Source organism: Capnocytophaga sp. HP1101 (assembly GCF_054772415.1).
Genome location: NZ_BPUU01000008.1, coordinates 57,672 through 115,342, shown reverse-complemented (window position 1 = coordinate 115,342; position 57,671 = coordinate 57,672). Strand labels below are relative to the sequence as shown.

At 41.0% G+C, this 57,671-nt stretch carries 44 protein-coding genes and 1 tRNA gene (2 of these 45 cut by a window edge); 28 read left to right on the top strand and 17 right to left on the bottom strand.

Annotated features, from left to right (window positions below; all coding sequences use genetic code 11):
- The 4 genes from rsmH to RCZ04_RS06010 form a co-directional block, all read left to right on the top strand.
- On the top strand, nucleotides 1–603 hold the 3' portion of the coding sequence (gene rsmH, locus RCZ04_RS06025; RefSeq protein ID WP_460485076.1) for a 16S rRNA (cytosine(1402)-N(4))-methyltransferase. It extends 309 nt beyond the left edge of the window; 603 of the gene's 912 nt are visible here — the last part of the coding sequence; the start codon falls outside the window, past its left edge; the stop codon is at nucleotides 601–603.
- Nucleotides 604–682: 79 nt separating this feature from the next.
- Nucleotides 683–1,012: an FtsL-like putative cell division protein gene (locus RCZ04_RS06020; RefSeq protein ID WP_460485075.1), complete on the top strand. Its 330-nt coding sequence runs from the start codon at nucleotides 683–685 to the stop codon at nucleotides 1,010–1,012.
- Nucleotides 1,013–1,049: 37 nt separating this feature from the next.
- Complete coding sequence (locus RCZ04_RS06015; protein WP_460485074.1) at nucleotides 1,050–3,068, top strand: penicillin-binding protein; 2,019 nt, start codon at nucleotides 1,050–1,052, stop codon at nucleotides 3,066–3,068.
- A gap of 77 nt (nucleotides 3,069–3,145) precedes the next feature.
- A complete protein-coding gene (locus RCZ04_RS06010; RefSeq protein WP_460485073.1) occupies nucleotides 3,146–4,606 on the top strand; it encodes a Mur ligase family protein in 1,461 nt (486 codons plus the stop codon).
- 179 nt (nucleotides 4,607–4,785) lie between these two features.
- On the opposite strand, the gene RCZ04_RS06005 is transcribed toward RCZ04_RS06010, so the two are convergent.
- Together RCZ04_RS06005 and RCZ04_RS06000 are read right to left on the bottom strand one after the other, a co-directional pair.
- Nucleotides 4,786–4,859, bottom strand: a tRNA-Arg gene (locus tag RCZ04_RS06005).
- An 89-nt stretch (nucleotides 4,860–4,948) separates the two neighbouring features.
- Nucleotides 4,949–6,001 carry a branched-chain amino acid transaminase gene (locus RCZ04_RS06000; RefSeq protein WP_460485072.1) on the bottom strand — a complete coding sequence of 351 codons (1,053 nt, stop codon included), beginning with the start codon at nucleotides 5,999–6,001 and terminating at the stop codon, nucleotides 4,949–4,951.
- A gap of 187 nt (nucleotides 6,002–6,188) precedes the next feature.
- Between RCZ04_RS06000 and mnmC2 the strand changes: the two genes are divergently transcribed.
- Complete coding sequence (mnmC2, locus tag RCZ04_RS05995) at nucleotides 6,189–6,851, top strand: tRNA (5-methylaminomethyl-2-thiouridine)(34)-methyltransferase MnmD (RefSeq protein WP_460485071.1); 663 nt, start codon at nucleotides 6,189–6,191, stop codon at nucleotides 6,849–6,851.
- Here mnmC2 and RCZ04_RS05990 read toward each other — a convergent pair.
- Both RCZ04_RS05990 and tsaE read right to left on the bottom strand, forming a co-directional pair.
- A complete protein-coding gene (locus RCZ04_RS05990; protein ID WP_460485069.1) occupies nucleotides 6,814–7,839 on the bottom strand; it encodes an o-succinylbenzoate synthase in 1,026 nt (341 codons plus the stop codon). The genes mnmC2 and RCZ04_RS05990 overlap by 38 nt on opposite strands.
- 78 nt (nucleotides 7,840–7,917) lie before the next feature.
- Nucleotides 7,918–8,322, bottom strand: coding sequence for a tRNA (adenosine(37)-N6)-threonylcarbamoyltransferase complex ATPase subunit type 1 TsaE (gene tsaE / locus RCZ04_RS05985; protein ID WP_460485067.1), 405 nt, complete (start codon nucleotides 8,320–8,322; stop codon nucleotides 7,918–7,920).
- A gap of 507 nt (nucleotides 8,323–8,829) precedes the next feature.
- Here tsaE and RCZ04_RS05980 point away from each other — a divergent pair.
- The 4 genes from RCZ04_RS05980 (at nucleotide 8,830) to RCZ04_RS05965 (ending at nucleotide 13,278) form a co-directional block, all read left to right on the top strand.
- Nucleotides 8,830–10,155: an anaerobic C4-dicarboxylate transporter family protein gene (locus RCZ04_RS05980; protein ID WP_460485066.1), complete on the top strand. Its 1,326-nt coding sequence runs from the start codon at nucleotides 8,830–8,832 to the stop codon at nucleotides 10,153–10,155.
- Nucleotides 10,156–10,218: 63 nt separating this feature from the next.
- Nucleotides 10,219–11,277: an asparaginase gene (ansB, locus tag RCZ04_RS05975; protein ID WP_460485065.1), complete on the top strand. Its 1,059-nt coding sequence runs from the start codon at nucleotides 10,219–10,221 to the stop codon at nucleotides 11,275–11,277.
- A 71-nt stretch (nucleotides 11,278–11,348) separates the two neighbouring features.
- Nucleotides 11,349–12,560 (top strand): OprO/OprP family phosphate-selective porin, encoded by a 1,212-nt coding sequence (locus tag RCZ04_RS05970; RefSeq protein ID WP_460485063.1) that lies wholly within the window; start codon nucleotides 11,349–11,351, stop codon nucleotides 12,558–12,560.
- An 88-nt stretch (nucleotides 12,561–12,648) separates the two neighbouring features.
- Entirely contained in the window at nucleotides 12,649–13,278 is a 630-nt protein-coding gene (locus RCZ04_RS05965; RefSeq protein WP_460485061.1) for a DUF417 family protein, read from the top strand.
- Between the two features lie 112 nt (nucleotides 13,279–13,390).
- Here RCZ04_RS05965 and RCZ04_RS05960 read toward each other — a convergent pair whose 3' ends face one another.
- Complete coding sequence (locus tag RCZ04_RS05960; RefSeq protein ID WP_460485060.1) at nucleotides 13,391–13,909, bottom strand: KdsC family phosphatase; 519 nt, start codon at nucleotides 13,907–13,909, stop codon at nucleotides 13,391–13,393.
- Nucleotides 13,890–14,660 carry a Rossmann-like and DUF2520 domain-containing protein gene (locus RCZ04_RS05955; RefSeq protein ID WP_460485059.1) on the bottom strand — a complete coding sequence of 257 codons (771 nt, stop codon included), beginning with the start codon at nucleotides 14,658–14,660 and terminating at the stop codon, nucleotides 13,890–13,892. The genes RCZ04_RS05960 and RCZ04_RS05955 overlap by 20 nt, the downstream gene beginning before the upstream one ends.
- Nucleotides 14,661–15,513: 853 nt before the next feature.
- Here RCZ04_RS05955 and RCZ04_RS05950 point away from each other — a divergent pair.
- The 15 genes from RCZ04_RS05950 to RCZ04_RS05880 all read left to right on the top strand — a co-directional run bounded on the left by RCZ04_RS05950 (nucleotide 15,514) and on the right by RCZ04_RS05880 (nucleotide 35,408).
- Nucleotides 15,514–16,116: an LUD domain-containing protein gene (locus RCZ04_RS05950; RefSeq protein WP_460485057.1), complete on the top strand. Its 603-nt coding sequence runs from the start codon at nucleotides 15,514–15,516 to the stop codon at nucleotides 16,114–16,116.
- A gap of 6 nt (nucleotides 16,117–16,122) precedes the next feature.
- Nucleotides 16,123–16,965 carry a phosphatidate cytidylyltransferase gene (locus RCZ04_RS05945; protein ID WP_460485056.1) on the top strand — a complete coding sequence of 281 codons (843 nt, stop codon included), beginning with the start codon at nucleotides 16,123–16,125 and terminating at the stop codon, nucleotides 16,963–16,965.
- Nucleotides 16,965–17,768 carry a diaminopimelate epimerase gene (gene dapF, locus RCZ04_RS05940; protein WP_460485055.1) on the top strand — a complete coding sequence of 268 codons (804 nt, stop codon included), beginning with the start codon at nucleotides 16,965–16,967 and terminating at the stop codon, nucleotides 17,766–17,768. Before RCZ04_RS05945 ends, dapF begins: the two co-directional genes overlap by 1 nt.
- 87 nt (nucleotides 17,769–17,855) lie before the next feature.
- On the top strand, nucleotides 17,856–18,353 hold the full coding sequence (locus RCZ04_RS05935; protein WP_460485054.1) for a GNAT family N-acetyltransferase: 498 nt from the start codon (nucleotides 17,856–17,858) through the stop codon (nucleotides 18,351–18,353).
- Nucleotides 18,354–18,367: 14 nt separating this feature from the next.
- Complete coding sequence (locus tag RCZ04_RS05930) at nucleotides 18,368–19,186, top strand: ZIP family metal transporter (protein WP_460485053.1); 819 nt, start codon at nucleotides 18,368–18,370, stop codon at nucleotides 19,184–19,186.
- 103 nt (nucleotides 19,187–19,289) lie between these two features.
- Nucleotides 19,290–20,564, top strand: a complete 1,275-nt coding sequence (gene glyA, locus RCZ04_RS05925; protein WP_460485052.1) for a serine hydroxymethyltransferase — start codon at nucleotides 19,290–19,292, stop codon at nucleotides 20,562–20,564.
- A 211-nt stretch (nucleotides 20,565–20,775) separates the two neighbouring features.
- Nucleotides 20,776–27,084, top strand: coding sequence for a T9SS type B sorting domain-containing protein (locus tag RCZ04_RS05920; RefSeq protein ID WP_460485051.1), 6,309 nt, complete (start codon nucleotides 20,776–20,778; stop codon nucleotides 27,082–27,084).
- Between the two features lie 462 nt (nucleotides 27,085–27,546).
- On the top strand, nucleotides 27,547–28,356 hold the full coding sequence (gene tatC / locus RCZ04_RS05915; protein WP_460485050.1) for a twin-arginine translocase subunit TatC: 810 nt from the start codon (nucleotides 27,547–27,549) through the stop codon (nucleotides 28,354–28,356).
- A 9-nt stretch (nucleotides 28,357–28,365) separates the two neighbouring features.
- The gene (locus tag RCZ04_RS05910; protein ID WP_460485049.1) at nucleotides 28,366–29,019 is read left to right on the top strand and encodes a hypothetical protein; all 654 of its coding nucleotides are present in this window, start codon (nucleotides 28,366–28,368) and stop codon (nucleotides 29,017–29,019) included.
- A 106-nt stretch (nucleotides 29,020–29,125) separates the two neighbouring features.
- On the top strand, nucleotides 29,126–29,881 hold the full coding sequence (lptB, locus tag RCZ04_RS05905; RefSeq protein ID WP_460485048.1) for an LPS export ABC transporter ATP-binding protein: 756 nt from the start codon (nucleotides 29,126–29,128) through the stop codon (nucleotides 29,879–29,881).
- Nucleotides 29,881–31,104 (top strand): peptidase T, encoded by a 1,224-nt coding sequence (gene pepT / locus RCZ04_RS05900; protein WP_460485047.1) that lies wholly within the window; start codon nucleotides 29,881–29,883, stop codon nucleotides 31,102–31,104. Before lptB ends, pepT begins: the two co-directional genes overlap by 1 nt.
- A 6-nt stretch (nucleotides 31,105–31,110) precedes the next feature.
- Nucleotides 31,111–32,304 (top strand): pyridoxal phosphate-dependent aminotransferase, encoded by a 1,194-nt coding sequence (locus RCZ04_RS05895; RefSeq protein WP_460485045.1) that lies wholly within the window; start codon nucleotides 31,111–31,113, stop codon nucleotides 32,302–32,304.
- 134 nt (nucleotides 32,305–32,438) lie between these two features.
- On the top strand, nucleotides 32,439–33,419 hold the full coding sequence (gene pfkA, locus RCZ04_RS05890) for an ATP-dependent 6-phosphofructokinase (protein WP_460485044.1): 981 nt from the start codon (nucleotides 32,439–32,441) through the stop codon (nucleotides 33,417–33,419).
- A gap of 48 nt (nucleotides 33,420–33,467) precedes the next feature.
- Nucleotides 33,468–34,466 (top strand): type I glyceraldehyde-3-phosphate dehydrogenase, encoded by a 999-nt coding sequence (gene gap / locus RCZ04_RS05885; RefSeq protein WP_460485042.1) that lies wholly within the window; start codon nucleotides 33,468–33,470, stop codon nucleotides 34,464–34,466.
- A gap of 87 nt (nucleotides 34,467–34,553) precedes the next feature.
- Nucleotides 34,554–35,408 (top strand): N-acetylglucosamine kinase, encoded by an 855-nt coding sequence (locus RCZ04_RS05880; RefSeq protein ID WP_460485040.1) that lies wholly within the window; start codon nucleotides 34,554–34,556, stop codon nucleotides 35,406–35,408.
- Between the two features lie 61 nt (nucleotides 35,409–35,469).
- Here RCZ04_RS05880 and RCZ04_RS05875 read toward each other — a convergent pair whose 3' ends face one another.
- Nucleotides 35,470–36,084, bottom strand: a complete 615-nt coding sequence (locus RCZ04_RS05875; RefSeq protein ID WP_460485039.1) for a deoxynucleoside kinase — start codon at nucleotides 36,082–36,084, stop codon at nucleotides 35,470–35,472.
- The gene (locus RCZ04_RS05870) at nucleotides 36,075–36,575 is read right to left on the bottom strand and encodes an Lrp/AsnC family transcriptional regulator (protein ID WP_460485037.1); all 501 of its coding nucleotides are present in this window, start codon (nucleotides 36,573–36,575) and stop codon (nucleotides 36,075–36,077) included. Before RCZ04_RS05870 ends, RCZ04_RS05875 begins: the two co-directional genes overlap by 10 nt.
- Nucleotides 36,576–37,555: 980 nt before the next feature.
- Between RCZ04_RS05870 and RCZ04_RS05865 the strand changes: the two genes are divergently transcribed.
- The 4 genes from RCZ04_RS05865 (at nucleotide 37,556) to RCZ04_RS05850 (ending at nucleotide 43,408) form a co-directional block, all read left to right on the top strand.
- Nucleotides 37,556–38,638, top strand: a complete 1,083-nt coding sequence (locus RCZ04_RS05865) for an acyl-CoA synthetase family protein (protein WP_460485036.1) — start codon at nucleotides 37,556–37,558, stop codon at nucleotides 38,636–38,638.
- A gap of 2 nt (nucleotides 38,639–38,640) precedes the next feature.
- On the top strand, nucleotides 38,641–40,467 hold the full coding sequence (locus RCZ04_RS05860; RefSeq protein WP_460485034.1) for an ABC transporter ATP-binding protein: 1,827 nt from the start codon (nucleotides 38,641–38,643) through the stop codon (nucleotides 40,465–40,467).
- A gap of 250 nt (nucleotides 40,468–40,717) precedes the next feature.
- Entirely contained in the window at nucleotides 40,718–42,013 is a 1,296-nt protein-coding gene (tyrS, locus tag RCZ04_RS05855; RefSeq protein ID WP_460485032.1) for a tyrosine--tRNA ligase, read from the top strand.
- A 156-nt stretch (nucleotides 42,014–42,169) separates the two neighbouring features.
- Nucleotides 42,170–43,408: a WG repeat-containing protein gene (locus RCZ04_RS05850; protein WP_460485031.1), complete on the top strand. Its 1,239-nt coding sequence runs from the start codon at nucleotides 42,170–42,172 to the stop codon at nucleotides 43,406–43,408.
- Here the strand turns inward: RCZ04_RS05850 and RCZ04_RS05845 are convergent.
- The 9 genes from RCZ04_RS05845 to RCZ04_RS05805 form a co-directional block, all read right to left on the bottom strand.
- Nucleotides 43,405–44,010, bottom strand: a complete 606-nt coding sequence (locus tag RCZ04_RS05845; RefSeq protein ID WP_460485029.1) for an IMPACT family protein — start codon at nucleotides 44,008–44,010, stop codon at nucleotides 43,405–43,407. The genes RCZ04_RS05850 and RCZ04_RS05845 overlap by 4 nt on opposite strands.
- 24 nt (nucleotides 44,011–44,034) lie before the next feature.
- Nucleotides 44,035–51,117 carry a cell surface protein SprA gene (sov, locus tag RCZ04_RS05840; protein ID WP_460485027.1) on the bottom strand — a complete coding sequence of 2,361 codons (7,083 nt, stop codon included), beginning with the start codon at nucleotides 51,115–51,117 and terminating at the stop codon, nucleotides 44,035–44,037.
- Nucleotides 51,118–52,041: 924 nt separating this feature from the next.
- Nucleotides 52,042–52,524, bottom strand: coding sequence for a cytidine deaminase family protein (gene cdd, locus RCZ04_RS05835; protein WP_460485025.1), 483 nt, complete (start codon nucleotides 52,522–52,524; stop codon nucleotides 52,042–52,044).
- Nucleotides 52,525–52,593: 69 nt separating this feature from the next.
- Nucleotides 52,594–53,208, bottom strand: a complete 615-nt coding sequence (locus tag RCZ04_RS05830; RefSeq protein ID WP_460485024.1) for a DUF4230 domain-containing protein — start codon at nucleotides 53,206–53,208, stop codon at nucleotides 52,594–52,596.
- Nucleotides 53,209–53,402: 194 nt separating this feature from the next.
- Nucleotides 53,403–53,774, bottom strand: coding sequence for a fluoride efflux transporter FluC (gene crcB, locus RCZ04_RS05825; protein WP_460485023.1), 372 nt, complete (start codon nucleotides 53,772–53,774; stop codon nucleotides 53,403–53,405).
- A 173-nt stretch (nucleotides 53,775–53,947) separates the two neighbouring features.
- On the bottom strand, nucleotides 53,948–54,733 hold the full coding sequence (locus RCZ04_RS05820) for a carboxymuconolactone decarboxylase family protein (protein WP_460485021.1): 786 nt from the start codon (nucleotides 54,731–54,733) through the stop codon (nucleotides 53,948–53,950).
- 118 nt (nucleotides 54,734–54,851) lie between these two features.
- Nucleotides 54,852–55,646, bottom strand: a complete 795-nt coding sequence (locus RCZ04_RS05815) for a helix-turn-helix domain-containing protein (RefSeq protein WP_460485019.1) — start codon at nucleotides 55,644–55,646, stop codon at nucleotides 54,852–54,854.
- Nucleotides 55,647–55,659: 13 nt separating this feature from the next.
- On the bottom strand, nucleotides 55,660–56,274 hold the full coding sequence (locus RCZ04_RS05810) for an endonuclease III domain-containing protein (RefSeq protein ID WP_460485087.1): 615 nt from the start codon (nucleotides 56,272–56,274) through the stop codon (nucleotides 55,660–55,662).
- An 18-nt stretch (nucleotides 56,275–56,292) separates the two neighbouring features.
- Nucleotides 56,293–57,671, bottom strand: partial view of an excinuclease ABC subunit UvrA gene (locus RCZ04_RS05805; protein ID WP_460485018.1) — the 3' portion only. 1,114 nt of this gene lie beyond the right edge of the window; the window shows 1,379 of its 2,493 coding nt (coding positions 1,115–2,493); the start codon falls outside the window, past its right edge — the gene reads right to left on this strand; it ends in the stop codon at nucleotides 56,293–56,295.

Genomic DNA, 57,671 nt, shown 5'->3' with positions numbered 1-57,671 from the left:
TCTCACCAGTTCGATGTAGCTCAGCGCGGTTTCTCTACCCGTTTTGAAGGTACACTCGATATGCGTATGAACCAGCAAGCCCCTCTTTCAGCCCAAGAAGTAGTTAATGAGTATGGCGAAGTAGAACTTACCCATATCTTTTTCCAATATGGCGAACTGAAAAATGCCAAAGCCATCGCTCGTGCTATTATCAGCTACCGAGAGCAGAAACCAATACGTGTAGGCAGTGAACTACAAGAGGCAGTAAAAGCATTACTACCTAAATTTAAGGAAAATAAAGTGTTGGCGCAAATCTATCAAGCCATTCGCATAGAAGTAAACGCCGAAATAGAAGCTTTGGAATCATTTTTGCTACAACTCCCTGCGGTAGTCAAACCTCACGGACGTATTAGCCTCATTAGCTACCATTCTCTCGAAGACCGCTGTGTGAAGCGCTTCATCCGCGACGGACAGTTAGAAGGAGCACCCCAAAAAGATTGGTATGGCAATGTGTCACTACCCTTTAAAAAAGTAGGCGGTCTCATTACTCCCACCGATGACGAAATAGCACAAAACAGTCGAGCACGCAGTGCCAAGCTCCGCATCGCCGAACGACTTTTATAAAAGAATTAATAGAACAAAGATAAAAACCCCCTTTAGGATTGCCCCTCCCTTTCGGGGAGGGGAACGGGGAGAGGATAATATGGGAAAAGCCACTGATGAAATAAAGAATATACTCCGAGGAAAGTTTCTCGTAGAAGGTAAAGAAGCTACCCGAAATTGGTTCTTTATAAGCTTCCTTTTTGCTTTGGGAGTTATAATGATAGCCAGTTCACATATGGTAGACCGTAAAGTACACCAAATAGCTAAGCTCAACGACGAAGTAAACGAACTCAAAAGTGAATTCGTTGATGTGCGTTCGCGCTTGCAGAGAGTCCGCTTGGAGTCTACCCTCTTAGAACAATTAGAAAGTAAAGGGCTCAAACAACCCGAAAAACCACCACAAAAGATAAAGGCAATCGTAGAAGAGTAACCTTTCAGATAATAGATAATACAAGTAGAAAGAAGCATTGGAAAAAAACGACAAAAAGATAACGTCACGCACTTATTTAGTAGCCATTATGATGCTACTGATGATAGGTGTTATTGCGGTAAAGCTCATAAAAATACAAATCGATGGTGATGAGTATCGCGCCAAGGTAGACGAAACTACCTTGCGTGAAGCTGATATTATCCCCAGTCAAGGTAATTTGTATTCCGATGATGGAAGCTTGCTCGCCACTTCCGTAACTCGGTATGATATCCGTTGGGACGGTATTGCGCCTTCCAGAGCTAATTTCAATAAGTATGTAAAACCCCTCAGCGATTCACTTTCGCGTATGTTTGGCAAACCTAGTAGCTATTATTTAAATCTCTTTAAAAAAGAACGTAGCCTCAAGAACCGCTATATGCTCGTAGCTACTAATCTCGGCTATAGCGAATATTCTCGTATCAAAAAGTTCCCACTATTCAATAAAGGTCCTTATAAGGGCGGTATTATCGTCGAACGGAATATCAAGCGCGAATATCCTTTAGGAGGCATTGCGCACCGTAGTATCGGTTATGCCCGTACTGATGAAACAGGTTATACCACTCGTGTAGGCTTAGAAGGTGCATATGCCAGCTATCTGTTGGGTACTAAAGGGCGCCGTGTAGAACAGAAAATAGCACAAGGGCAATGGAAACTCGCCAGTGGGTTTAATATCATCGAACCTAAAGACGGTTTTGATGTAGTGTCTACCATTAATATCAATATCCAAGATATCGCTCACCACGCACTGCTCACCCAACTCAAGAAATACAAAGCACAGCACGGTTGTGTGATAGTAATGGAGGTGAATACAGGTGAAATTAAAGCGATTTCTAACTTAGAACTGAACCCTAAAACTGAAAACTATTCCGAGCGCTATAACTTTGCCATAGGCGAAGCACACGAACCCGGCTCAGTCTTCAAACTGATGACGGTAGTAGCAGCTATGGAAACACGTAATATCGATACTACTTATGTAGTCAATATTAAAGAAGGAAAACAACAGTATTACGATAAAACTTTTCAAGACTCCCAACATAGGTTCACAGGAACTATAAGCCTCAACAAAGCCTTTTCAGTCTCTTCTAATGTCGGAATGACCGAACTCGTCCATAGCCTATTTTCAAAATCTCCTTCTGATTTTACTACCAAACTTATCGAGATGAACCTCAATCAACCCTTAGGATTACCTATTTTAGGAGAAGGACTTCCTTATATCCCCACACCTCGCGACAAAATATGGAGTGGGGTAACTCTTGAATCAATGGCAATAGGCTATTCCGTAAAACTTACTCCTTTGCAAAGCTTAGCTTTTTATAATGCCATTGCTAACGGAGGTGTAATGGTAAAACCCCGAATGATAAAAGAAGTAAAAGAGTGGAATAAAACAGTAGAGAAGTTTAATGTTGAGATTATCAACAGTAAAGTATGTTCTAAACAAACTGCCGACCGCGCCAAAGGACTACTGGCTAATGTAGTAGAGCGATCATATGGTTCAGGGCATCGCCTTCATTCCCCCGATTTCTCAATGGCAGGCAAAACAGGAACAGCCCGTAAAAACTACGCCAGTGCCGATAAGAGTAAACTGAGTTATATTTCCTCTTTTGCAGGTTTTTTTCCTGTCGAAAATCCTAAATACTCTTGTATAGTGGTCATTCACGAACCCGATAAAAGTGTAGGTTTCTATGGTGCTGATGTGTCTGGGCCTGTATTTAAGAGTATAGCTCATAAAATTTATACCAATTCCCTATTGATGGATACTGTAGAAGACGTAGATAAAATATCAGCAAGTACTACTAAAAACTACGAAGATTATTATGCCAAAGCTTCAAAGTACAAAACCATTATGCCCGACCTTAGTGGTATGAATGTAATGGATGCTGTAGCCCTTTTAGAGAATATGGGTCTACGTGTAAAATTCTCAGGCGAAGGTAAGGTAAGTGCACAGTCAGTTGCCAAAGGCACTAAAGTGCCACGTAATATTGTAGTGGTATTACAATGTGGTAGATTAGACGATTAACATTGAATCACACAATTTGCCAAAGATTAAACTTTAAGTAAGTTATTAGGCTGTCAACTAACAACTATAAATAGATAATGAACTTAAAAAGCATACTTAACAACATTCCTGTTAAATCTTTCCTCAATGAGGAAGATAAACCTATTACTTCCGTTTGCTTTGATTCGCGCAAAGCAGAGGCGGGGAGCCTGTTTGTAGCCATTGCTGGCACTCTTTCCGATGGTCACGCATTTATTGATAAAGCCATTGCTCAAGGAGCTACAGCAGTGGTATGCGAAGCCTTGCCCGAAAGCATAGCGTCTCACGTGTGCTATGTACAGGTAGACAATAGCCATAGCGCCTTAGCACTCATAGCAGCCAATTTCTATGGTAATCCTTCCGAAAAGCTTATCTTAGTAGGGGTTACCGGTACCAATGGTAAAACTACCATTGCGACCTTACTCTACCAACTGTTTAGGAAAGCAGGTTACAAAGCTGGATTGCTCTCTACCGTAGCAGTATATGTAGACGACCAGCGTTATGAGGCGACCCACACAACCCCCGACCCGCTACAACTGAACCACTATCTTCAGCTTATGGTAGAACAAGGTGTGAAATACTGTTTTATGGAGGTTAGTTCGCACGGCATCGACCAACATCGCACGGAAGGTCTGCACTTCGCAGGGGGAGTCTTTACCAATCTCACTCGCGACCACCTCGATTATCACAAGACTTTTGCAGCCTATCGCGATGTAAAAAAACGCTTCTTCGACAGTTTACCTGCTACCGCTTTTGCCTTAGTAAATAACGATGATAAGAACGGGGCTTTTATGCTCCAAAATACGAAAGCTCAAAAGAAAACTTACGCCCTTAAAACTTACGCCGACTATAAGGCTTATATCCTCGAAAGCCGATTCGATGGCTTACAGTTGCGAATCAATCAGCACGAAGTATGGACAAAACTCATAGGTGAGTTCAATGCCTACAACCTTTTGGCAGTCTACGCTACCGCTACACTCTTAGGAATGGAAGACCTGCAAGCTCTTACGCTCATCAGTGCCATAGAGCCTGTAGCAGGTCGCTTTCAGTATGCAGTATCGGCTTCAGGAGTGATTACCATTGTAGATTATGCTCACACCCCCGATGCTTTGGAGAATGTACTCAAAACGATTAATAACATTCGCACTCACAACGAGACGCTCACTACAGTAGTGGGTTGTGGAGGTAATCGCGACAAGGGCAAACGCCCGATAATGGCTGATATAGCTACCACTCTCAGCGATAATGTGATTCTCACTTCCGATAATCCGCGCAATGAAGAGCCTGAGGTCATTCTTGCTGAAATGGAACAAGGCGTACAACCGCAACACTTCCATAAAGTGCAAACTATCACCGATAGGCGACAAGCCATACAATCTGTTTGTAAGAACGCTCAGAAAGGCGATATTATCCTCATTGCAGGTAAAGGTCACGAAACTTATCAAGAAATCAAAGGAGTAAAACACAATTTCGATGATTTTAAAATCGTACGAGAGTATTTAGAGATGTACAAGAAGTAATAAAGGAATTAAGATTAGGAATTTTAAGATAGTAGACACTTTGCCAAACTCTCAAACTTTGGCAAAGTTTTTTGTCTCTATCACTTTATTTTAATTCAGCTTATTACACAAAACAATTTGTATATTTTGTTTAATACTTATTAAAATAAAAAAGCCCCAACTTTGCTGGGGCTTTTTCGTGACCTCGACAGGATTCAAACCTGTAACCTTCTGAGCCGTAATCAGATGCGCTATTCAGTTGCGCCACGAGGCCATTATTGTTCTTGTTTTACGGGTGCAAAGGTACGACCTTTTTTCAAATCTGCAAACTTTTTAACAACTTTTTTATGAATTATTTTCTCATTACTTCACCTGTACACGCCAGCCAAAGGGGTCTTCAGCCTTGTTATACTGAATGTTAAGTATTGCTTGTTTAATTTTATCGGTGTATAATTCGGCTGGACGATTCACACTGTAATCTTTACCTTTGTAACCAAATCCTGAAATCGGACTAATCACTGCTGCAGTTCCACAACCAAAAGCTTCCTTCAATTCACCTTTTTCGGCAGCCTCAATAAGCTCTGTTACTCTCACTGGGCGTACTTCTGTTTTAATACCCATTTTTTCTGCTATTGTAATGATACTCTTGCGGGTTACCCCATCGAGGATACGCTCACTGGTAGGGCAAGTAACCAGCGTATCACCAAAACGGAACCATAAGTTCATCGTACCCGCTTCTTCTAAGAATTGGTGTGTAGCGTCATCTGTCCACATCACTTGTTGATATCCTTCGTTGGTCGCTTCTTGAGTAGGGAAAAACTGACCTGCATAGTTACCTGCTGCTTTAGCAAAACCAAAACCTCCATTAGCCGCACGGCTGTAATAGTCCGCAATTTTTACTTTCACATCGCCTTTGTAGTACGCTTGTACAGGGGCGGTAATGATGATAAAAAGATATTCTTTAGAAGGAGCTGCTTGTACTCCAGCAGAGGTAGCAATCATAAACGGACGCAAATAAAGTGCGTTACCAAAACCTGGTTTTATCCACTCACTATCAATATCTACAAGGGTGCGAAGTGCCTTATCAAACCATTCTTCAGGGAAAGGAGGCATTGCCAAACGCGTACAAGATTTATTGATGCGCTTGTAGTTTTCTTGCGGACGGAAAAGAAAAACGTGCCCGTTGTCGTCTTTATAGGCTTTCATCCCTTCAAAAACAGCTTGCCCGTAGTGGAATACACTTGCCGAAGGCTCAAGGGTAAGAGGAGCATAAGGTTTGATAGTAGGATTTTGCCACTGTCCATCTTTGTATTCACAAATAAACATATGGTCAGCAAAAGTTTTACCAAAACTCAGTTTTGAGAAGTCTACTTGGTTAATGCGACTCTCTTTAATTTTTTCAATTTTTAAATTCATATTGTTTTAGTTTTTTGTTTTAAGTCTCGTTGTCATTAGTGTGTTGTCATATTAATTCTTAAATTTTCGTCAAAGGTACGAATTATTTTTTAACTTTGTCGCGTAAAATACAAAAATCTTTATGCGTAATTTTCAATACGCTAACTATTAATCAATTACCTTTTACTTTTTACCTTTTACCTAAACTATGACTCACAAACTTATTCAAACCTCCGATGGTTCTACCAGCCTTTATATTCCTCAGTTGGACGAAACCTACCATTCGGTACACGGTGCGCTACAAGAAACCCAGCACGTGTTTATCAAAAACGGACTGCAGTTGTTTCACAACCAGCCTCTTGCTATCTTAGAAATAGGTTTTGGCACGGGACTCAACGCTTTGGTCACTTATAAGCAACACGAGGCACTTGGCTTAAATATACGCTACGAAACCGTAGAAGCCTACCCTCTTTCGTGGGAGGAAGCTTCACAAATGAACTTTTCGCAATTGCTGAACGATGCTACACTTACCCCTATCTTTGAACTAATGCACCGATGTATCTGGGACGAACCTGTGTCACTCTCTCCCTCTTTCACCTTCAAAAAACGGTTGCAACGCTTTGAAACTATCAGCGATGTAAACGCTTTTGACCTTATTTATTTCGACGCTTTTGGGGCGCAAGTACAACCCGAATTGTGGCAAGAAGCTATCTTTCAGCAGATGTACACCGCTCTCAAAACAGGTGGTTACTTGGTCACCTATGCCGCCAAAGGCTCTGTGCGCCGTGCAATGCAGGCTTCTGGCTTTACGGTAGAGCGATTGCCCGGTCCTCCTATGAAAAGGGAAATGCTACGGGCTCACAAGGGTTAAACCCCAAATGTCCGTTTTTTACATATAATGGAAACGGCAAATTATTGGTATACAGCGCACCCGTACCCAATCCTTGAGGCATTGGGTTCTTCAAAGTATACGTCCACTGAGCAATCGCATTGAGCCCTATATTGCTCTCCAAAGCTGAGGTAACCCACCACCCTATACCGCGCTCCTCAGCAAGGGCAATCCACTCCTCACTGCCTTTGTAGCCTCCTATGAGTGAAGGTTTTAAAATAATGTACTGCGGGGCGATATCCCTCAGCAGACGCTGTTTTTCTTCGCGTGTAAATACCCCTATCAGCTCCTCGTCGAGTGCTATAGGCAAGGGTGTTTGCTCACAGAGTTCTGCCATTGCCTCCCATTGTCCTGCACGTATAGGCTGCTCAATCGAGTGCAACTGCAAGGCAGCCAAACGCCCTAAATAGGTGAGTGCCTTATCTGCTGAAAAAGCCCCATTAGCATCTACCCGTATTTCTATATCATTTGCCGAAAATTCTTCGCGCAAAGCCTTCAATATGCGGTATTCTTCTTCAAAGTCAATCGCTCCTATCTTCATTTTGATACACCGAAAGCCCTGCGCTAATTTTTCTCTGATTTGCGCCTTCATAAAATCGGGCGTACCCATCCAGATGAGTCCATTGATAGGTATCGTATCTTTGCCTGCCGTAAAATCCGAAGGGAAAAGCTCATACCACTGCGGGGCTACTACCGACCTGAACGCTTGTTCCACCCCAAATTGTATAGACGGAAAGGCAGTGAGCTCTCGCAATAACGCCTCTTCGCCTAAGTGAAGGTGCTGTTCTACCCATTGTAATTTAGATTCGTAGTCAGGTACATCGTCAGCACTCAGCCCGCGAAAAAGGTTACATTCTCCTATACCCTTGCGCCCGTCTTTTTCTATTACTAAAAAGAAGGTTTCTTTTGAAGTTAGTACCCCACGAGAGGTTCCTGACGGACGTTTGAAATTGAGAATATGTTTAATCATAATAACAATTTATAAATTACCAATGACAAGCATCGCAAACTTTACCAAAGTTTCAAATTTTGGCAAAGTTAAATATCCTTATCTAACAATCACTTTTCTTGTATTTTTATCTATTTGAATGATTTCTACTACGCTATATTCATCAGGCAAGTATTTTTCCACCCTTTCCGCCCATTCTATAAAGCACCAATCGCCCGAATAGAGGTATTCTTCAAAACCAATCTCAAAAGCCTCTTCTTCTTTCTTGATACGGTAAAAATCAAAGTGATAAATACGGCAATCCGTTCCCTCATACGGATTTACGAGACTAAAAGTAGGGCTACTCACATTATCGGCACTGCCTAAAGCACGCACCAAAGCCTTGATGAGTGTTGTTTTGCCATATCCCATTCCCCCTCTGAAAATCACTACTTTCCAGTGCAATTGAGGGATAATTTTCTCAGCTATCGCATCGATATCCGCTAAAGTATAGGTAAATTCCATAAAGTTATCTTCTTTTTGAGGGCAAAGGTAGTAAATAAATGCGAATTACCTCCCTTGAATATTGAAAATTCTTCTTAAAGTTATATGCCAAAATCTTAAAAAATCAAAAATGAGCAACTAACTGAATTATTGTAATTAACCTTATTTTAATCATTGTATATCAATTACTTATATACCATTTGTATAACAATCGTCCAACATTCGTATAAGCTTCCTATAAGCTTTGTATAAGCTACCTATAACTATAGTAAGGTTCTATTTATTTTAAAAAATATTTCTTTTTTCTTTTTTCTTTTCTAAAACTTTCGTACCTTTGACCCGTAATTATTAATAACTAATTTTCAATCAAGAGTTGAAAAATAAATAGTCTCTGATTTACAGCATCATTGTTGCTTTTGCGTCACATCTCCCCCTCTTTGAGGGGGTAGGGGGAAGGTTTATAATCAGCAAGTTAATTCAACCCTTGATTTGTATTACTAATTCTCAATTGTTAATTATTCATTGAATATGATTTATATAGAACTCTTAATTGTGCTTCTCGCAATCTTTGTAGGAGCTAGGGTAGGAGGTATCGGGCTCGGTATCTTCGGTATGATAGGCTTGGGTATCTTGGTCTTTGTTTTTGGGCTCAAACCGGGTAACCCACCTATTGATGTAATGCTCATCATTGTAGCGGTCATTACAGCCGCAGCTACACTGCAAGCCGCAGGAGGCTTAGACTATTTGGTGAAAGTAGCCGAGAAAATCCTGCGCAAAAATCCCGCTATGATTACCTTCTTAGCGCCTGTAGTATGCTACTTCTTTACTTTGTTTTCAGGTACAGGACACATTGCCTATTCGCTTTTGCCCATCATTTCTGAAATTGCCACCGATAGCAAGGTGCGCCCTGAGCGCCCCCTTTCTATATCGGTAATCGCTTCGCAACAGGCTATTACTGCCAGCCCTATTTCGGCAGCAACCGCCGCTTTACTCTCAGCTGAGCTCTTAGGCAGTAAAGGTATTACGCTGGGCAATATCCTAATGGTGTGTATCCCCGCTACCCTTATAGGAGTAATTGTAGGGGCAATAGCCGTAAGCTTTATGGGTGTCCCTCTCGAAAAAGACCCTGAGTACCAACGCCGCCTGCGCGAAGGGCTCTTAGAAAAAGAAAGCCATACCGCTTCTCAAATGACGGGCAAGGACCTGCAAAGAGCTAAAATCTCAGTAATTATTTTCCTTATAGGAGTCCTTTCTATCGTACTTTTTGGTTCTATTGATAGCCTCCGCCCTTCTTTTGATGTAGGAGGTCAAAAAGTGCAAATGGGAATGCCCCAACTCATCGAAATTATAATGATGTCTATCGCTGGTTTGATGATTATCTTTGCCCAAGTAGACATCAACAAAGCAGTAAAAGGATCGGTATTTATTGCAGGTATGCAAGCCGTGATAGCTATCTTTGGGATTGCTTGGATGGGTGATACTTTTTTCAATGGCAATATTGAGTTCTTTAAAATACACATCGAACAAATAGTCACCCAATATCCTTTCCTCTTTGCGGTAGCACTTTTTGTGATGTCTGTTCTTTTGTTTAGTCAAGCCGCAACAGTACGCACTCTTTACCCATTAGGCATTGCCTTAGGCATTCACCCAATGGCAATGATAGCAATGTTCCCCGCAGTAAATGGCTATTTCTTTATTCCTAACTATCCAACGGTAGTCGCCGCTATCAATTTCGATAGAACAGGTACCACCCGCATCGGCAAATACGTGCTGAATCACTCCTTTCAAATACCCGGTTTTGTCGCAACAATTGTCGCCATAGCCGTAGGATATATAATCATAATGTTTATGTAACAATACTAATTTCTAACTCCTAATTTCTAATTCCTAAACAGAAACTAATAACTAAAATTATATATGATAACATTGATGAAAAAAATTGCCCTTACATTACTGATGTTAGTGTCTGTGGCAGTCTTTGCGCAACAAAAGCCAAAGATTCGTATTTTAGCAACTGGTGGTACTATCGCTGGTGTAAGTAAATCGAATACTGAAACCAACTACAAAGCAGGTGAACTCGGTATTTACCAACTCTTGGAGGCAGTGCCCGAAGTGAAGAATGTAGCCAATATAAGTGGTGAGCAAATTGTGAAAATCGGTTCACAAGATATGAATGATGAAGTGTGGCTTACCCTTGCCAAACGTATCAACCAGCTCTTAAACAAAGAAGGTTATGATGGTGTGGTAATTACCCACGGTACTGATACAATGGAGGAGACTGCCTATTTCCTTAATCTTACCGTACACAGCAAAAAACCTGTGGTAATGGTAGGAGCAATGCGCCCTGCTACCGGTATGAGTGCCGATGGTCCTCTAAACCTCTATAACGCAGTAGTAACTGCAGCCGATAAAAATGCTATGGGGCGTGGGGTAATGGTCTGTATGAACGATATCGTGCTCGATGCCAAAGATGTGATTAAAACCAATACCACCGCTGTTGAAACTTTCCAAGGAGCTAACTATGGCAAATTAGCTTACATTCACAATGGTAAGGTGTTCTTTAATCGTACCCCCGAAAACAAACATACTTATCAATCAGTGTTTAACGTTGATAATTTGAAACAATTGCCTAAGGTAGGTATTGTATACAGTTATTCTAACGTATCCGAGTTACCAATGAAAGCCTTTATGGACGCTAAATTCGATGGTATTGTACACGCAGGGGTAGGTAATGGTAATATGTATCACACTATCTTTGATTTAGCACAGAAAGCCAGAGAACAAGGTATATTGTTCGTGCGTTCTTCACGTGTGCCTACAGGCGCTACTACGCTTGACGCCGAAGTAGATGATGCTAAATATCAGTTTGTGGCTTCTCAAACCCTCAATCCTCAAAAAGCCCGCGTACTACTGATGTTAGCACTCACTAAAACCAAAGATTGGAAACAAATCCAAAAATATTTTAATGAATATTAGAAATCAGGAGTTAGGAAATAGAAAATAGCTATTTTCTAACTCCTAACTTTTATTTCCTAAAAAGTAACATTATGAAAAGAATATTATTATTGGCAATAAGCCTTCTGGTAGGAGGCGTTGCCACAGCACAAGAAGATTTGCAAGCACAAATCGACCAACTAGGAGCAGAGCTCGGTAGACTAAAAGAAGCAGATGCTTCGGCTTTGCAAATGCAAGCACAACAAATGGGTGTAGAAAATCCCGTAGATAAGAAGTTTAATATGTACTTCAACTTTCAATCAAGCTTTGATGTAGAAAAGGTAAAAGACCAAGATATGACCGCTCAATTCAAAGCACGCCAATTGCGATTGGAAGTGCGCGGTGATATTACAGACCGTATCTTTTACCGTTTCCGTCATCGTTTGAACAAATCAAATGCGGCGACCTCTTTGGATAACCTCGCAAAAGCTACCGATATGCTCTATGCTGGTTTCCGTCTCAACGACCAATGGGCACTTACCGCAGGAAAGATGTGCCAAGCGTGGGGGGGTTATGAGTTCGACCTAAACCCAATGAACATCTATGAATACTCTGATTTCATTGAGAATATGGATAACTTTATGTTAGGAGCAATGATAACCTATGCACCTAATGAAAACCACGAATTCAATTTGCAGATTACTGATGTAAGGAATGATAGTTTTGCTACTCTATATGCAGGAAGTGGTTTTGAAGCGAGTAAATCTCCATTAACTTATATTTTCAATTGGAATGGTAGTTTCTTTGACAATAAGTTACAGACACGTTGGGGAGCAGGTATTCAGCAAGAAGCAAAAAACATTGCTAATTCAATGGTGATGTTGGGTACTAAACTCAATTTACCTAAATTCCAATTGTTTTTTGATTATATGATGGCTTATGAAAACTTAGACCGCTTAGGATATGCGGCTGTTTACACCACGACTGCTGTAACAGTTCCAGCTTATTTAGAAGATACTTCTTATAATTCTTTTGTAGTAAAAGCAGAATTTCAACCCATACCCCAGCTCAATATCTTTGCTAAAGGAATGTATGAAATGGCAGATGTTGAGAATAGTAGCCTTCCTTCAGGTTGCTATGATAATAATTACCGTTCACTTGGTTATTTTGCGGGTGTAGAGTATATGCCTTTTGAAAAGCAAGACTTACGATTCTTTTTGGCTTATGTAGGTCGCTCTTATAAGTATGACCAACAGGTGGCTGGAATTAAAGATGATACCAATCGGGTGAGTGTTGGGTTGATGTATCGTATTAAGGCGTTTTAATAAAAAATAGGTATTATTTGTTTGAGGTAAAGAATAATATTGTATTTTTGCGCCTTGAATTTAAATACAAACTAAAATTAAAATCACTATGCAAAAATTATTATCATTTTTAGCCGATAGCGAACGTTGCTTTGTAAACTTTATCAGGGTAGCTATCTTTATTGTAATGGCTTGGATTGGTGGACTTAAAGTGTGCCAATACGAAGCTGACGGAATTGTTCCGTTTGTGACCAACAGTCCGTTTATGAGCTTTTTTTACCACAATTCTGGTAAAACAGCCATTGATGAAAACGGGGTAACAGGCGAAGCAAACAAGGGTAAAGAAGTAGCCCAATACAAGCTACACAAAAATCCTGAAGGGAAGATGGTAAAAGCCAATATTGAATGGCATAAAGAGAACGGTACTTACGTGTTCTCATATGGCTTAGGGGCTTTTATTTGTTTGATAGGACTTCTCACCTTATTGGGTATTTGGTCACCTAAAATAGGGGTGATAGGAGGTTTACTCACTTTTGGAATGAGCATCGTTACGCTTTCATTCTTGATTACCACTCCTGAGGTGTACGTGCCTAACTTAGGAGGAGATATGCCTACGCCTGCTTATGGATTCCCTTATTTATCGGGGGCGGGACGTTTGGTATTGAAGGATATCATTATGTCGGCAGGAGGATTGATAGCTGCTTCAGAGGCAGCCCGCCGATTGCTAAAAAGAAATTAAGTTTGAATTATTAGGCATTAATTATTTATAACACATTAATCATTTAATCAAGAAGGGCTGTCCGCCGTGAGGTAGACAGCCCTTTGTGTATTGTGTAATAGGTGCAGAGCGATTATTTATCTTCAAAAGTCCAATCGCCACGTATTTTAAGTACTTGCTCTATAATATCGCGCACAGCCCCTTGTCCGCCTTCAAGATGCGAAATATAATGGGCTACGGCTTTTACTTCGGGCACGGCATCTAAAGGGCAAATAGCCAATCCTGCTCGTTTCATTGGGGGAATATCGGGGATATCGTCACCCATATAAAGGATTTCTTTTGTTTTAAGATTATTGTCTTTTTGGTATTTCAGAAAGGTTTCGAGCTTCTGATGGCGGAGCATAAAGATATCTTTTACGCCGAGGTTTTCAAAGCGTTTTTGTACGCCTACGTTACCCCCTCCTGTAATGATACATATGGTGTAGCCTTTGGCGATAGCTGTCTTTAGCGCAAATCCGTCCTTCATATTCATACTGCGCAATAGATCGCCATCGTTATCTACAAATACTTGTGTATTGGTAAAAACGCCATCGACATCAAAGATGAAGGTTGTAATGTTTTTCAAATGTTCTTTATAATTCTTTCTTTCCATAGGTGTTTATTATTGATTTTGTGATTATATCATATATTTCTCGTTCATAACCTGCAAGCAAAGCCAAATGGTTAGCAATAGTTTGAGTATCGCCGCGCCGTGCGGGTCCTGTTTGTGCTTCGAGGGCGGGCATTGTTTGGAGTTTTTCGAAAGTGTTTTTTAGTAAAGGCTCTAATATCTCGAACGGAACGGCGTGTGCCTCGCATATTCTTTGACTGATAGCTACCAAATGATTGGTGAAATTATTAACGAAAACAGCCGATAGGTGCAATACACTGCGTTGGTAACTGCTGAGCTGATATACTTTTGTAGACAGTTTTTCGGCTAATGGGCGCAAGATATTACTGATGTCGCTGGTGTGCTCTGCTTCTAAACAAAACGGAATGTTTGAAAAATTGACTTGGGTGCTTTTTGAAAAGGATTGCAAGGGGTAGAACACGCCACGTCGGTTTTTGGGTGATAGCACTTCCATAGGGCTATTGCCTGAGGTGTGCACTACTAATTGTCCTTCAAAAGGCAGGGAAGCTGAAACTTCAGCAATAGCTTCGTCTTTTACAGCTATTATACACACATCGGCGGGGTGCAGGGCAGTGAGAGCGTGAGTTTTTTCTACTTGAAAATCATTAAACTCAGGGCTAAACTCGCTACGGTTATACAACTGCTGAAGGTGCACCTCGGGGAGCTGATAGAGCGCTTTGGTGAGGTGATAAGCTACATTGCCACCGCCTATGATACTAATGTTGATAGCCATATTAACTGCGAAAAAAATGTTAAAATTTGCTTTTTACTGAATATTATTCAAAAAAAGGACAAGGTTCTGTTTTTTGCCTCAAAAATACAAAAGGTTGATAATCAATGAGTATTTTTAGTTCCGATGGTTTACTTTACCTCTACTTTACTCGAACCTAAGACGAAGGTAAGGCGAAGGTAAGACGAACCTAAGACGAAGGAAAGAGGGTATTAAGCTGAATATCAACCGGAAAAAAGCTGTTTTTTGGTTACTGAATAAAAAATGTTAAAATTGTGTTTTTAACAGAAAAAACGCAAAAACTGTAATATCGTATTTTTATCTGTGTTAAATTTTGGATATAGTCGTGTTGAACTCCCCCTATTCACATACTCTGCTCTCGCAGACTACCTCCAAAGGGGGAATGTGGTGACGGTCATTATTATAGGAACTTTTTCTTTTTACTTGCTATAATTGTGTTGAACCTCCCCCTATTCACATACTATAATTGTGTTGAACCTTCCCCTATTCACATACTATAATTATGTTGAACCTCCCCCTAACCCCCTCCAAAGGGGGAATGTAGTGATGGTCATTATTACAGAAACCTATCGCGGACAACCTCCAAAGGAGGAATGTGGTGACGGTCATTAAATATTCAATTAGGGCACAAAGGTAGGAAAATAATAGCAAATGACAAATTTTCAAGAAAAAGTATATAGATTCATTTATTTTGTATATATTTGCAAAAAAATAGGGCTCATTGTATTATCTGCTGGGCGGATATGAATGGTGTAAGATACTTCTTTTGTTGATTATCAGCGGAAAAGAAGTTTAAGTATTAGTTAGATTGCCAATTGTAAAAAACGGATTGTCAATGAATTTATTTAGAAGATTATTTAAAGGAAAAGATATAAAGAGTGAAGATGAGGTGCGCAAATTAAATGAACAGCTACCTGCTGATGAGCAGTTTGCGATGAACTTCACTAAAAATGGCGGAAAGTTTATCTATTGCACTACTGAAATACAGGTGCAAGAGGTTTTTCGGCATATACTGAAAGAATTAGGGGTGTATGTGAAGATGAGTAGCAATGCCTCTCACACTATTAAAACGATGTTTGAGGAACACACGCCGCTGTTTACCTCGGATATTGAGACTTCGAACGTGTATTTGACGGATTGTGAGTATCTCATTACTACTTTAGGGGGGATTATGCTCTCTTCGCATCAGTTGAGGCATAAGAATATCAATGAGTTACCTGAAATATTCATTGTTTTTGCCAAAACGAGTCAGATGGTAAAGGATATTCCTGAAGGGATGAGGGGCATAAAGAACAAATATCCGCAACAATTTCCTACGGGGCTCATCACATTACAGAGTTTTACTGATGACCCTGAGAAGAATAGTATCAATCATTACGGTACGAGTTCTAAACGGACGTACTTGATACTGTTAGAAGATTTACCTATTGATAAATAACGATTTATGAACGAACTCTTCAAAAGAACCATTACAGGGTTTATTTATGTTTTTTTATTGCTATCGGCTATAATGCTTAACGCCGATGCTTTTGACTTCTTATTCTTATCCTTTGGCATTATCTGCTTATTTGAGTTTAAAAGGCTCATTAGGCTGAAGGAATTGCATATATTTTTACTGTTTTTGTTGGTTTGGTGGCTTTTTATTCACTTAAAAACGTATCCTTTTTCGGTTTACATACTACTTTTGGCTACTTTGCTTACCAATATATACCTAACGATGATGCTTTTCAATGAGAAAACACCTATCCGCAAGCAAAGTAACAACACTAAACTGCTCATTAGCTTGCTTTATATAGGGGGTGGGTGTATATTCGTGCCTTTGATTTACAAGTATGAGAACAACCCGAACCCTAATTATTTTTATCAGAATATATTTACGAACGAGTCGCAAATCACGATGATAGGGCTTTTGTGTATTATATGGGCGAGCGATAGTTTTGCGTACCTCACGGGGAAAGCCTTTGGCAAGCATAAGCTCTTTGAGCGCATTTCGCCTAAGAAAACGATAGAGGGCTTTGTGGGTGGACTTATAGGGGCGATGCTTATTGCTACGGCTATTTCGTATTACAGTGGTCGCCCGCTATGGCAGTGGCTTATTTTGGCAGTGATTTTGGTAGTTACTGGTGCAGTAGGCGACTTGGTAGAGTCCAGTTTTAAACGCGTTGCTAAAGTGAAGGACAGTGGGACGATACTGCCGGGACACGGGGGGTTGCTCGACCGTTTGGATAGTCTTGTTTTTGCCTCGCCTTTTGCTTATTTAACACTTTTGATTTTTGACCTTTTTTAATGATTAAATTCTACAAATATCAAGGAACGGGGAATGACTTTGTGATGATAGACAATCGCAAAGGGGAATTCCCAAAAGATAACCAAACGCTTGTGGCTGATTTATGTCATAGGCGTTTTGGCATTGGTGCTGACGGACTTATATTACTTGAGAACGACCCAAAGTACGATTTCCGTATGGTGTACTACAATTCTGACGGTCGTGAGAGTACGATGTGTGGCAATGGCGGACGATGTGTGGTGGCTTTTGCGAAACAATTGAAAGTGATAAAGAAAGAGGCTCTTTTTATAGCTGTAGACGGAGAGCACCGCGCTACTATTGATGGTGATAACTATGTGCGCCTACAAATGAAAAATGTAGAGGAAGTGGAAGAACACGATGGTTATGTGTTCTTAAATACGGGCTCACCTCACCACGTGCAATGGGTAGACGATGTGGAAGATGTAGACGTGAAAACCGAAGGGGCTGCCATACGCTATGGGGAACTGTATGCTGAGAAAGGTGGTAGTAATGTGAACTTTGTGAGCAGAAGTGATAACGGTTTTAAGGTGCGCACTTATGAACGCGGGGTAGAAGATGAGACTTACTCTTGTGGTACTGGAGTGACTGCCGTAGCGATTGCCCTTTATCACATAGGGGAAACTGATAAACAGCAGATAACTTTGCACACTCGTGGAGGTGACTTGCAAGTGTATTTTGATAGGGTAGGAGAGGGGTACGAAAATATATACCTAAGCGGGAGTGCTCAATTTGTGTTTGAAGGTGTGAGCCACACAAGCAGTGCGAGCCACACAGGCAGTTAGTTAACAATAATCGACTTTGCGAAAGTTTGAAACTTTGGCAAAGTGTAGGACACAAAATAGAGGAGTTAAGAGGTAAAAGATAAAAGAATGATAAAGTTAAGAGCGTTAGAGCCTGAGGATATAGATTTCTTGTATCAGTTAGAAAACGAAGAGGCGTTGTGGCAAGTGAGTGAAACCCAGTTGCCTTTCGCTAAGCATTTGCTACAAGACTATATAGAGCACGCCAAGCAGGACATTTACGAAGCTAAGCAATACCGCTATGTGATAGCACTTGAAGAAGGAACGCCTGTGGGGTGTGTGGATTTGTACGATTTTGCCCCGAAGCACCGCAGAGCATCGGTAGGGATTGCGCTTTTGCCTGCTTATCAAAGGAAAGGTTATGCTAAAGAAGCCTTACAGCAGTTGATAGCTTACGCACAGAAATACTTAGACCTACATCAGCTTATTGCTTATATTCCTACGGATAATGCCGTGAGTATACGTCTTTTTGAAGGAGTAGGTTTTAAGCGTTCAGGAGTGCAAAAAGACTGGTTGTATCAACAAGGAAGCTATAAAGATGTGCTATTATACCAAAATATTTTTTAAATAAGTTATAGAAAATGATACAAGAAATTATCACTTATTTGGAGAGTATTAACCCTATACTTGCTGCCTTATACGCTACTGTCTTCACGTGGAGTGTAACAGCCTTAGGGGCTGCGGTAGTATTCTTTTTTAAGAAGGAAAACAAGACCGTGTTAGACGGTATGTTAGGCTTTACCGGAGGGGTGATGTTGGCAGCCAGCGTGTGGAGTTTGATAATCCCTTCGATTAATATGACAGAAGGAGAAGGCTTTATAAAAGTTATGCCTGCTACGGTAGGGATATTTATGGGAGCACTTTTTCTTTATGTATTAGATAGGCTATTGCCACACTTTCACGCCAATTTTAAACAAACGGAGGGTATTAAAACCCATTGGCAAAAAACTACGTTGCTTATTTTGGCTATCACCTTGCACAATATTCCCGAAGGATTAGCAGTAGGGGTGCTCTTTGGAGGAGTAGCAGCAGGTATTCCAGAAGCCACTATTGCGGGAGCTGTAACTCTTGCTATAGGAATTGGGCTACAGAACTTTCCTGAAGGAATAGCCGTAGCAATGCCCCTCAGACGTATGGGTGTGAGTAGAAGAAAGAGCTTTTTTTACGGGCAGCTTTCGGCTATAGTAGAACCCATAGCGGGCGTATTAGGAGCTTTTGCAGTGCTCTTTTTTACCCCAATATTGCCTTATGCCCTTGCTTTTGCGGCGGGAGCTATGATTTATGTGGTGATAGAAGAAGTAATACCCGAAGCCCAACAAAATAAAAACACCGATGTTTCTACCATAGGCTTTTTGGTAGGCTTTGTAGTGATGATGGCAATGGACGTGGTATTGGGCTAACAGAATATTTCTTTACCAATGTTTGCTTGATACTGAAAAAAGGTATATATTTGCCGAGAAATAAAAGCAATGAGATTATCATTAAACATTAAATATTTTTAATATGAAAAGAGACACTGACATTTTTGAACTGATTGAAGACGAAAGAGAGCGCCAAGAGTTGGGTATTGAGCTCATCGCTTCAGAGAATTTTGTGAGCGACCAAGTGCTGGAAGCAGCAGGTTCAGTACTTACCAACAAATACGCTGAAGGCTACCCAGGTAAACGCTACTACGGCGGTTGTGAAGTAATTGATGAAATAGAGCAGATAGCTATTGACCGCGCTAAAGCACTCTTTGGGGCTGAATATGCCAATGTGCAACCGCACAGCGGTTCACAAGCCAATGCAGCAGTATACGCTACTTGTCTTAAACCAGGGGATAAGATTCTCGGCTTCGACCTTTCGCACGGTGGTCACCTTACGCACGGTTCGCCTGTGAACTTTTCAGGTAGATTATATCAACCTGTGTTCTACGGAGTAGAGAAAGAAAGGGGGAGGCTCAATTACGACAATATTCTTGAAATAGCGGAACGCGAACGTCCTAAAATGATAGTAGCAGGCGCTTCAGCCTACTCTCGTGATATAGACTTTAAGTGCTTTAGAGAAATAGCCGATAAGGTAGGGGCTATCCTTTTTGCTGATATTGCACACCCTGCGGGACTCATTGCTAAGGGGCTATTGAACGACCCTATCCCGTATTGCCATATTGTAACTACCACCACTCACAAAACCTTGAGAGGACCTCGTGGCGGACTCATCTTGATGGGGAAAGATTTTGAAAATCCTTTTGGCATAAAAACTCCTAAAGGAGAAGTACGAATGATGTCATCTCTCATTGATAGTGCCGTATTTCCAGGTAATCAAGGAGGTCCGTTAGAACACATTATCGCAGCGAAAGCAGTTGCCTTTGGTGAAGCACTCTCTGACGATTTTCTTTATTACGCTATACAAGTGCAAAAGAATGCACGCAAATTAGCGTCTGTTCTTTTGGCAAAAGGTTATGATATCATCTCTAAAGGAACGGATAACCACCTAATGCTTATTGATTTGCGCAATAAGAATGTAAGCGGTAAAGAAGCGGAGGAAGCCCTTGGTAAAGCCGATATTACGGTAAACAAAAATATGGTGCCTTTTGATACACGCTCACCATTTGTAACCAGCGGTATCAGGGTAGGGGTATCGGCTATCACTACACGCGGACTCAAAGAAGCTGATATGGAACGCATAGCCGACTTTATAGACCGTGCAATTACCAATCGTGATAATGACGAAGCACTTGAAGAAATAGCAGAAGAAGTAAATTTATTTATGGAAGATAGACCGCTGTTTGCGTATTAGTAGATTAGCCTCCTTTTATAAATGTATAAACATAGGCTCTTACTAAGTTTTTAGGACTTAGTAAGAGCTTTTTTGTTGCAATGGTTCGTAGAAAAAAGTACAATGGTTGAACAGAAAATACGAATATTACTCAATTTAATTGTGGGTGTAAAAATATTTCTCTACTTTTGCACCCCGAAAATCACTAACAAAACACTTATCAAAACTCAAAATGTACAAACATTCAAAACACTTAACTATTAAGTTATCACTATTTATCTTACTGTTTTCATCTGTAAAGGGACAGGCACAAACCTGCGATGAGAACATTTTAAAAGGGCTTGAACAGACCCGTATTTATTACTACAAAGAGGTTACTAAAGGCAGTAATGCTTCTTTCTTCGTCAAAAATCCTCTGAAAGGCACTACTTATTCATTTATCGACAAGGCAACCGGCGTAGCTTATACCAAGCAATACACAGGTGTGCCCGAAGAACTCACTGTTGAAATACCAGTAGGAAAGGTAGATGTAATTCGTGAGTTTTATTTTAAAGCAGAAAACGGAAACTGCACTTTCTACCAGCCTAATATGTTCAGTCAGCGGAGATCTATTCTACCTGACACAAGTAAGAATCCACAACCTAAGATTTCATATAGCGTGGAAGAAGAATGGTGTACTAATGCAGGAGCTATACACCTTGCAATAGTGAACGATAATACTACTGATTATAAGTTCTACGCTAAAAAAGATAATGGTGCTTTTGTAGAATTAAGTCAGCCTGATTATACGAGTCTATCTTCAGGTAGATATACTGTGAAAGCGCAACACCGAGCTACGGGTAAGACTTTGAAAGAAGTTACTGTTAACCTAAAAAGTTTCGTAAAACCAGTGAAGTTTTTGCTAAAAACAGTGCCTGAAGCTTGTTCTGGGAAGCAAGCTATTTACGTAGATATCAATAAAGATGAAAACAATAGGAATGTAACTAACAATCTTCCGTTGTTTTTTACTTTATATGATAGCAACGACGCTGTAGTACGTCCCGCACAATTGTCGCCCGTATTTACCAATCTTGAAGCAGGCATTTACAAAGTGAGAGTAAATGACAACTGCGGTACAGGTACGGGAGGGAATGCGCTTACACAACAGATAAATCTTTTAGCAACCCTTTCTACACTTGATATAGAAAGCATTAATGGCTTTACTGCTAAATCTGGCTGCCCATATATGACCGATTTTAAAGTAAGTTTTATAGCTAAAAACATAGAGAATATACTAAAGGCTGACGTGCTTACTTACCCTATTGAATTTGATTTACAAATACTATCACCCTCTAATAAGGTATATCCTATTCGTATAATACTCAACAACAAACAAGAGTTTACTGAATACTTTTGGGCAAGTGGAGATGTACTGAATCTTATCTCACAGAAAGTAGTACAAAACAGAATCCCTGCTGAAGCAGGCAAGTGGAAAGTTAAAGGGACTTATACCCTTTGTGGACAAGAGCGCACTTTAGCTGAAAAAGAGTCGCTTGTAGTGAGTTCACCTCTTGATTATTTTTATATTACAGAGACTGTCCAGAAAGATGTTGTGGGTTGTAGAAATAAGGCAATGACGCTTAATTTTGCTAATAATGACAATCCAAACGCATTACGCAATTATTATGTGGTATTAGAGGAAGCGCCTGCTGGTTTTGACTATGTAGCCGCAGGTTTCTATAAGGTAAACTCTACTAACCCCAATTTAAAAGACAAATGGGTGAAATTCTTCCCCGATATAAAACAACAAGTGCTCCTCAATCCTGAGTTTATCACTGAAGATTTTAATTATAAGTTTAAACTGGTAGATGATGAGTGTAGTGGACAAACCAAAGATTTATCGCGTCCAGGCTACAAGCTAATGGCTAATTTGGCTGTGGATGCTAAGGCTTATGTGAGTTGTACGGATAACAATGGAACGGTTAATACTAATGGGGCGTGGAAAGATGTAGTGTTTAAGAAAAGAGATTTGAACAGTTCTCTTTCAAAAGTAGAAATACTATCGTATACCAAGAATAGTGCTTTTGCCGATTATAAATCGTTAGTACCGGTTACCTTGCCTTTTACACTTACCGATACCTATAAAACAGGAGCTGAGCAATGGGGAATCAAATTGCCTTCCGGTGATTATAAAGTGCGCTATACCGATGCTTGTGGTCAAACAGCAGAAAGTAAATTAGAAGTAAGAGGTCCAGATAATACCCTTTTGAAATGGGAAGAACAAAACTGTCAAACTACTGTATCAGTTGTTAGAAGTACTACTGCCTATTATGCTCCTCAAGGAATTGCGTATGTTATAGAAATATACAATCCTGAGAAACGAATATGGGAGCCCTTTAAAACATCTGGAAATGTTAAAACAGTTCTTACTTTAGACAATACTAATAAGCAAAAAGTTACTTTTCCTCAAGGAGGTAAGTTTAGGGTGATACGCGCTATTTCACGTGATGGGGGTGCTACTATTGAATGTCCTCAAGTAATAGAAGAACGCGAGATAGCTAAGGGAGAAATGAGACAGCCTAAGATAGCACGATTGGACTGCTCGGCTATTGGTGGAGCTCAGAAGTACCACATTGTAATCACACCACAAGGAGGAACACCTCCGTATAGCTATATGCTCAAATCTAAAGAAGAAACACAAACCATAGGAGGTGTAACAAGTGTGGTAACAACTATTATAGAAAAAACAAATGGCGACAACAATTTCTTTATCAATATAGATGAGAGTAACGCTATGGCTCGCTATAAATTTGTGGTGAAAGACGCTTGTAACGTAGAAAAGAGTATAGATGAAACACTTTCTAATATTCAGCCTTTTAAGATAGAGAAGAATCAGCAGTACTACTGTTTGAACGCTAAAGGGATAGTCTCTCTCCCTAAGATAGAAGGGCTTACGTATGCGTGGTACAGGAAAGACAATCCTGTTACTATATTGAGCACCGACCATCAGTTGGTAATAGACCACCTTACTCAAGATGACTTAGATAAAGAGTTTGCTGTAAAACTCACCCTTACCAATGTAACCGACCCTTTGGTGAAAAATTGCATAGAGAGCAATCTCAATGGTATGAGTAGTATCCGTTTTAACGCTATTCCTACTTTATCACAAACTTATCAAGCACCTACTGCCAAGAATAGCACAGCTTGTATAGTGCCTAATGGTAATGAGACAGAATACAATGTAAATGTGTTGTTTAGCAATCAACCTACTACCCTTGAAACGGGAGTATATACTGAAGTAGTAGACAAAGCAGGGATTATTTCAGTAGCAAAAGATGGTAGCATAAAACTCAGTGGAGATACTATAGGTAAACACACTTTTGTGTATAGTATCATCACCGATTGTGGGGTAGTAACTCAAACAGAAGCAATATTAGATGTAAGAGGCTATAGAAGTTTTGGTGACTTTCAAACCGAAGTATGCGCTCCCACTGTTACTTTTAGTGAATTGCAGAAGTTAGGACAGAAGGCATATCCTGCTTGGTTTATGCTGGCTACTCCTGAACAATATATCTTTGAGTGGTATCTTACTTTAGCTGATGCAAATGCGAGAACTAATAAGATAACTTCTGCTTCTGTATCACTTAATGAAGGAGAAACTAAGCAATATTATGTAAGGATAAGAATTAACGATGAGAAGAGCTGTTTCTTTCCTAATCCTTCTTCATTTAAAGTAACACGCATAGGAAATACAGCTAAACCTAACAAAACAGTTACCTTGTGTGAAGGCACTACAGTGGGAGAACTCAAAGACAGTATCGACAAACCTAATAGAGCTAAAATAGCTATATACAACGGAACTCAAAAACTTACCGATGATTATGTATTGCAAAATGGTATTAATTATACTTACACCTATTTGGTAGGTGTGTGTGAAACAGCCCCTGCTAACATTACACTCACTTTATCGGAACGCACTAAAGCAGCGATTGAGACTTTAGTAACCTGTGAATCTCAGCAAGGCTACCAAGGAGCTTATGCCCCACAAAAAGTAGTAGAAGATGCGATTAAAGCTAAATATGGTGCTACTACTATAGTGAAAATCTATCAAGACAGAGTAAATGGAGCACTTAACAATGGACAAATAGTTTTAGGTTCTGACAATTATACTTATACCATAGAAGCCCCTGGTAAATGTGTTTCTCTTGCATATCCTGTGAAAGTTTATGAAGATATTTCTTTAAAAAACTTTATTGTTACTCAAACTACTCAATCGTTCTGCAGTAATACAACAGTAGCCAACCTTCAACCTCAAGGTACTAATATCGTATGGTACGCTACTGTTACCAGCACTACGCCTTTGGCAAGCACAACACCTTTAGTAGCTGGTACTTACTATGTAGCTCAAAAGAACGGCTCTTGTGAAAGTGTACGCGTAGCGGTGAATGTAGTTTTCAGTAACACTCTAAGTGTTACTGTGCCAAGCACTCTTACGATAGCTTGCAATGAGACAAATGCTAATACGACTGTAACCAATTGGCTCTCACAAGCTACCGTTACCGATACTTGTGGTACCGCTACCCTTACCCACGATTACGCTGTAGTAAAACCTACCGATTGGTGTAATACCCCTAATGGAGGCGTAGTAACGGTTACCTTTGTAGGGAAAGACCCGCTGGGTAATACGGTTACCAAAACAAGTACCATCAAAGTATTAAGTATTGATGCGGTAGATGATACCTACACTTCTACCATTAATGGTGCTACGGGTGCTACCGATGTAATTGATGTGTTGCAAAACGATAGGGTAGGAGGAGTAAGTGCTACTACTGCCAATATAACACTCACAGTAGTAACTCCTGCTACAGGAGGAACTAATGTGCCAACACTTAACACCACTACTGGTAAGATTTCAGTACCTGCTGGCACGAAATCTGGAACTTATACTATTCAGTATAAAATCTGTCATACTGAAAATAACGTAACGGTTTGCGATACGGCGACAGCAACTGTAAAAGTCGGTAGCACACCAATTGTTGCCACTCCTGATACTTACACCATCACCAACGGCAGTAGCACGACAACGACTACCAGTACAGTACTTGATAATGACAAGCTCGGTACTAAGACACCTACTACCACCGATGTAATACTCACCGTAGTAACCACTACCACCGATGTAGTAGGCACTACTCACACGCCTACGCTTGATAACAACGGTAAAGTAGTTGTACCTTCAGGCACTAAATCAGGTACTTATCAGATTATCTATAGTATCTGTGAACGACTCAATCCAGATAATTGTGCGACCACTACCGCTACGGTAAAAGTCGGTAGCACACCAATTGTCGCCACACCTGATACTTATACTATCACCAACGGCAGTAGTACAACAACGACTACCGGTACAGTACTCGACAACGACAAGCTCGGTACTAAAACACCAACCACCACCGATGTAATACTCACCGTAGTAACCACTACCACCGATGTAGTAGGTGCAACGCACACGCCGACGCTTGTTAGTAACGGTAAAGTAGTTGTACCTTCAGGAACTAAATCAGGTACTTATCAGATAGTGTACAGCATCTGTGAGCGATTGAATCCTAACAACTGCGCTACAGCTACGGCTACCGTAAAAGTGTTTGTTCCTGCAGTTGTAACGCCTACAACTATTGAAGCGAATAACGATGGGGTTATAACTATCACACAAACGGTAGGGGGCACAACTACAAGTGTCCTTGCTAACGATAAACTCAACGGGGTACTCAACCCAAGTGTAAGCTCTGTAACCCTTGCTTGGACTACAGCTACCCCAACGGGCTTTACTTTGAATAGCAATGGTACGATAAATGTAGCTCCTAACACAGCAGTGGGAAGCTATACGATTGGCTATACTATTTGTGCAGTTGCAAGTTCAACGGTATGCGACAGTGCTGTGATTACAGTAGTAGTGACTGCAACCACTACCAACACCACTACACCTACAACTCCAGTGTTGCCAATAGCTGTTGATGACCATACCACTACACCTCTCAATACTCCAGTAGTAGTGAACGTACTAAGCAACGATACCCCTAATGGTGCGACTACCCCTAATGTGGTAACCTCTCCTGTAAATGGAACAGTAATAGTGAATCTCGACGGTAGTATAGAATATCGTCCACATACCAATTTTGAAGGTACTGATAGCTTTGTATACCAACTCTGTAATGCTGATGGTTGTGCCACCGCTACGGTTGCTATTGATGTGGTGAGTAAAGTAGTACCTTATAACGCTATTTCGGTGGATGGCAATGGCAAGAATGACCATTTTCATATTGCAGGTATTGAGCACTACCCTAATAATGTAGTACGCATCTACAACCGCTGGGGTGTAAAAGTGTTCGAAACAGAGGGCTACGACAACCTAACTCGTGTATTCAGAGGTATTTCCAACGGACGTGTAACCGTAGAACAAGCTGATAAGCTCCCTCAAGGAACGTATTACTATGTGATAGAGTACTATGATAGTAATAATAACAAAGAGTCTTTGGTAGGCTGGTTATACATTAAGAAATAGCCGTTATATAAATAGAGATAGCTCAAAAAGGCTGTTCAGCATTGTGCTGAACAGCCTTTTTTCTGTAATAAACTCATTAATCTACCAACTCCCCTTCTTTTTATCTTCGTTTTGTTACCGTCAAAACTATATATTTCTCCTTACTCTTAACTCCTCACTCTTAACTGTTTACATAGCCTTTGTATAACAATCGTCCAAGATTCGTATAAGCTTCCTATAAGCTTTGTATAAGCTAACCATATGTATTCTTCAACTAAAAAAGCATCTTTCTTAGCTGTTGATAGTTTCTTTTTGTTTCCTTTAGTAAACTTTTTAATCACTGAAATTTGTCACTTATGTTAAACTCTCACCAAGAAGATTATCCTGTTAAAAAAGTTAATCACTAATAATTGTGATTTATGAATTATTTTTTATCTTTGCACCATTAAATACATTTTTAAGAGTAAATAGAACAGAGTAACGATGGAATCGCCACAAGATGAAATGTCCTTTTTAGACCATTTAGAGGCTTTGCGATGGCACTTGATACGCGCAAGTATAGCCGTTTTGGTAGTAGGCGTGGTGGCTTTTATCTGTAAAGATTTTATCTTTCAAATCATCTTTGCCCCTAAAAATGACGACTTTTTTACTTACCGAATGTTCTGTAAAATAGGTCATTTCTTTGGTTTTGAAAGTGAATTTTGTGCCGAACAACTGCCTTTCACTATCCAAAGCCGCACGATGGCAGGGCAGTTCTCTGCTCACATCTGGACGTCTATTTGGGCTGGAGTTATTATTGCCTTTCCTTATGTGCTTTATGAAGTGTGGAGATTCATCAGTCCTGCGCTGTATGAACACGAACGCAAGCTCGCACGGGGTTTTATCCTCATTGCTTCCCTGCTGTTCTTTATAGGAGTGCTCTTTGGGTATTACCTCATCGCTCCTCTTTCAGTGAATTTCTTGGGTTCCTATTCAGTGAGCCCTGAAGTGAAAAATCAAATAGATATTGATTCTTATATTTCGGTAGTACGCTCATCGGTTATCTCGTGTGGCATTATTTTTGAGCTCCCTATCGTCGTTTATTTCCTTACCAAATTAGGAGTCATTACTCCCGCATTTATGCGCAAATATCGCCGGCACGCCGTTATTGTTGTACTCATAGTGGCAGCAATTATCACTCCACCCGATGTAACAAGCCAAATCATCGTGTCTATCCCGATAATGCTCCTATACGAAATAAGTATCTTTATTTCGGCTTACGTTTTAAAAAAAGAACAAAACAAGGTAATTTAATATTTTTTAATGGATTGTAATACCTACTTACAGCACTTACCCAACGTGAAAACGTTGAAACAGCTTTGCAAAGGTCAAGCTGTCTTAGACTCAATTATTTGTGGTCACGAGTTTGAAGTTTATCACACCTACTACAAAGCCAATGAAGAAGAATACGACGGCTATGAAGCCCAATGGGGGCACGGTTTTGAAGATGAAGACGGCTCTTCGCTGTCGTTTTATTTCATCGATAAAGCTTGCTTGATCGTCCCTTCTTCAAGCGCCGAGGATAGCAAAGGAGGCGATAACCACGACTTTGAGAAACGCATTCCCAAAGTGTTTTTGCCTTACTACCGCAAAAACTTCTCCGAAAGCGATATCCCTTTCGTGATTTATTCCTTAGACGGCGAAACTTGGCAAAGCCTTGAGAACTTCCCGGTGGAAGAACACATCGCTAAATTTGAGTACATCTCTACCGAGCCCGCTAAGTACAAAGAATGGGCAGTGGATTATTTAGGCGACGAAGGTTTCTTACAAGAAGTAATGAGCGAACAAACCATTACCGACCTCTACGAAGGGAAAGTGCTCACCGAACCAATGGTGTACAGCCTTGTAACTGAGGTACACGATTGGGTTGATTTAGAAAATGATCTCAACGAAATGCCTTACCGCTTTTCGTTTTAATAAATAAAAAAGAAACAACTCCTTTACTAAGATTTTCGAGAACTCTAAAAAGGTATGATTTCGGATTGTCCCCCTTTGGAGGGGGAACGGGGGAGGTTTTAATAATATGAAATTAATTGTAAACAACATCATCAAAATATACAAAGGACGCAAAGTTGTAAAAGGCGTTTCGCTTGAGGTAAACCAGGGCGAAATCGTAGGACTTTTAGGTCCTAATGGCGCTGGTAAAACTACTTCCTTTTATATGATCGTAGGACTCATCAAGCCTAATGGTGGTACTATCTTCTTGGATAATACCGAAATTACCAATTACCCTATGTATCGCCGCGCTCAAAGTGGAATTGGGTACTTGGCGCAAGAGGCTTCAGTGTTTAGAAAATTGAGCATTGAGGACAATATCAAAAGTGTGTTGCAACTCACCAAACTCTCCAAAGCTGAACAACAGCGCAAAACTGATGAACTTATTGAGGAATTTGGCTTAGGTCATATCCGCAAAAACCGCGGCGACCTCCTCTCAGGGGGCGAACGTCGTCGTACTGAAATTGCGCGTGCCTTGGCTACCAGTCCGAAATTTATCTTGCTCGACGAACCTTTTGCAGGGGTCGACCCTATTGCCGTGGAAGATATCCAGCGCATTGTAGCCCAACTCAAAAACAAGAATATCGGCATCCTCATCACCGACCACAACGTGCAGGAAACCCTCGCCATTACCGACCGTACCTACTTGATGTTCGAGGGAGGTATCCTCAAATCAGGTGTGCCTGAAGAATTAGCCGCCGATGAAATGGTGCGCAAAGTGTACTTAGGTCGTAACTTTGAGTTGCGTCGTAAGAAAATATTAGAACTAAAAACTATAATATAATGAAAAATTTAGTAGACCGTTTTATTAAGTATATAAAAATCGACTCTCAGTCTGATCCTGAGAGCGCTACTACACCCAGTACTGAAAAACAATGGAATATGGCCAATCTGCTCGTTGAAGAGCTCAAAGCGATTGGCTTACAAGACGTTACTATTGATGAGAACGCCTACGTAATGGCTACCCTACCCTCAAATGTAGATTACCACGTGCCTACCATTGGTTTTATCTCTCACTTCGATACTTCCCCTGATTTCTCTGGTGAAAACGTAAATCCTCAATTTATCGAAAATTACGATGGTGGCGATATTGTCCTCAACAAGGAACAAAACATCGTGCTTTCTCCTTCTTACTTTGAAGACTTGTTACTCTACAAAGGCAATACCATCATCACTACCGATGGTACTACCCTCTTAGGAGCTGACGACAAAGCCGGGATTGCCGAAATCGTAACCGCTATGGAGTACCTCGTGCAATACCCTGAAATCAAACACGGAAAAATACGCGTAGGCTTCACCCCCGATGAAGAAATAGGGCGAGGAGCTCACAAGTTCGATGTGAAAAAATTCGCTGCCGACTGGGCGTATACAATGGACGGCGGACAAATAGGAGAGCTTGAGTACGAAAGTTTTAACGCTGCGGGTGCTAAAATTCACTTCAAAGGCAAAAACGTACACCCTGGTACCGCTAAAAACAAAATGATTAACTCTATGCTCGTGGCTAATCAGTTTATCAATGCTTTACCTGCTGATGAAATTCCAGCACGCACCGAAGGTCGTGAAGGTTTTTACCACATTACCGATATTTCAGGCGATGTTGAAAATACGGTAGTGCAACTCATCATCCGCGACCACGACCGCAACCTCTTCAACAAACGCAAAGCAGAGGTACAACAAATTGTTGACGACCTCAATAAACAAATTCCTGGCGTAGCTGTAGCCGAAATAAAAGACCAATACTACAATATGGGTGAAAAAATAAAACCTGTAATGCACATTGTAGAGGTGGCTGAACGCGCAATGAAGGAATTGGGTATTACTCCTATTACGAAACCTATCCGTGGAGGTACCGATGGTTCTCAGCTTAGCTTTATGGGCTTGCCTTGCCCTAACATTTTCGCTGGCGGACATAATTTTCACGGCAAATACGAGTTTGTGCCTGTTGAAAATCTCGAAAAAGCCACTGAAGTGATTATCCGTATTGCTGAATTAGTAGCTAAAAAATAATTAGAAATGCCTACAATATCTCATAGAGCCCAAATATTGCCTCAGTCGCCTATTCGCAAACTGACGCCTTATGCCGAAAAAGTAGCTAAGGAAGGCAAAACTATTTATCATCTTAATATTGGTCAGCCAGACATTAAAACTCCTGAAATAGCTGTGCAAGCCGTCAAGGATTTCACTCCTACAGTCTTAGAATACACTAAAAGTGAAGGGATTAATTCTCTGCGTGAAAAGGTGGTGAAGTACTACACCAAACACGATATTCAGGTAGATAGTAGTGATATCATCATCACTTGCGGGGGCTCCGAGGCGCTTACTTATGTAATTGCGACTGTAGCCAATGCCGATGATGAAATCATTATCCCTGAGCCTTACTATGCAAATTACATCAGCTTTTCTGAAGCTTTTGACGCCGTGTGTGTGCCTATTACCTCATCTTTTGATGATAACTTTGCCTTGCCTCCTATTGAGGAATTTGAGAAAAAGATTACTCCCAAAACCAAGGCTTTCCTCATTTGTAATCCAGGAAACCCTACCGGTTACTTGTATTCTAAAGAGGAAATCTTGCAACTGGCGGCTATCGCCAAAAAGCACGATTTATTCTTGATTTTTGACGAGGTATACCGCGAATTCGTGTACGATGGCGCAACGCATTATTCTATTATGCAAGTGGAGGGCATTGAGCAAAACGCCATAATGATAGATTCAGTGTCTAAGCGTTTCAGTATGTGTGGAGCGCGTATCGGCTGGGTGGTTTCTAAAAATAAAGAGGTGATGAAGTCTATCTTGAAATTTGCCCAAGCGCGCTTGTCGCCACCTACCTATTCACAAATAGCTGCCGAACGTGCTTTTGACGTACCCGATACGTATTTTACTGAGGTGCTCAATGAATATACTGAGCGCCGCAATGTGCTCATTGGCGAACTGCAAAAGGTAGAAGGTGTACGTGTGTCTATGCCTAAAGGGGCTTTCTATTGTATCGCCGAGCTGCCTGTGGAAAACGCCGAGGATTTCTGTATATGGCTGTTGGACAAATTCTCGTTGAACAATGAAACGGTAATGTTGGCTCCTGCCGAAGGTTTCTATGCCACTGCAGGCTTAGGCCGAAATCAAGTGCGTATTGCTTATGTGCTCGAAAAAGAGAAAATAGAGAGAGCTATTCACATTCTAAGAGAAGCCCTCAAAGCGTACAACAATCGTTAAAACTATCTCCTATCTCCTATCTTCTAACTCCTAAAAAACTAAATAGTTATATTTTTCATCGTCAAAAAAAATACATAAAATTATTGCTATGTCAAAAATATTTTGTACTTTTGAGGCGAAAATTAAAAAAGACAATGTCAGTAAAGAAAATAGCAGTATTAACATCAGGAGGAGACGCTCCTGGAATGAATGCCGCCATTCGTGCCGTAGTGCGCACTTGTGCATATCACAAGATCGAAGTGGTAGGCGTATATCGCGGATATCAGGGAATGATGGAAGGCGATTTTGAAGAAATGAACGCTCGTAGCGTTCGCGATATTATCAACAGAGGGGGTACTATTTTAAAATCTGCCCGCTCTAAAGAATTTAGAACTCCTGAAGGGCGCAAAATAGCCTACGAAAAACTAAAAGCAGCAGGAGTAGACTCTTTGGTAGTCATAGGGGGCGACGGCTCTTTCACTGGAGCGCTCCTATTTAATAAAGAATTTGGTTTTCCTGTGATAGGAATTCCTGGTACTATCGATAATGATATCCACGGTACCGATTTTACCTTAGGCTACGATACCGCATTGAACACTGTAATCGATGCTATCGATAAGATTAGAGATACCGCAAGCTCTCACAACCGCTTGTTCTTCATCGAAGTAATGGGACGCGACGCTGGCCACATCGCTTTGAACTCTGGCGTAGGAGCTGGTGCCGAAGAAATATTAATTCCTGAGGAAAATATAGGTCTCGATAAACTCTTACACTCTTTGGAAAAAAGCCGTACTAGCGGTAAAACTTCCAGCTTAGTAGTGGTAGCCGAAGGTGATAAAATCGGTAAAAACGTATTTGAATTGAAAGAATACGTGGAACAACACCACCCCGATTACGACGTGCGTGTATCTGTATTAGGCCACATGCAACGCGGAGGCTCTCCTTCTTGCTTTGACCGCGTATTGGCAAGCCGTATGGGCGTAAAAGCCGTAGAGTCTCTTCTCGAAGGTAAATCTAACTATATGGTGGGTATTCGAAATAACAAAATGGAACTCACTCCGCTTGAAAAAGCTATCAAAGGAAGTTCAAAAATAGATATGGAACTCTTGCGAGTAGCCGAAATAATGGCTACATAGTATTGTAAACAAACTAAAAATTAAATAACGAATAAATTAAAAAAAATTATGTCAGTAAAAATTGGAATTAACGGTTTTGGACGTATTGGACGTTTAGTATTCCGTGCTGCTTATGAAAGAGCCGACGTAGAAATCGTTGGTATTAACGACCTTTTGGATGTAGATTACATCGCTTACCTTTTGAAATACGACTCTGTTCACGGAACTTTCAAAGGCGACGTGAAAGTGCAAAATGGACACCTTGTAGTTGATGGTAAAGTAGTACGCATCACTGCTGAAAAAGACCCTAACAACCTTAAATGGAATGAAGTAGGTGCTGATGTAGTAGCTGAATGTACTGGTATCTTCACTACTTTGGAAAAAGCACAAGCTCACATCAACGCTGGTGCTAAAAAAGTAGTTATCTCTGCTCCTTCAGCTGATGCCCCTATGTTTGTAATGGGTGTGAACCACAAATCAGTAAAACCTACTGATACTATCGTGTCTAACGCTTCTTGTACAACTAACTGCTTGGCGCCTATCGCTAAAGTATTGAACGACAACTTCGGTATCGAAGAGGCTTTGATGACTACCGTTCACGCTACAACAGCTACTCAATTGACTGTAGACGGTCCTTCTAAAAAAGACTGGAGAGGTGGTCGTTCTGCCCTTTGCAACATCATCCCTTCAAGCACTGGTGCCGCTAAAGCTGTAGGTAAAGTAATCCCTGAATTGAACGGTAAACTTACTGGTATGGCTTTCCGCGTTCCTACTGCCGACGTTTCTGTAGTTGACTTGACTTTCCGCACTAAAAAATCAACTACCTTGGAAGAAATTAACGCCGCTATGAAAAAAGCTTCTGAAGGTGAATTGAAAGGTATCCTTGGATATACTGAAGACCTCGTAGTTTCTCAAGACTTTGTAGGTTGCAAAAATACCTCTATCTTCGATGCTAAAGCTGGTATCGGTTTGAGTGCTAACTTCTTTAAAGTTGTTTCTTGGTACGACAACGAAACTGGTTATTCTAACAAATTGGTAGATTTAGCTCAACACGTTGCTAAATTGTAATTTATAAAAATAAGGTGAGTTACCCAAATGAGGGTACACTCGCCTTTTTTAATACTTATAAAAAAACAACTTAAAAACCGAAACGATATGATTTTAATTGTAGACAGTGGAGCAACTAAGGCTGACTGGACTGCCTTAAACAGCAAAGGTGAAAAAATATTTTTTACCCAAACTTTAGGATTGAATCCCGAAGTACTTACAGAAGAAATTCTTGTAGAACGTATTACCACCAATTATCAATTGTTTGAGAATAGAAATACCGTATCAGAAATTTATTTTTATGGTGCTGGTTGTGGTACTGAACGCATTCGCTATTTCGTAGAGCGCAGCTTGGCTACTATCTTTAAAAACGCTAAAATAGAAGTGAAAGAAGATACTTATGCTGCTGTATTTGCGACTACTAACCCTACTGATAAAGCGATTGTTTGTATTTTAGGTACAGGTTCTAACTGTTCTTATTGGAATGGCAAAGATTTGTATCAAGCGGTAGATTCATTAGGTTACATCTTAATGGACGAATCAAGTGGTAACTTCTATGGCAAACGCTTGATTATTGACTATTTCTTTAAGAAAATGCCTGCTGACCTCGTTCAGAAATTTGAGAACCAATACGAATTGAGCTCTGATGTGATCAAAAATCACTTGTATAAGATGCCTAACCCTAATAGCTATTTGGCTACTTTTGCAAAATTCGTAGTAGAGAACAAAAATCACGACTATTGCCGTGATATGGTGAGAAAAGGTATGCAACTATTTGTAGACCACTGGATCTCTCAATATGAAGACCGTTACGAAGTGCCTATTAACTTTGTAGGTAGTATCGCTTTCTTCTTGCAAGATATTTTGGAAGAAGTATTGACAGAAAATAACCTCAAATTGGGTACTGTACTTAGAAAACCAATTGATGGTTTGGTAGCTTTCCACGTAAACAAATACTTTTAGTATTTATTCATAAAGCAAAAAATAAAAGACACTCACTGTAATGGTGGGTGTCTTTTTTGTGTTAGAACAATCCGTATAGAATACCGTCTATTTTGTTGATGATATCACCTAAATCTTCAGGGTTGTTTACAAAATCAATATTATCTACTTCAATGATGAGGAGCTTGCCTTTGTCATAACCTTTTATCCATTGTTCGTATCGTTGGTTGAGACGGTTGAGATAATCGATAGAGATGGAGTTTTCGTAGTCTCGACCGCGTTTTTGGATTTGGTTTACCAAGTTTGGGACAGAGCTACGGAGATATATGAGCAAATCTGGGGGAAGGACGAGGCGTTCCATTAGGGCGAATAGTGATTTGTAGTTATCAAAATCGCGAGAGGACATCAATCCCATTTCGTGCAAGTTAGGGGCGAAGATGTGTGCATCTTCATAGATGGTACGGTCTTGAACAATATCATTTCCTTTCTCTCTAAAATCAAGGATTTGGCGAAATCTACTGTTGAGGAAGTAGATTTGGAGGTTGAAGCTCCAGCGCTCCATTTGGTGATAAAAATCGTCTAAATAGGGGTTATCAACCACATCTTCAAAATGGGCTTCCCATTGGTAGTGTTTGGCTAATAGGGAGGTAAGGGTAGTTTTGCCTGCGCCTATATTTCCTGCAATTGCTATGTGCATTTTAGATTAGTTTTTTCAGCTTCTTCGCGCAAACACTTAATCATAGAGGTGTTCTTGATTTCTTGTATTACGAAAGAGCTTTGAATGTTAGAGATGATTTCTAATTTGGATATTTTGTGTACTACAAATCTCTGATAGTCTTCCATATCGTTGAGCATAACTTTTAGTAAGAAGTCGTAGCCTCCTGCCATATAAGAGGCTTCTAAAACTTCGTCTAAAGTACTCACGTATTTTTCGAACTCATTGAATAATTCGGCGCTATGCTTAAGGAGTTTTACTTGGCAATAAGCTACTAATTTTTTTCCTAAAGCCTTAGGATTGGCTACTGCTACGTACTTTTGAATTATTCCAAGAGATTCTAATCTTTTGATGCGTTCGTGAACTGGGGTGATGGAAAGTCCTACTTTTGCGGATAATCTTTTAATAGATTGTTTGCTATCTTGTTGTAGTTCATCTAAAAGCGCTAAATCAATACGGTCTAATGCATACATACTTTTATAAATTTATTGGGGTAAAATTAGAAAATATTTTTGATATAGCAGCAAAAAATGTAAAATATTTTTTCTGTTTTTTTATAATAGCCTCATAATCACTATTATTTTTAGATGAATAATTGGACTATAAAAGGTTGAAACCATAGAAATATTTTCTGAGTAAAGTATGTTTTACAGAACAGCTGAAATTTGATGGTAGTTGTATTCTTTTATATTTGAGGTTTACTTGTAATCAACTTTGACAATATGTATAAGAGTTCGGTTTTTCTGATAAGTTGGATAATTTTAATAGGTAGTAGAGTTTTGGAATTTCCGAAAGGGAACGGAATTTTTCAGAAGGGAGACGAGGGGAGTTTCGGAGGGGAAAAGCTATTGGGAGAGTACACTTAGCTTATACAAAGCTTATACGAACCTTATACGAATCTTGGACGATTGATATATAAAGGGTATATAAGTAATTGATTAATAATGTAATACAATAATACTAAAAACGCCAAAAACAGGGTTTCGGAGCGAAAGAAAAGAGAAGATGTGTTAGGCTTTAGGCAATAGGCAATAGGAGAGATGTGACGGGCAGGTGTGAGCCACACGGGCAAAGGAAAATTAGAGCCAATAGGCAATAGGGTTGTGACGGTCATTATTGTTGTATAAACATTTTTTTAATATTGTATAAACATCCCCCCTGCCCCCTTCAAAGGGGGAGATGCGACGGGGGTCGAATGACGAATGGTGAGGGAAACCTCCCCCTAGCCACTTACTTGGTAGTTGCGGACAACCTTCGGAGAGGGGAATGTAGTGACGGAAAAGGGAGAGAAATTTGTCTCGATTCACTTACTTGGCAATTGCTGATTTCCTTTTTGAGTGGAAGCTATGGGGGTAGAAGGAGGTGTAAAATACAAGATTTTGCATTTAATTTGCGCATTTCGTTTAATTATTGTAGCTTTGCCACTGCTATTGAAAATAATATTACATTTAAGATGAGTGAAATAGACTACAAATTTGTACATAAAGATTTTAGAATCAATGGGTTTCCTATTGATAGAGAACGGCTTATTATCTTAGCGGTTGCCTACGTAAAGGACGGATTGCCTTACCGAAAGTCGGTAGGGAGATTTCTTTTGGACTGGCTTGACGACCGGGATTATATAGAGGCGACGACCTCGGGTTCGACTGGGGTTCCTAAACAGATTCACTTAAAGAAACAAGGGATGGTTAATTCGGCTTTGGCAACAGGGGAGTACCTTCATCTTTCACCTAAAAACAGAGCTTTATTGTGTTTGCCTACGGACTTTATTGCGGGTAAGATGATGCTTATTCGGGCGATTGTTTTGGGCTTACATATTGATATTATTCGTCCGTCGTCAATGCCGTTATCGCTTACGAGCAAGGATTATGATTTTTGTGCGATGATACCTTTGCAAGCGGCGAAATCGCTTACTGATTTACCACGTGTGAAGAAGGTGATTTTAGGAGGAGCGTCGATAGATGGGGAGTTGGAGGCTAAGTTGCAACACATTCCTACTGAGGTGTATTCATCATACGGAATGACTGAAACTATTTCGCATATTGCGATGCGCAGGGTAAATCACACCGAGGAGCACGAAACTACCTATAAAGCGATGCCGAATGTTACTTTTACGCAAGACGACCGTCATTGTTTGGTGATTAATGCGCCTTTGATTGCTGACCACCCTGTGGTTACGAATGATATGGTAAACTTGATTTCGCATACTGAATTTGAGTGGTTAGGGCGTTTTGATAATATTATCAATTCGGGGGGCTTTAAAGTATTCCCAGAGAGTGTGGAACATAAAATTAAAAAATACATCAAGGGTGATTACTTTATCACTAAGGAGCCTGATGATGAGTTAGGACAACGCGCAGTGCTTTATGTGCAAGGCGATGAGAAGGATTACCCTACTTTGGCACACGATATTTATATGGATAAGGATATGTTGAAATACGAAGTGCCCCGCCAAATTTATTTTGTTCCTGAGTTTGTATACACTGATAATCAGAAACTGAGAAGGGACGAGACGGTTAAGAAATACAAGAAATAAGTATGAAGTTAAAGAGATTTATCCCTTATATATTGCCTTATAAACGAGATGTGATACTGAATGTGTTTTTCAATATTCTTTATTCACTCTTTAGCGCGCTTTCGTTTGTGGCACTCATTCCGATGCTTGACGTACTTTTTGGCAAGGCGCAAGCGGTGGCTGAAGCTCCTGTGTATTCGGGTAATTTATTAGATTTAGGAAGCTATGGCAAAGCTTATTTGAATTACAAAGTGGGTAGTTTGGCGGGTGAGAACACTATTTGGGCGTTGGCTATTGTGATTGCTTTGGTACTTTCGCTTTTTTTGCTGAAGAATATGTTTAGTTATTTGGCATCTTTCTTCATTACTCACTTGCGCAATGGTGTGCTTAGGGATTTGCGAGACAGTTTATATAAGAAGATTATAAACCAACCGATAGCTTTTTTCTCGGAACAGCGCAAGGGTGATATAATGTCGCGTATGATAGGTGATGTGAATGAGGTGCAAAACTCAATGCTTTCGGGTTTGGAGGCTTTTGTGAGAGAGCCACTCACTATTCTCTTTTCTATTTTGGTAATGCTGGGTATTAGCGTGAAGCTCACTATATTTACGTTTGTGTTTATTCCGATAGCAGCGGCAGTAATTTCGAGGATAGGTAAATCACTAAAAAAGAATTCAATAGCTTTACAACAAGAGCAAGGTAAGTTTCTGTCGCTTATAGAAGAGACTATAGGTGGATTACGGATTATAAAGGCGTTTAATGCTGAGGGAATATTTACCAAAAGTTTTGGGGAGTCGAGTAATACTTTCAACCGTTTGAGCAATAAGGTGATGAATCGTCAGAACTTAGGGTCGCCAATGAGTGAGTTTTTGGGTATAATGATGATTGCTGTTTTGTTGTGGTTTGGGGGCTCTTTAGTGTTGGTAGATAAGACATTAGAGGGCACTCAGTTTATTGCCTTTATGGGATTAGCCTACAATATTCTCACACCAGCAAAAGCTATTAGCAAGGCATCGTATGATATGCGTAAGGGGAATGCAGCGGCAGAGCGTATTTTGGAAATTCTGGATTATGACAATCCTATCAGAGAGCGCGAGAATCCTGTGGTAATTTCTGATTTTACTAAGGCTATAGTTCTGAAAGATATAACTTTTGCGTATGCTGAACACCCTGTGCTTACTCATTTTTCTTTGGAAGTGCCTAAGGGAAAGACGGTTGCTTTGGTGGGACAGTCGGGAAGTGGTAAGAGCACGATTGCGAACCTTATCACTCGTTTTTATGATGTAAATCAGGGTGAGGTGCTTATTGATGGGGTGAACGTGAAAGATATGCAAACGGCTTCGCTCAGGAGACTCATAGGGGTAGTGTCGCAGGATTCGATTTTGTTTAACGATACGATTAAGAACAACTTGCTGATAGGAAAACCTGATGCTACTGATGAAGAGATTATTACAGCTGCTAAAATTGCCAATGCGTATGAGTTTATCAAAGATTTACCTAAAGGTTTTGAAACGAATATAGGCGATGCGGGAAGTAAACTCAGTGGCGGACAGAAACAGCGCTTGAGCATTGCACGTGCGGTGCTGAAAAATCCACCTATAATGGTGCTCGACGAGGCAACTTCGGCACTTGATACCGAAAGCGAACGCTTGGTACAGAGTGCGCTCGAAAATATGATGAAAAACCGTACTTCGGTAGTGATTGCGCACCGCCTTTCGACTATCCAAAATGCTGACTTGATAGTGGTAATGCAAAAAGGACAAATAGTAGAACAAGGCACTCATACAGAACTGATGCAAAAGAACGGTATGTATAAAAAGTTAGTGGAAATGCAATCGTTTGAGCAATAGTTTTAGTACATATATCAAGCAAAGAAATTATTAAACGAATTTTAAAGCAAAGGGAGGATTCTAAAGAAAGAAGTTTGAAAAAGGGAAAAAGTATCTTTTGACTGGAGCTAAGGTGAAGGTAGGGCAACTAATAACACAGAAACAGAGGTCTACATCTTTGTATTTAGAGCTCTTGCAAGAGGATGCTGGTAATTTTTACTTTTTTTGTAACTTTGCACCCAGAAAGATTATAATAAAACAGACAAAACTAATGAAGAATTTTATAGAAGAATTGCGCTGGCGCGGTATGATTCAGGATATAATGCCTGAAACGGAACAACACCTTGTGGAAGGCTTACGTTCTGCCTATGTGGGGATTGACCCTACCGCCGACTCACTACATATTGGTCACTTAGTGGGTGTGATGATGTTGCGTCATTTTCAAAACTGCGGTCATAAACCGTACGCACTCGTAGGAGGGGCAACGGGAATGATAGGAGATCCTTCAGGGAAATCAGTAGAACGCAATTTGCTCACCGAAGAAGTATTAGCGCACAATATAGCGGGTATTAAAAAACAATTGGCTAAGTTTCTTGACTTTGAGAGTACTGCTTCTAACCGTGCCGAACTTGTGAATAACTACGATTGGATGAAGAACTTTTCATTCTTGTCGTTCATTCGCGACATCGGCAAGCATATCACAGTGAACTATATGATGGCAAAAGACTCAGTTAAAAAACGCTTTGACCCAAATGAGAATACTGACGGAATGTCGTTCACTGAGTTTTCTTACCAACTTTTGCAAGGTTATGACTTCTTGCATTTATATCAAGAAAAACAACTTACCCTACAAATGGGAGGTTCCGACCAATGGGGGAATATTACGACAGGTACCGAACTTATTCGCCGTATTGCTGGAGGTAAGGCTTATGCCCTCACTTGTCCGCTTATTACTAAAGCCGACGGTACGAAATTTGGTAAGAGCGAAGGCGGTAATGTATGGCTTGACCCAGAGAAGACCTCGCCTTATAAGTTTTACCAATACTGGATCAACACTTCGGATGCCGATGCACAGCGTTATATCAAAATCTTTACAATGCTCAGCAAAGAGGAAATTGAGAGTCTTACCGCTCAGCACGCAGAAGCGCCTCACTTGCGCGTGTTGCAAAACAAGTTGGCAGAAGAGCTCACTATGTTGGTACACGGACGCGAAGAATTGGAGAAAGCACAAAAAGCATCACAAATTCTCTTTGGTAATTCTACCTCAGCTGATTTACGCTCTTTGGATGAGAAGACCTTCTTAGAGGTGTTTGATGGCGTACCTCAAGCGGAAGTAAGTGCTACCGACATCGCTGGTGGGTTGGATATGATTGCTATTCTTTCAGCTAAAACAGGTTTTATTAGTTCTAACTCTGAAGCTCGTCGTGCTTTGAAAGAGAACTCTATTTCGGTAAACAAAGAGAAAGTAGGCGAGGAGTACCAAATAGGTGATAAAGACCTTATTGACGGTAAGTTTATCTTGCTACAGAGGGGAAAGAAAAATTACTTTATAGTGAAGAAAGTGTAAGTACTTACCCCCGTTTCTCTGTCCCAAGTAGAGGAGGGCAATCCGAATCGGAGTAATCCGAAGAGGGACAATCTATAAAGAGGATAATTCAACATATTACAAAGGGGCGAATTGCAATTCGCCCCTACATAAAGCGGCGCAAAATGACTATCAGCTATGAAAACACTTCTTTATATCTTATTACTCTTGTTAGTCATTGCTTGTAAGCCTTTAGATATGACTTCTGTAGAAGGGGTGAATTTCTATCCTTATGCAGAGGATAGTATCTACAAGCAAGGTGAACTATTTCCTCTATTGCCAGAAGATGCTGAAAAAGGAAGCTATCAGTACCTAAACTTCAAAGTAATGTTTGAAGGCAGATACTTGCACCTTAGCTACGATAAGTTGAACAACTCAGAGGTTGTTACTGAAACAAAGACCTTTAAAGGACGTTGGCGCAAACGCGGTTGGAAGTATGTCCTCAACCACAATATACTCCCGTTTTTTCCTATTCTCTCAGGAGAAACTCTTCACAAGATATATCTTAAACCTAAAGGACAGCAAGACTTAGAGGTACATCAGTATTACCGAGATTGGGCATTCTCTTTGCTTTTCGGTTGGGGAGGAGATTCAGGAAACTACCGTTTGTACTTCAAGGCTAAAGAATTGTTACCCCAGCCAGTAGTTTATTTTGAGCAAGGACATTTAGGATTGATGAAGGGAAGTGCTGTGCTCATTCCTGCTCAGTATAACGAAATAACTTTGTTTAAAGAAGGAGTGTCACAGGTGAGGAAAGATAGTTTATGGGGACTTATCAATACAGAAGGGAAAGAACTCACTTCAATTATATACAATAACATATCTTATGAAGATCATTATAAAGAACCTCCTTTCTTTTTAGTAGAGAAAGATAATCTTTGGGGCACTATAGATCTCAAAGGTAAGGAAATTATTCCTATTGAATATCAACATTTGCAGTATGAATGGATATCCCTCTCTCTGAGATTACTATTAGCACAGAAAGAAGGTCTTTGGGGATTTATTAATATGAAAGGGGAGGAAGTACTACCGTTTGCCTATGACTATATTTATAAAGGTAATTATGGTTATGCCTTAGTGAAAGGCGACAAAGTGGGCTTCTGGAGTTATTCGAAAGAAGAAAGGCGTTTTATTTCAGCTGTCTACACTAAGATAGATGAGAGCACCTTGTACAACGATTATACTTTAGTGTACGACGGATTCAATCCTCTTTTTATAGATAGAGAGGGCAATGAGTATGACCCTCAAATTGATGAGGTGAGAGGAACTGATGCTTTCTTTGGCTACTCGCAACGTGACAGCAAAGTGAAGATAGGCGATAAATATTACTATCCTAATATAGAGAGCAAGCGTGCGCCTAGAAAAGAAATCTTTTAATCTTCATCTATTATATGTACCCCAAAAAGATTAGTAAATATCTCTTCTACTTTAGTATAATCCGATTGCCGTACTGCTAAATGCAACTCACAGTTTTCAGTAAGCAGTTGTTGCGTAATACTGAGGTTTTGTTCCTTCACTACGCGCATCACTTTGTTCATTAATGGGTATTCAAAGCGGATGATGAGCTCTTCGGTAATGAGCTTTTCTATAACTTCTACTTCTTGTAGAGTAAGCTGAGCTGTCGTTTTATAAGCCTGTACTAATCCGCCTACGCCTAATTTTATTCCTCCAAAATAGCGTACTACAATCAGCAATACATTGGTCAGTTCAAAAGATTGTATCTGTCCATAAATAGGAATGCCTGCCGTGTTGTTAGGCTCACCGTCATCGTTGGCACGGTAGCGCTGGTGAGTACCATAGCCTAATTGCCACGCATAACACCAATGCCGTGCTGAAAAGTGTGCTTTCTTCACGGCTTCGAGATGTGTCTTTATTTCCTCTTCAGAAGTAACAGGAAAAGCATAGCCTAAGAATTTGCTACTCTTCTCCTTAAAAATTACTTCCTCCACGGAATCAAGTATTGTTTTGTACGTATCCACTTACCTGTTACTTTTGCTTGTTACCTATTGAAAGGTGTATTTCACTGAAAGTCCTGTGCGGATAGTAGTCATTGGGAAGGCAGTTGAGATAGCCGATTTAGAGAAATTATATTGGAAATAATACGATGCTAAAAGGTTGCGACTGAGGGCGTACTCAGCAGTAAAATTACCTAACCAAGAGGTTTGCCCAGCGGTTACTTGGTTGTTGAATATCTCCATATTGCGTATCACAGTAAACTCATTGAGGTAAGAAAGTGTGCCTTTCAGTACTAAATCGCTCTTTAGCGTAGTAAGGTTACCATTTACTCGAGTAACGAAACGCAAATCTTTGAATCGATAGCCTACCCCAAATTTATACTCTCGTTTGAGTATTTCAGTAAGGTAATCGTTATCCAAGCTGATGGAAATAGTACGGTCACGATTAAACTCAGCGAGTAAACTCATAGAGTTTTTAAGCTCCATATCGGCTCTAATAAGTGGATTAAACTGTTCAGCAAGGGTAACAGTAGAATACAGTTTTTCGTTGAGAAAATCGCCTGCTACGTTCGTTTTATTAGGGTTTGCAGGTTCGTATTCTAAGTTCGTACGGAACTCACTAAGTGAGTAGCTTGCGCGATAACCGTGTGCTAATGAGAAACGACGGAAAGTATTCTTAATAAACTCTACGCGCATTAGTCCCGTATAGCGTATATTCCACTCAGGAATAGGAATATTCTTGAATGCATCAAGTGATACCCCACTGGCGCTACCGCCTGAATAAGCCGCAAAGAAAGCAGGAATCATTACCGCTTGGCTCTTCTTGCTATAGCCTATTGGGTAGCCTTCAGCGTCTACATTAGCAGGATTTAACCCCCGCTCCTCAGCCAAACGGCGCGCTACCGTAAGTCGGTTATCTTTAAAACGCTCAAAGGCTGCCGAATTGTATTCGTCTATCTTATTGAAGGTAGTTGCTATCAAGTTGGTAGAGATATTAAAGCTACCCACTTGGTTACCCACTAATTTGTTATATACAAAATTGCGTACCTCAAAAGTCTCGGTGTAATTCTCGGTGTATTGTCTATTGGCTTTTAGGTTGATTTGCAAATCAGGAATCGGTTGTAAGTTAGCCGTAAGCAATAGTTGTTTCTCTTGTGATTTGATGTATTGATCGTTGAAATCAGGAAACTCAGTAAGGTAACCGCGTTTTGCCATTTCATAACGCAAATCGGTTTGGTCGCCAAACATAAATCCTGCCGACGGTTTAAATGTTCCTAAGAAGCCCACTTGTTGTGTATATCCTGGTATGGTGCGAGCATTCGTAACCGAGTAGTTCACCCCTGCAGTCTTGAGCATTGTCAAGAAAGTTTTAGCCACACTCGCTTTTTCTCCTCTTGGGGTAGCTTTTACGCCCAAGTAACGATACAGCTGGTCAAAAGTTAGGTTGGCTGTAAAGTTATGTGTATTGCCGTTTTGCAAGGTATTTACTTCTTGTCGCGCCAACTGCAAAAGGGTTTGTGAACCGCGCTGATAGTCGAAATCACCAGAGTAAGTATAGTTAGCTTTCATAAATTCAAAGAAAGGAAACTTACTAAAAGGTAAATCATAATTCACTTGGAACTTCGAGAAGAAGTGATCAGGAGTTCCTAAATCCCAGAAATCCGACCAAAGTGATACATCTTTATTCACACCTGATATATCGCCATTGCCATCATATACATAGTAGTTGCGAATGATACTGTTATTCGTTGCATTGAAGTTCAATCGCAATGATTTAGTGAGATTGTAATTGATAGCATATTGGTGATTCATTTGGTAATTGCGCTGTTGTAGCTCAGGAAGCGATTTTTGCTGACTTGCATTCACGCCATCAAAATATACATCGCGGAATGACTGCTTGGTAAACGAACGATTGATGTCCGAAGTGAACATTATGCTGGTAGGCAAGATGTTCAAGTTCACATCTGCTAACCATTGCCAATAGCGCTTCCCAGCAAACTTACTACTTTTCTTGAACGGCTCTATAGCAGTAGGTTTGAAGGTATAGTTGTACATAAATCCTGCGCGTACTTGTTGCTCATCTTCGTAACGCAACTCATAATCGCGGTGGTTCTTCTCGTTGTAAGCGTAGTTAAAAGTAAAGTTCTCTATGTTGTAAATCCGATTCTTCTGTCCTTCAGCTAAGTTTTTCTTAACACCAATCAGGTTAATACCGCGCCTTAGCGTATAATCTTCTGCTTGTTCTTTAATGATTTCTCGCTCACGTGCGTTTTGTGCTACGTCCAATCGGTCTTCTAACTTGATGTCTTGATATACGGGGTCGTATTCTGGTGTCGAAAGTTTTTGCGAGTGATTTAAGCCTACGGGTATTTGCATATTCCACTTAGGAGGTAATAACTTACCTGCATTGATGTTCATCATTACGTCATACTCGCGTGTACTTTCCAAGGCACGCTGATTAGGCGCTTGATCTACTGCCCCAAAACCTACCGTGTGCATACGTCCCGTAGCCGAGATATTCAACAGTTCAGAAGCATTAGCATCAAGTGAACCTACAGCTGCCCAACCGCCATTGTTCTCCAATTCAGCTACACGCAATTCGTTAAACCAATACTCCCCACTTAGTCCATTAGTTCCCGATACGTTCTTCACCCCTATCATCACGGCTCTTACACTACCGAGCGACGGGTTCCCTTTGATTACATAACGGTTTTGTCCCGCTACGTGTGGCGCACTCTCAGGTACTACGTTAAAGTTTGCATCGTAGTATACCGCATCACTCATCGTTTGGTTGCGTATACTTATGGCTTTTAGTTTGGTCAGTACGTCCATTGGTATTACCAATTGGTTGTTTTGTGGCCATATCAATTGCTCTGTCGAAGCACCCGCAGGCGTTACCTGCAAAGGTACTTCCACTTGGTAATAGTTATCGTTAAAGTCGGTACCCACCCGCAAGAAAGCTACCGCCTGATTATCGCTCAGTGGTTTGTTCTTATACGCTTCGGCGTGTACAAACATCTTGATGTATTTATACTGCCGCAGGTCAAAACGCAAAGCCTTATAAACTGCCCTACTGTCGTTGTTTTCAAGGTTATCCACTATGTAAGATAAAGCCTGCTCGTTCTGTTCTATCAAGGTGTTGTTAGTATTGATGCGCTCACGGCGTACCCCTGGTGGCATACGGTAAGGAATAGGCTGACGAGTTTCGTTCTCAATCAGGTTCACTGAGTTGATTTCTACTTTGGTGCCGTCATCACTTGGGTCGTCCTTATCGGTGCTGAGGGTATAGTTGTAATAACGCCAGTCTCCGCGAATAAGGTCAAGCGTACCAAAGCGTAAGAGCATCTCGTTTTGGAAGCCTGTGAGGTACATACGCATATGCGTCATCGAGTTGATGATATCCATCTTGTCATTATTACTCAATGGAAATTGGAATCCTTCACGCCACATCTCTCCACTGGCAATCGGTATTTTAAACTGTATCCAGCGGGCACTTACTTGTTGCCCGTTAGGTGCTTCCACTGATACCGTGCGAATATCATTCACATAAGGGTCGGCAGTGCTGATATTAGGGTGCATACGCACGCGGTATTCCAGGTAATTATTAGCGGTATTCATCGTATAATCACCGTTGATATCTTCGTAATCAGGAATCGTAGTCGAACCTCTATTCGTATTAGTTACTGCCACAGGCGAGTTTCCTTGTGTACCATTGTAGTTGTAATAACGATTCAAAATACCTCCACCGCGCGCCAAAAAGTATTCGTAGTTATCCATCGCAGGGTCGTTAGGTGATGTCCCTACGTTATTGCTGTATATCCTCGCTTCGTCCGCATCGTTCAATCCGTCAAGCCCTATATCTTGCAAGTTACGGTTAGATGAGTTGTCGTCAAAAGCGTATATTAGCGATTGTGCCGCAGGTACTTTACCCCAAGATGAAGTATTCACACTCGAGGTTGAAGAAAGCCCTGGCAAGCCGTTTTCGTACTGCTTCCTACCATCTTTTAGCACGTCCTCTGAGATATTTCCTAAGTTGAAAACTAATTCTCCATCGCCACTGTATTCACCTGAATAATACGGGTCCATCACCCAGAATTGCAAGAACTCTATATTACTTTCTTGAAAGTCTGAATAGCTCATACCACGCATAATCCCCGCCCATTTATCGTTTTGGGTACGAGACGCAAAACTGGGGTCGTTGTTATAAGGTCCTTTTACGTTTGGATAATAAGCCAAGTCTAAAGTAGTTTGTACCAATGATTGCCCTTGTGCTAATTGCTGTTGCGGGAATATTTCTTCTATAAAAATACGGCGTGTACTGTTCTTTGAAATCTCGCTACTGCTTATTTCCGAAGGCTTTTGGTTTGAATAAAACACAGGGTCTATGGTATACCACGATAGCTTAGCACGCCCATAACCATTGCGTAAGTTATCAGGGTCGTCAGGTCCATTACCGTAGAGGGTGCGCGAAGCCGTACCACTACCTTGCCCAAATTCCAAAGGCGTACTTGCCAATTTCCACGCAAGTGGCGAACGCATATCAATAGTGGCTTGTGCTGCCTCAAAGTCATCTAAATATACGGTGGTCTCTCCGTCAAAATCATCTGCCTTAGGGGTGCCTGCTCTAAGGTAAGCAAATTCACCTCGTATTGATAGATTCGATGGTGCATCGCTCTTGATAGTAGGAATACGGTTTACCCAGCGGGTAAGGAAAGGTAATTCAGTAGAGTAAGTTCCTCCAAAACCAAAGATAGTATTGTTTACAGCTTCTTGTCCGTAGCTGGTCTTTTGGGTATAAGGTCGTTCCCGTAGATTCACGATAGAACCCCCAATGATAAACTTATCGTTAAACTTGTGTTCCACATTCACACCCATAAAGCGGGTAGTTTGTCCACCAAAAATAAGGTTGTTTTCCACCGACACCTGTATGGGCAAGTTGCTGGCTTCTAAGCTCGGGTTAATAATCTCCACAATACCCGATTGGTAATCTACCAAGTAGTCTAACCCTTCCACTAATATACGCCCTCCTGCAATCACGGTTACTGAACCACGAGGTACGTTAAAAGCCCCTAACGAAATCCCCCTTCTTCCCGATGACTTGTAGCGTCCCTTCATCTGGAACTTATTCTTGTCGCCGTCCATCTGGGCTTGAGTTTTGGTATTTTTATACAGTGAGGTATATACGTATTTCCGTTGATTGTCGTTGTAAGTCGCAGGGTCGTCGTAACCTGTGCCACCTCCTAAGGTGTTGTACAGGAATTCACCAAAAGGTTCCACTTTAGTAAAGAAGATTTTACCGTATTGTTCATCTACGGTAATGCCCGGAACAAAATCGAAGAACCCGTCACCACCTGGCTGAGGGTCGTTGTATTTATTGAGTCGGTCGAAGTTGAAAAGGTTTAACAGTATGCGGTCTTCCAAACCTGTAGGCCAACCGTTATTGTTTACTTTTTCGATATAGTTAATAGGGGAGGGGTTGGAGTAGAAGATATTCATACGGAAATCTTCTGGTGAAAGCTGTGCCGAACCTACTGAATACACATTCTTCATCATCAAATCCCAAATTGGGTCTTTCACATTCAGGCGGTTACTTTTGAGCATCTTCAGCACCAAAAGGTTGTTGGTAATCGCATTGTTACCACCTCCGTAAAACTGGTTCGTAGTTGCCGAAATACCGTCGTTCGCAAACTCACCCACTTGATACACTTGGCTACCGTAGGTATATTGGTAAGCTACCGCCAATACCTCGTCGCTACTAAGGGCTGTGCTCAGCGAGATATAACCGAGTTTGGTATCCACCTTATAATCCACCCCTTCTTCAAGTTTACGGGCATTCTCTATAATAGCGTAGTCATATCCTTGACTCACATACGAGCTATTCGTACCAAACCCTTGTTGTACAGTCGCTACATCGCGGATAGCACTGGTCAGCACCGAGTTCGGAGTGTCCAATTGTGTAGGGTCGTATTTATTAGCGCGGTTGGCAGGCATATTATTAGTAGTAGCCGTAAAGAACCCAGCACCAGCTTTATTCCCCAAACGCGTATTTTCCATTCGGGGCTCTCCTAAGTCTTGTACAGCCAAGATATTGCGGATATTCCCCATACGGCTATTGCGGTTGGTTACCCAAACCTCCAAACGTGTGATTTGTACTTTACTGTTGATAAATGGGTAGTTCTCTAAAGCGCGGTCATAGTTATCACGGAAGAATTGTGCTAAGAAGTAGTTGCGGTTTTCGTCATAGTCAAGAGCCGAAAATTCAAACTCTGTAATAGTGCCACTGCCTTGCGCACTTACGGTTTTGCGCTCCGATTTCTGTTCCGAAAACACACCCGTGATAGTAGTACGTCCAAATTTTAGCTCTGTTTTTACCCCAAACAAACTCTGGGAACCTGTGATGAGCGAATTCGACATTGGCATCGAAATATTACCTAATTCTATTTTTTGTACGATGTCGTCTTCATCAGGAGTATATTCTAATTTAAATACATTTTGGAAATCAAAAGAGGCTTGAGTGTCATACTGAGCGTTAAGCGTCAATCGTGTACCTATTTTACCGGTAAGTCCCAAACTGATGCGTTGCTCAAAATCTAAGCCCCACGAACTCCTGTAACGCGGACTCACTACGGGGTTGTCGTTGCGTGTATAGCGCACACCCAAATCCACCCCCACACTTCCCTGAGGTATCAGCTCTATATTCCGTCCCCCAAATACGCTTTCAAAAAAATCAGAATTTACGTATAATTCAGGCAAGAGGTCTCGTTGCGTTTTTCTCTTATCGGCAGTATTACTTTGTGTGTCGCCTATAGCGTCCAATTTAGTCCGGTAGTATTCCTTCATACGCTCGCGCAACACCAAATTCTCATATTGTTGCACCGTGAGAAACATAGGCGTAGAGAGGTCGTAATTCCCTAATTTCTCAGTGTATACATAGCGGTCGAGCGTCGGGTTATAGGTGTACTGTTGCACAATGCTTTTAGGTTGTTCCAGCCCTATACGCCCAATGCCGTTGCGCACGGTCGTCTCAGTTTGAGTACTCGTAGCGGTTTGGGTCGTAGGGGTTACTTGTGCTTGAACACTAAATCCTGCTAAAAGTAGTAGAAATACGGTTAAACGTTGCTTTACTGACATCTTATAAGAAATAATTAAACACCTATAAACCAAATTATTGCTATAATTTTGTAATCTCTCTTTTGGCAGATAGGTATATTACGGGAAATGTATTTGGGTGCAAAAATATAAAATAAACTATAATTAGCAAAGCATATCGCTTTTTTTTCTACACGCACTGTGTAAATTATTTTTTTTAATATACTCCACCTTCACCCTATATTATCTTTACTCAAAATATTACTTTTCACTTTTCATTTTTTACTTTTAACTCCATTCCACCTTCGTTTTCACATTATTGCATTCCTCCTTTTTTACCGTTTCTGCACCCTTCACCAAGAGTTTTTTAAAAATGGCTTACCGTGTTACGACCTTTTACAAGGTTCAAGCACTAAACAGCCATTTCACAAGGCACAGCTTCAATTTTGTCTTAATTTTGAAATCAATTTAGTTTAATTTCTAAGACACAACCTCACTTTTTTACCCCTACCTCACATTATTTACTGTCTCCCCATACTTTGTTAAAGTTTCAAACTTTGGCAAAGTTGGAATCACCTTCTCCCTTCTATGCACTCTTCAGGTTTAAGTTTTTGTTTGATCACTCTTTTTCCTTCACTTAATTAACACTTTTTAACTCTCCTATTTACCCCTTTTAACTGCTAACTCTCAATAACTTATATACCCTTTGTATAACAATCGTCCAAGATTCGTATAAGCTTCCTATAAGCTTTGTATAAGCTAAGTACATCATAACACCATCTCTGATACTTTCCGATTTTTTATGTGTCTATCCGAGATTCTCCGATAACACACCTTCGCAATTCTCTTTCTCCTGCAAAAAATAAGGCAATGGTATTTCTCACCATTGCCTTATAACAACTTTTACGTTTTTATATTTTCCCTTCATTTACTCATACAACCCAAACTTGCCTATGTAGCTCGCACTTACATCAAGCTACCGTCAAAGAGAAAAGGTAGTAAATCTTTAATAGAAGCCGTTCTGATAATATTCCCTTCAGCCCCCATAAAGTAAACAGGTATTAACTTTTTCTGCTTAGTCTCGTATTCCGAAAGCGATTGTCTACACGCTCCACAAGGCGAAACAGGATAGCAAGTAGGGTCTTCAGCACTGCCCGAAATAGCAATCATCTCTATTTCTTCATCAGGACATTGCGTAGATGCCTGGTAAATAGCCACTCTTTCAGCACATAATCCCGATGGATAAGCTGCATTCTCTTGGTTAGAACCTATAAAAATCCGTTCGTTTTTAAGTCTAACTGCCGCTCCTACCTTAAATTTAGAATAAGGAGCGTACGCATTCTCTCTAGCCATAACAGCTTGTTGCATTAATTCTTGCGCTTCTTGGGGTAGGTCAGTAATTCCCTCAAAAACGCTATATTTGATGTTTAATTGCTTCTCTGTTTTCATAAGTGAATATTCAATATTTGATTTTATGGTGCAAATATACAGAAAATATTCGAAACTAATACATCTTAATCAAGGTTTTAGCATTTTAAAATCTTCTCTACTCTCAATAGGTGTGTTTTGGTATTCCAATGTCCAGCCTACAGTGCGAGTAGCAAAGATGAGGTTAGAAAGCTCGGTGATCAATCGGTTTTCGGCATTGGTTCTCAAGGCGGAAGCATTTACTTTGCGTTCGAGTTCAGCTTTTACTTTCTTCTGTATCTTCTCAACATCAGTGGGGGTAAAAGGGTTTACCTGACTTTGGCTCACATCGTAATACTTCATCGTAGGGTATATTTTTATTTCAGCCTCTGGTATTGACTTGATAATGACTTTTTTCTGCTCTTCGTTTACCTCGTAGTTAATTTTATGTAGGTCATAAGCTACCGTCACATCGGCGTTGACTACGGTGAGTATCTTCTTGTCAAACGACAGTAAGTCCATAAAGTACTTTTGGGTATCGGTATAGGAGAGCACTTCGGCAAAGTGTCCTTCGGTAACTACGAGCTTGCTGACGTTGGCGATTTGCGTTTGTATGAGAGCGGTGTCGGCTTCCAAACGCTCTTGATTTTCTTTTTTATCGGTGAAGTATTTCACTAATAGTAGGGCGGCTACCGCTACTACTACTCCTAATAAAAATTTTTTCATATTGGTTTCTTATTATATAAGGATTTAATATTTAAAGGCCTCGCACAGATTTCACGGATAACACGGATTTGAGATGTAAGTAATATTTAGTTATGTAGTTCCGTCCACGGATTTTAGCCGCAAGCGGCTTGGATTTCACAAAATATACCGTAAGTAGAATTGTAAATTGAGTCTCTTATTATACCAAACTGCTGTTATTTATTTGCAAAAGTATACCCCAAAAAGCAGGCCAAAATGCCCAGACCAACGCTTCCTACTACATAGAATATCGCTTTTAGGAGTTCGTTGTGGTGTAGCAATTGTAGGGTTTCTAATGAGAATGTAGAGAAGGTGGTAAAGCCTCCTAAGATTCCGGTCATTAGGAGTAGAATTAGATGGGGATCGGGTTCTCTATTCTTGAAATAAGCGTAAAGTAACCCTATAAAGAAACAGCCTAATACATTGATAATAAAAGTTCCTACAGGGAATGATGCTTCTCCCCATCTCTTGAATACAAGCGAAATTGCATAGCGCAATGTTCCTCCTATACCACTTCCGAGAGCTACTATAAAGAACGATTTGAGCATATAGATATATGGGTGTTATTGAGTGCAAAGTTACAAAATAATAAGCAAATAGAAAAAGAGGGTGTCCGAAAAGTTTGTTTTGCGTGGGCGTTTGCCAAACGCCCCTACATAACATACTGCAAAAGCGACTGATTAGGTTACAATGTCAATACCTATATCATTAGGGTCGGTGATTATAAAATTCCCGAAGCTGCAAGGGAGTTCATTCCATTAATAGCTGCGGGAAAACCTGCATAAATGGTCATTAGGAGCATTATTTCTTTTATTTCTTCTGTGGTAAGTCCTACATTGTGTCCTGCTTTGATATGAAACGCCAACTCGTTAGGGAAATTTCCTAAGGCTGTAAGCGCCGCAATGGTAGCAATTTGTCGGTAGCGAGGTGAGAGGTTCTCTCGACTATAGACATCACCATAAGCATATCCTATTGTCGCTTCAATAAGCTCAGGTGCCCAATTGCGGTACTTTGCAACAAAGGCATCAGCTTGCTCAGGAGCAATGGCTTTTAGGGTATGTAAACCTTTTTGCTGTCTGTCCGCTTGTGTAACCATCGCTTTTTTGCCCTCTTTATCGGTGAGACCTTGTGATTTGCGTTCCGCTAAAACTTCTTGTAGTGCCGTAAAACCGTTGATAGCCGCTGGGAAGCCTGCATACACGCTCATTTGTAAGAGTACTTCTTTTATTTCACTAATGGTACTACCCGTATTGAGGGCTCCGTTGAGGTGTACTTTCAGCTGTGGACGTGCATTGCCCATAGCTGTGAGTGCCGCAACAACGGCTATTTCTTTTTCTTTGAGAGGTAAGCCTTCACGTGCATAAATATCACCGAAAGAGTACTCAATAATATACTGAGCGAGTTCAGGCGATAGGGTTTTGAGGCTTTCCACTACTTTCTCGCCAGCCTCTCCATCAATCTCTTGGAGCTTCTTCCAGCCCCTTTCGTAACGTTCTGAATGTTTCATAGTCTGCTTTATTTGTGCATTTACAGTTGCTATTCCCCATAAGGAGATGATTAATAGAATGGTTTTCATCTTTTTGGGGACAAAGGTATAGCAAGAGAGCGTTATGGTTATAGGACTTTTATAGGTTTGTTCGGTACTTTTCTCTAAAAGCAGAAGGAGTGAGGTTTGTTTTCTCTCTAAAAAGACGAGTGAAGTAAGAAGGATCGTCAAAGCTTAAACGATAGGCGATTTCGTTTATAGTAAGCGAGGTGTAGAGCAATAAGCGTTGGGCTTCGGTGAGCGTTACAGATAGGGCTAATTGCTTAGCGGAGAGTCCTGTATGAGATTTGCATAACACATTCAGCGTTTCGGCAGAGATTTGTAACCATTCGGCATATTGTTGTATACTGATACGATTGCCCAAATGTTGAGAGAGCAGTTGTTGGTATTGTTTTACAAGAGAAGGCAACGCTTCACGCTGTGGACTCATTTGTTTTTCAATAAGCGAAAAGAGATAAGATAAGGCAATGTATTGTCTTTGAGTATCGGTTTCCTGCTGTAGTTTAGTGAAAATAGTTCGGATAAAAAGGGTGTCCTCTTGGGGTATATCCACGTAAGGCATACTAAAAGTTATGTGCAGTTCCTTTGCCAAGGCAGGAGTAAAGCCGGCAAAAAAGCCTTTGGTATCGGTGCTGTACTCCCAGTTATGCACTTGGTGAGGATTCATCAAAAAGAGGCGATACGGCAATATTTGAAACGCCTCAAAGTCGATGGTATTGAAGCCACTGCCTTCACAGAACCATACGATAGCGTAATAACTATGTCTATGCGGCCACTCTATACCTTCGGGGTCGGGAGTTTCCTCAAAGATACCTACGTGTAAGCTGGTATGTGCGGGGGTGTTTACTATGTCGGTGATGTGATAAGTTTGCATTTAATATGTTACTTTATTCTAAGAGCCATTGCTCATCGGTAGCTCCTTTGCGGTAGGCTTTGCCGTGAACATCAATGACAGCGTGCCACTCTTGGCAGGTTTTTAAAGGAATTTCGGCTACTAAGGGCATACACTCTTCGCGTAGGGCTTTATAGGTTTGCGCTGTGGTGAGGTTGAGGCGGGTCAAGAGGCGCAGGGCGTACTGGTCGGCAATGAATACATTGCGCTCAAAGATGTAGAGCAACATTGCATCGGCAGTCTCTTCGCCTACGCCTTTGATGGTAAGCAATTCCTTGCGGAGGTCGTCAGTAGGTATGGCTTCAAACTTTTGTAAGGAAGCCCCGTGTGATACGTACCAGTCCATCAGGGCTTTGATGTAGGTGCTTTTTTGCTTGTAGAACCCAGCAGGACGTATATATTCCTGCAAGACAGTGTGCTCCATACTGTGCAATGCTTCTACCGAAAGGTGTCCTTCTAAGTTAGCAAGGGCTTTTTCGGTGTTCTGCTGGGTGGTTTGCTGAATAAGGATCATAGCCACCCAATCGGTGATACGGTTAGGGTCGTTCCACCAATGTTGCTCGCCGTAATGGGCTAATAATTTGTTGAATACTTGGACTTTTTGCACTATTAACGATTGACAAATGTGTTATATGTATTTCCCTGTGATACTATGAGGGTTCTTCTTGACATCGTGAGGAGTGCCTTGTGCTACTATTTTGCCGCCAGCAGTGCCTCCACCGGGTCCCATATCGATAAGGTAATGGGCAGAGCGGATTACATCGAGGTCGTGCTCTATGACGATGACGGTTGCCCCTAAAGCGAGTAGGCTATTAAATACCTCTTGCAATGTTCGCACGTCCTGCGGGTGTAGCCCTATGGTGGGTTCGTCGAAGACAAAGACGGTATCGGATTGGCCTTTGCCCATTTCGGTGGCTAACTTCAGGCGTTGGGCTTCTCCACCCGACAATCCTGGGGTGTCTTCGCCTAAAGAGAGGTAGCTTAGCCCTAATTGTTGCAATACTTGTAGCTTCTGGTGTACCTGTTTGAGGTCGGTGGTTGCGTTTAGCGCTTCGTCAATACTCATACTCATCAGCTGGGGGAGGCTGTAGGATTCGCCGTTTTTGGCGGGACGCAGCACCCTGTAGGCTTCACGTTTGTAGCGACTTCCTCGGCAATCGGGGCAGGGAATGTCCACATCAGGGAGGAACTGTACATCGAGAGAGATTTGCCCTGTACCGTCGCAGGTGGGGCAACGCAGGCTTCCTGTATTGTAGGAGAAGTCGCCTGCCTTATAGCCTTGTAGCTTGGCGTCGGCGGTGCGAGCGTAGATTTTCCGCAGTTCGTCGTGAATATTAGCGTATGTAGCGACGGTGGAACGCACATTGATGCCTATGGGAGTGGCGTCAATCAGTTTTACCTGACGGATACCTTCTGCCTCTATCGCTTTGATGTGTGAGGGAAGTTTCTTGCCTGTAGCCTTTGCTTGCAAGGCAGGGATGAGGCTTTCCAACACTAAAGTTGTTTTGCCAGAGCCCGACACTCCTGTAACTACTGTAAGTCTGCCTTTGGGGATAGTTACCTCTAAGGGTTGCACTGTGTGCAGCGTATCGGTGGAGAGGTGTATGGTTCCGATAGCAAAGAGTTCTTCCTGAGAAAGCGGTGCGGGCAAGGCAACGTCTTGCTTAAGGTAAGGTGCTATAATGGATTGAGGGTTCTGCTCTATTTCTTCGACCGTGCCTTGGGCGATCACATTGCCGCCATAGGCACCTGCTCCTTTGCCCATTTCGACCATATAATTAGCGTGGGTGAGCACTTGGGTATCGTGATCGACGAGGATAACCGAGTTGCCGTCGGCGATGAGGTCGTCCATTACGCCCGTTAAGCCTTTGAGATTGTGAGGGTGTAGCCCGATAGAAGGTTCGTCTAACACATAGAGCACGCCCGTGGTACGGTTGCGCACGGCACGCGCTAACTGCACCCGTTGGCGCTCACCGGTAGAGAGGGTTGCCGCTGCACGATCGAGGG

Coding starts and splice junctions, on each gene's coding strand:
- RCZ04_RS06020 (WP_460485075.1), top strand. CDS start 683: ATGGGAAAAGCCACTGATGAAATAAAGAATATACTCCGAGGAAAGTTT.
- RCZ04_RS06010 (WP_460485073.1), top strand. CDS start 3,146: ATGAACTTAAAAAGCATACTTAACAACATTCCTGTTAAATCTTTCCTC.
- RCZ04_RS06000 (WP_460485072.1), bottom strand. CDS start 6,001: ATGAATTTAAAAATTGAAAAAATTAAAGAGAGTCGCATTAACCAAGTA.
- mnmC2 (WP_460485071.1), top strand. CDS start 6,189: ATGACTCACAAACTTATTCAAACCTCCGATGGTTCTACCAGCCTTTAT.
- RCZ04_RS05990 (WP_460485069.1), bottom strand. CDS start 7,839: ATGATTAAACATATTCTCAATTTCAAACGTCCGTCAGGAACCTCTCGT.
- tsaE (WP_460485067.1), bottom strand. CDS start 8,322: ATGGAATTTACCTATACTTTAGCGGATATCGATGCGATAGCTGAGAAA.
- RCZ04_RS05980 (WP_460485066.1), top strand. CDS start 8,830: ATGATTTATATAGAACTCTTAATTGTGCTTCTCGCAATCTTTGTAGGA.
- ansB (WP_460485065.1), top strand. CDS start 10,219: ATGATAACATTGATGAAAAAAATTGCCCTTACATTACTGATGTTAGTG.
- RCZ04_RS05970 (WP_460485063.1), top strand. CDS start 11,349: ATGAAAAGAATATTATTATTGGCAATAAGCCTTCTGGTAGGAGGCGTT.
- RCZ04_RS05965 (WP_460485061.1), top strand. CDS start 12,649: ATGCAAAAATTATTATCATTTTTAGCCGATAGCGAACGTTGCTTTGTA.
- RCZ04_RS05960 (WP_460485060.1), bottom strand. CDS start 13,909: ATGGAAAGAAAGAATTATAAAGAACATTTGAAAAACATTACAACCTTC.
- RCZ04_RS05955 (WP_460485059.1), bottom strand. CDS start 14,660: ATGGCTATCAACATTAGTATCATAGGCGGTGGCAATGTAGCTTATCAC.
- RCZ04_RS05950 (WP_460485057.1), top strand. CDS start 15,514: ATGAATTTATTTAGAAGATTATTTAAAGGAAAAGATATAAAGAGTGAA.
- RCZ04_RS05945 (WP_460485056.1), top strand. CDS start 16,123: ATGAACGAACTCTTCAAAAGAACCATTACAGGGTTTATTTATGTTTTT.
- dapF (WP_460485055.1), top strand. CDS start 16,965: ATGATTAAATTCTACAAATATCAAGGAACGGGGAATGACTTTGTGATG.
- RCZ04_RS05935 (WP_460485054.1), top strand. CDS start 17,856: ATGATAAAGTTAAGAGCGTTAGAGCCTGAGGATATAGATTTCTTGTAT.
- RCZ04_RS05930 (WP_460485053.1), top strand. CDS start 18,368: ATGATACAAGAAATTATCACTTATTTGGAGAGTATTAACCCTATACTT.
- glyA (WP_460485052.1), top strand. CDS start 19,290: ATGAAAAGAGACACTGACATTTTTGAACTGATTGAAGACGAAAGAGAG.
- RCZ04_RS05920 (WP_460485051.1), top strand. CDS start 20,776: ATGTACAAACATTCAAAACACTTAACTATTAAGTTATCACTATTTATC.
- tatC (WP_460485050.1), top strand. CDS start 27,547: ATGGAATCGCCACAAGATGAAATGTCCTTTTTAGACCATTTAGAGGCT.
- RCZ04_RS05910 (WP_460485049.1), top strand. CDS start 28,366: ATGGATTGTAATACCTACTTACAGCACTTACCCAACGTGAAAACGTTG.
- lptB (WP_460485048.1), top strand. CDS start 29,126: ATGAAATTAATTGTAAACAACATCATCAAAATATACAAAGGACGCAAA.
- pepT (WP_460485047.1), top strand. CDS start 29,881: ATGAAAAATTTAGTAGACCGTTTTATTAAGTATATAAAAATCGACTCT.
- RCZ04_RS05895 (WP_460485045.1), top strand. CDS start 31,111: ATGCCTACAATATCTCATAGAGCCCAAATATTGCCTCAGTCGCCTATT.
- pfkA (WP_460485044.1), top strand. CDS start 32,439: ATGTCAGTAAAGAAAATAGCAGTATTAACATCAGGAGGAGACGCTCCT.
- gap (WP_460485042.1), top strand. CDS start 33,468: ATGTCAGTAAAAATTGGAATTAACGGTTTTGGACGTATTGGACGTTTA.
- RCZ04_RS05880 (WP_460485040.1), top strand. CDS start 34,554: ATGATTTTAATTGTAGACAGTGGAGCAACTAAGGCTGACTGGACTGCC.
- RCZ04_RS05875 (WP_460485039.1), bottom strand. CDS start 36,084: ATGCACATAGCAATTGCAGGAAATATAGGCGCAGGCAAAACTACCCTT.
- RCZ04_RS05870 (WP_460485037.1), bottom strand. CDS start 36,575: ATGTATGCATTAGACCGTATTGATTTAGCGCTTTTAGATGAACTACAA.
- RCZ04_RS05865 (WP_460485036.1), top strand. CDS start 37,556: ATGAGTGAAATAGACTACAAATTTGTACATAAAGATTTTAGAATCAAT.
- RCZ04_RS05860 (WP_460485034.1), top strand. CDS start 38,641: ATGAAGTTAAAGAGATTTATCCCTTATATATTGCCTTATAAACGAGAT.
- tyrS (WP_460485032.1), top strand. CDS start 40,718: ATGAAGAATTTTATAGAAGAATTGCGCTGGCGCGGTATGATTCAGGAT.
- RCZ04_RS05850 (WP_460485031.1), top strand. CDS start 42,170: ATGAAAACACTTCTTTATATCTTATTACTCTTGTTAGTCATTGCTTGT.
- sov (WP_460485027.1), bottom strand. CDS start 51,117: ATGTCAGTAAAGCAACGTTTAACCGTATTTCTACTACTTTTAGCAGGA.
- cdd (WP_460485025.1), bottom strand. CDS start 52,524: ATGAAAACAGAGAAGCAATTAAACATCAAATATAGCGTTTTTGAGGGA.
- RCZ04_RS05830 (WP_460485024.1), bottom strand. CDS start 53,208: ATGAAAAAATTTTTATTAGGAGTAGTAGTAGCGGTAGCCGCCCTACTA.
- crcB (WP_460485023.1), bottom strand. CDS start 53,774: ATGCTCAAATCGTTCTTTATAGTAGCTCTCGGAAGTGGTATAGGAGGA.
- RCZ04_RS05820 (WP_460485021.1), bottom strand. CDS start 54,733: ATGAAACATTCAGAACGTTACGAAAGGGGCTGGAAGAAGCTCCAAGAG.
- RCZ04_RS05815 (WP_460485019.1), bottom strand. CDS start 55,646: ATGCAAACTTATCACATCACCGACATAGTAAACACCCCCGCACATACC.